This window comes from Bacillus sp. FSL H7-0578, assembly GCF_038630855.1.
Taxonomy (GTDB): Bacteria; Bacillota; Bacilli; order Bacillales; family Bacillaceae; genus Bacillus; species Bacillus safensis.
The window spans coordinates 864,020-921,690 of record NZ_CP152045.1 but is presented as its reverse complement, the minus strand read 5'-3'; the positions used below and the strand labels follow the sequence as shown (position 1 = coordinate 921,690).

General features: G+C 41.3%; 56 protein-coding genes and 1 tRNA gene (2 of these 57 running past the window's edge). 12 read left to right on the top strand and 45 right to left on the bottom strand.

Features of this window, described 5'->3' with window-relative positions:
- The 13 genes from MHB41_RS04630 to MHB41_RS04570 form a co-directional block, all read right to left on the bottom strand.
- Positions 1–107 carry the start of a GAF domain-containing sensor histidine kinase gene (locus tag MHB41_RS04630; RefSeq protein ID WP_034282268.1) on the bottom strand. Its footprint begins 1,039 nt before the window's first position, so only the first 107 of its 1,146 coding nucleotides appear in the window; it begins with the start codon at positions 105–107; its stop codon lies off the left edge, out of view.
- 155 nt (positions 108–262) lie between these two features.
- A complete protein-coding gene (locus tag MHB41_RS04625; RefSeq protein WP_098676766.1) occupies positions 263–2,008 on the bottom strand; it encodes a phospho-sugar mutase in 1,746 nt (581 codons plus the stop codon).
- Between the two features lie 194 nt (positions 2,009–2,202).
- Entirely contained in the window at positions 2,203–3,864 is a 1,662-nt protein-coding gene (gene glpD, locus MHB41_RS04620) for a glycerol-3-phosphate dehydrogenase (protein WP_034282271.1), read from the bottom strand.
- A 140-nt stretch (positions 3,865–4,004) separates the two neighbouring features.
- Positions 4,005–5,501 carry a glycerol kinase GlpK gene (gene glpK / locus MHB41_RS04615; RefSeq protein ID WP_034282273.1) on the bottom strand — a complete coding sequence of 499 codons (1,497 nt, stop codon included), beginning with the start codon at positions 5,499–5,501 and terminating at the stop codon, positions 4,005–4,007.
- Between the two features lie 15 nt (positions 5,502–5,516).
- On the bottom strand, positions 5,517–6,332 hold the full coding sequence (locus MHB41_RS04610; RefSeq protein ID WP_024425303.1) for an MIP/aquaporin family protein: 816 nt from the start codon (positions 6,330–6,332) through the stop codon (positions 5,517–5,519).
- Positions 6,333–6,547: 215 nt separating this feature from the next.
- Positions 6,548–7,105 carry a glycerol-3-phosphate responsive antiterminator gene (locus MHB41_RS04605; RefSeq protein WP_024425304.1) on the bottom strand — a complete coding sequence of 186 codons (558 nt, stop codon included), beginning with the start codon at positions 7,103–7,105 and terminating at the stop codon, positions 6,548–6,550.
- Positions 7,106–7,272: 167 nt separating this feature from the next.
- The gene (locus MHB41_RS04600; RefSeq protein WP_034282275.1) at positions 7,273–8,613 is read right to left on the bottom strand and encodes an aspartate aminotransferase family protein; all 1,341 of its coding nucleotides are present in this window, start codon (positions 8,611–8,613) and stop codon (positions 7,273–7,275) included.
- 255 nt (positions 8,614–8,868) lie between these two features.
- The gene (locus tag MHB41_RS04595) at positions 8,869–10,461 is read right to left on the bottom strand and encodes a PucR family transcriptional regulator ligand-binding domain-containing protein (RefSeq protein WP_098676765.1); all 1,593 of its coding nucleotides are present in this window, start codon (positions 10,459–10,461) and stop codon (positions 8,869–8,871) included.
- A gap of 53 nt (positions 10,462–10,514) precedes the next feature.
- Positions 10,515–11,411, bottom strand: a complete 897-nt coding sequence (locus MHB41_RS04590) for an AEC family transporter (RefSeq protein ID WP_340899102.1) — start codon at positions 11,409–11,411, stop codon at positions 10,515–10,517.
- A gap of 80 nt (positions 11,412–11,491) precedes the next feature.
- The gene (locus MHB41_RS04585; protein WP_061109598.1) at positions 11,492–11,908 is read right to left on the bottom strand and encodes a VOC family protein; all 417 of its coding nucleotides are present in this window, start codon (positions 11,906–11,908) and stop codon (positions 11,492–11,494) included.
- A 128-nt stretch (positions 11,909–12,036) separates the two neighbouring features.
- The gene (locus tag MHB41_RS04580; protein WP_034282283.1) at positions 12,037–13,575 is read right to left on the bottom strand and encodes a bifunctional GNAT family N-acetyltransferase/carbon-nitrogen hydrolase family protein; all 1,539 of its coding nucleotides are present in this window, start codon (positions 13,573–13,575) and stop codon (positions 12,037–12,039) included.
- Positions 13,576–13,590: 15 nt separating this feature from the next.
- On the bottom strand, positions 13,591–14,256 hold the full coding sequence (locus tag MHB41_RS04575) for an HAD family hydrolase (RefSeq protein WP_340899104.1): 666 nt from the start codon (positions 14,254–14,256) through the stop codon (positions 13,591–13,593).
- 310 nt (positions 14,257–14,566) lie between these two features.
- Positions 14,567–14,914: a DUF5365 family protein gene (locus MHB41_RS04570; RefSeq protein ID WP_041116937.1), complete on the bottom strand. Its 348-nt coding sequence runs from the start codon at positions 14,912–14,914 to the stop codon at positions 14,567–14,569.
- A gap of 109 nt (positions 14,915–15,023) precedes the next feature.
- Here MHB41_RS04570 and MHB41_RS04565 point away from each other — a divergent pair, with 109 nt between their 5' ends.
- Positions 15,024–15,932 (top strand): RluA family pseudouridine synthase, encoded by a 909-nt coding sequence (locus MHB41_RS04565; protein WP_340899107.1) that lies wholly within the window; start codon positions 15,024–15,026, stop codon positions 15,930–15,932.
- Between the two features lie 38 nt (positions 15,933–15,970).
- On the opposite strand, the gene MHB41_RS04560 is transcribed toward MHB41_RS04565, so the two are convergent.
- The 3 genes from MHB41_RS04560 to MHB41_RS04550 form a co-directional block, all read right to left on the bottom strand.
- Positions 15,971–16,537, bottom strand: coding sequence for a class D sortase (locus MHB41_RS04560; RefSeq protein WP_034282287.1), 567 nt, complete (start codon positions 16,535–16,537; stop codon positions 15,971–15,973).
- A 45-nt stretch (positions 16,538–16,582) separates the two neighbouring features.
- Complete coding sequence (locus MHB41_RS04555) at positions 16,583–19,486, bottom strand: 5'-nucleotidase C-terminal domain-containing protein (RefSeq protein WP_340899108.1); 2,904 nt, start codon at positions 19,484–19,486, stop codon at positions 16,583–16,585.
- A gap of 86 nt (positions 19,487–19,572) precedes the next feature.
- Complete coding sequence (locus tag MHB41_RS04550) at positions 19,573–22,953, bottom strand: CheR family methyltransferase (protein ID WP_340899110.1); 3,381 nt, start codon at positions 22,951–22,953, stop codon at positions 19,573–19,575.
- A 144-nt stretch (positions 22,954–23,097) separates the two neighbouring features.
- Here MHB41_RS04550 and MHB41_RS04545 point away from each other — a divergent pair, with 144 nt between their 5' ends.
- Complete coding sequence (locus MHB41_RS04545) at positions 23,098–23,742, top strand: spore coat protein (protein WP_034282292.1); 645 nt, start codon at positions 23,098–23,100, stop codon at positions 23,740–23,742.
- 25 nt (positions 23,743–23,767) lie between these two features.
- On the opposite strand, the gene MHB41_RS04540 is transcribed toward MHB41_RS04545, so the two are convergent.
- Both MHB41_RS04540 and MHB41_RS04535 read right to left on the bottom strand, forming a co-directional pair.
- Positions 23,768–24,640, bottom strand: coding sequence for a hypothetical protein (locus MHB41_RS04540; RefSeq protein WP_340900251.1), 873 nt, complete (start codon positions 24,638–24,640; stop codon positions 23,768–23,770).
- A 156-nt stretch (positions 24,641–24,796) separates the two neighbouring features.
- On the bottom strand, positions 24,797–25,303 hold the full coding sequence (locus MHB41_RS04535; protein ID WP_034282294.1) for a YhcN/YlaJ family sporulation lipoprotein: 507 nt from the start codon (positions 25,301–25,303) through the stop codon (positions 24,797–24,799).
- A 151-nt stretch (positions 25,304–25,454) separates the two neighbouring features.
- Between MHB41_RS04535 and MHB41_RS04530 the strand changes: the two genes are divergently transcribed.
- Positions 25,455–25,853 carry a hypothetical protein gene (locus MHB41_RS04530; protein ID WP_024426613.1) on the top strand — a complete coding sequence of 133 codons (399 nt, stop codon included), beginning with the start codon at positions 25,455–25,457 and terminating at the stop codon, positions 25,851–25,853.
- 34 nt (positions 25,854–25,887) lie between these two features.
- Here MHB41_RS04530 and MHB41_RS04525 read toward each other — a convergent pair whose 3' ends face one another.
- Positions 25,888–26,268, bottom strand: a complete 381-nt coding sequence (locus MHB41_RS04525) for a hypothetical protein (protein WP_046310343.1) — start codon at positions 26,266–26,268, stop codon at positions 25,888–25,890.
- 97 nt (positions 26,269–26,365) lie between these two features.
- Between MHB41_RS04525 and MHB41_RS04520 the strand changes: the two genes are divergently transcribed.
- Entirely contained in the window at positions 26,366–27,457 is a 1,092-nt protein-coding gene (locus MHB41_RS04520) for a diguanylate cyclase (RefSeq protein WP_065214165.1), read from the top strand.
- A gap of 211 nt (positions 27,458–27,668) precedes the next feature.
- Positions 27,669–27,869: a cold shock-like protein CspB gene (gene cspB / locus MHB41_RS04515; RefSeq protein ID WP_008349061.1), complete on the top strand. Its 201-nt coding sequence runs from the start codon at positions 27,669–27,671 to the stop codon at positions 27,867–27,869.
- 113 nt (positions 27,870–27,982) lie between these two features.
- Here the strand turns inward: cspB and MHB41_RS04510 are convergent, their stop codons facing one another.
- The 10 genes from MHB41_RS04510 to queG all read right to left on the bottom strand — a co-directional run bounded on the left by MHB41_RS04510 (position 27,983) and on the right by queG (position 38,639).
- Complete coding sequence (locus tag MHB41_RS04510; RefSeq protein ID WP_034282297.1) at positions 27,983–28,342, bottom strand: hypothetical protein; 360 nt, start codon at positions 28,340–28,342, stop codon at positions 27,983–27,985.
- A gap of 13 nt (positions 28,343–28,355) precedes the next feature.
- The gene (locus MHB41_RS04505; RefSeq protein WP_024425322.1) at positions 28,356–28,880 is read right to left on the bottom strand and encodes a flavodoxin family protein; all 525 of its coding nucleotides are present in this window, start codon (positions 28,878–28,880) and stop codon (positions 28,356–28,358) included.
- 17 nt (positions 28,881–28,897) lie between these two features.
- Positions 28,898–30,517, bottom strand: coding sequence for a DHA2 family efflux MFS transporter permease subunit (locus MHB41_RS04500; RefSeq protein ID WP_034282298.1), 1,620 nt, complete (start codon positions 30,515–30,517; stop codon positions 28,898–28,900).
- A 39-nt stretch (positions 30,518–30,556) separates the two neighbouring features.
- Positions 30,557–31,189, bottom strand: a complete 633-nt coding sequence (locus MHB41_RS04495) for an HlyD family efflux transporter periplasmic adaptor subunit (protein WP_024425324.1) — start codon at positions 31,187–31,189, stop codon at positions 30,557–30,559.
- 365 nt (positions 31,190–31,554) lie between these two features.
- Positions 31,555–32,718 (bottom strand): sporulation protein YhbH, encoded by a 1,164-nt coding sequence (gene yhbH, locus MHB41_RS04490; RefSeq protein ID WP_034282299.1) that lies wholly within the window; start codon positions 32,716–32,718, stop codon positions 31,555–31,557.
- Positions 32,719–32,857: 139 nt separating this feature from the next.
- Positions 32,858–34,753, bottom strand: coding sequence for a PrkA family serine protein kinase (locus MHB41_RS04485; protein WP_024425326.1), 1,896 nt, complete (start codon positions 34,751–34,753; stop codon positions 32,858–32,860).
- A 375-nt stretch (positions 34,754–35,128) separates the two neighbouring features.
- Positions 35,129–35,836 (bottom strand): YrpD family protein, encoded by a 708-nt coding sequence (locus tag MHB41_RS04480; protein ID WP_340892254.1) that lies wholly within the window; start codon positions 35,834–35,836, stop codon positions 35,129–35,131.
- 173 nt (positions 35,837–36,009) lie between these two features.
- Positions 36,010–36,483: a tRNA (uridine(34)/cytosine(34)/5-carboxymethylaminomethyluridine(34)-2'-O)-methyltransferase TrmL gene (gene trmL / locus MHB41_RS04475; RefSeq protein WP_034282301.1), complete on the bottom strand. Its 474-nt coding sequence runs from the start codon at positions 36,481–36,483 to the stop codon at positions 36,010–36,012.
- A gap of 43 nt (positions 36,484–36,526) precedes the next feature.
- Positions 36,527–37,429 (bottom strand): amidase domain-containing protein, encoded by a 903-nt coding sequence (locus MHB41_RS04470; RefSeq protein WP_024427418.1) that lies wholly within the window; start codon positions 37,427–37,429, stop codon positions 36,527–36,529.
- Between the two features lie 61 nt (positions 37,430–37,490).
- The gene (gene queG, locus MHB41_RS04465; protein ID WP_024427417.1) at positions 37,491–38,639 is read right to left on the bottom strand and encodes a tRNA epoxyqueuosine(34) reductase QueG; all 1,149 of its coding nucleotides are present in this window, start codon (positions 38,637–38,639) and stop codon (positions 37,491–37,493) included.
- A gap of 83 nt (positions 38,640–38,722) precedes the next feature.
- On the opposite strand from queG, the gene MHB41_RS04460 reads away from it, so the two are divergent.
- On the top strand, positions 38,723–39,319 hold the full coding sequence (locus tag MHB41_RS04460; RefSeq protein ID WP_254001624.1) for a hypothetical protein: 597 nt from the start codon (positions 38,723–38,725) through the stop codon (positions 39,317–39,319).
- A 98-nt stretch (positions 39,320–39,417) separates the two neighbouring features.
- On the opposite strand, the gene MHB41_RS04455 is transcribed toward MHB41_RS04460, so the two are convergent.
- The 12 genes from MHB41_RS04455 to MHB41_RS04400 all read right to left on the bottom strand — a co-directional run bounded on the left by MHB41_RS04455 (position 39,418) and on the right by MHB41_RS04400 (position 48,642).
- Positions 39,418–39,491: transfer RNA gene (locus tag MHB41_RS04455), tRNA-Gly, on the bottom strand.
- A 127-nt stretch (positions 39,492–39,618) separates the two neighbouring features.
- Complete coding sequence (locus MHB41_RS04450) at positions 39,619–40,275, bottom strand: hypothetical protein (protein WP_254001623.1); 657 nt, start codon at positions 40,273–40,275, stop codon at positions 39,619–39,621.
- 61 nt (positions 40,276–40,336) lie between these two features.
- Positions 40,337–40,618, bottom strand: coding sequence for a hypothetical protein (locus MHB41_RS04445; RefSeq protein WP_024425332.1), 282 nt, complete (start codon positions 40,616–40,618; stop codon positions 40,337–40,339).
- Positions 40,615–41,520, bottom strand: coding sequence for a PqqD family protein (locus MHB41_RS04440; RefSeq protein WP_061109587.1), 906 nt, complete (start codon positions 41,518–41,520; stop codon positions 40,615–40,617). Before MHB41_RS04440 ends, MHB41_RS04445 begins: the two co-directional genes overlap by 4 nt.
- The gene (locus MHB41_RS04435) at positions 41,504–42,970 is read right to left on the bottom strand and encodes a hypothetical protein (protein ID WP_034282304.1); all 1,467 of its coding nucleotides are present in this window, start codon (positions 42,968–42,970) and stop codon (positions 41,504–41,506) included. Before MHB41_RS04435 ends, MHB41_RS04440 begins: the two co-directional genes overlap by 17 nt.
- Positions 42,948–43,694 carry an ABC transporter ATP-binding protein gene (locus MHB41_RS04430; protein ID WP_025093295.1) on the bottom strand — a complete coding sequence of 249 codons (747 nt, stop codon included), beginning with the start codon at positions 43,692–43,694 and terminating at the stop codon, positions 42,948–42,950. Before MHB41_RS04430 ends, MHB41_RS04435 begins: the two co-directional genes overlap by 23 nt.
- Before the next feature lie 115 nt (positions 43,695–43,809).
- Positions 43,810–44,022 carry a hypothetical protein gene (locus MHB41_RS04425; RefSeq protein WP_061109586.1) on the bottom strand — a complete coding sequence of 71 codons (213 nt, stop codon included), beginning with the start codon at positions 44,020–44,022 and terminating at the stop codon, positions 43,810–43,812.
- A gap of 539 nt (positions 44,023–44,561) precedes the next feature.
- Positions 44,562–45,704 (bottom strand): FMNH2-dependent alkanesulfonate monooxygenase, encoded by a 1,143-nt coding sequence (gene ssuD / locus MHB41_RS04420; protein ID WP_061109585.1) that lies wholly within the window; start codon positions 45,702–45,704, stop codon positions 44,562–44,564.
- Between the two features lie 17 nt (positions 45,705–45,721).
- Positions 45,722–46,552, bottom strand: coding sequence for an ABC transporter permease (locus MHB41_RS04415; protein WP_061109584.1), 831 nt, complete (start codon positions 46,550–46,552; stop codon positions 45,722–45,724).
- Positions 46,549–47,541: an aliphatic sulfonate ABC transporter substrate-binding protein gene (locus MHB41_RS04410; protein ID WP_061109583.1), complete on the bottom strand. Its 993-nt coding sequence runs from the start codon at positions 47,539–47,541 to the stop codon at positions 46,549–46,551. The genes MHB41_RS04415 and MHB41_RS04410 overlap by 4 nt, the downstream gene beginning before the upstream one ends.
- 14 nt (positions 47,542–47,555) lie before the next feature.
- A complete protein-coding gene (locus MHB41_RS04405) occupies positions 47,556–48,323 on the bottom strand; it encodes an ABC transporter ATP-binding protein (protein ID WP_024427408.1) in 768 nt (255 codons plus the stop codon).
- Between the two features lie 163 nt (positions 48,324–48,486).
- The gene (locus MHB41_RS04400) at positions 48,487–48,642 is read right to left on the bottom strand and encodes an FbpB family small basic protein (RefSeq protein ID WP_029707817.1); all 156 of its coding nucleotides are present in this window, start codon (positions 48,640–48,642) and stop codon (positions 48,487–48,489) included.
- Positions 48,643–48,906: 264 nt separating this feature from the next.
- On the opposite strand from MHB41_RS04400, the gene MHB41_RS04395 reads away from it, so the two are divergent.
- The gene (locus MHB41_RS04395) at positions 48,907–50,202 is read left to right on the top strand and encodes a homocysteine synthase (RefSeq protein ID WP_061109582.1); all 1,296 of its coding nucleotides are present in this window, start codon (positions 48,907–48,909) and stop codon (positions 50,200–50,202) included.
- A gap of 47 nt (positions 50,203–50,249) precedes the next feature.
- On the opposite strand, the gene lepB is transcribed toward MHB41_RS04395, so the two are convergent.
- On the bottom strand, positions 50,250–50,816 hold the full coding sequence (lepB, locus tag MHB41_RS04390) for a signal peptidase I (protein WP_081124139.1): 567 nt from the start codon (positions 50,814–50,816) through the stop codon (positions 50,250–50,252).
- Between the two features lie 155 nt (positions 50,817–50,971).
- The gene (locus MHB41_RS04385) at positions 50,972–52,915 is read right to left on the bottom strand and encodes an LTA synthase family protein (RefSeq protein WP_024427404.1); all 1,944 of its coding nucleotides are present in this window, start codon (positions 52,913–52,915) and stop codon (positions 50,972–50,974) included.
- Positions 52,916–53,457: 542 nt separating this feature from the next.
- Between MHB41_RS04385 and MHB41_RS04380 the strand changes: the two genes are divergently transcribed.
- The 5 genes from MHB41_RS04380 to MHB41_RS04360 all read left to right on the top strand — a co-directional run bounded on the left by MHB41_RS04380 (position 53,458) and on the right by MHB41_RS04360 (position 56,249).
- Positions 53,458–54,261 carry a DUF2262 domain-containing protein gene (locus tag MHB41_RS04380; RefSeq protein ID WP_340899130.1) on the top strand — a complete coding sequence of 268 codons (804 nt, stop codon included), beginning with the start codon at positions 53,458–53,460 and terminating at the stop codon, positions 54,259–54,261.
- Between the two features lie 18 nt (positions 54,262–54,279).
- Positions 54,280–54,969: a DUF1963 domain-containing protein gene (locus MHB41_RS04375; RefSeq protein WP_034282312.1), complete on the top strand. Its 690-nt coding sequence runs from the start codon at positions 54,280–54,282 to the stop codon at positions 54,967–54,969.
- Between the two features lie 65 nt (positions 54,970–55,034).
- The gene (locus MHB41_RS04370; RefSeq protein WP_034282314.1) at positions 55,035–55,304 is read left to right on the top strand and encodes a hypothetical protein; all 270 of its coding nucleotides are present in this window, start codon (positions 55,035–55,037) and stop codon (positions 55,302–55,304) included.
- Positions 55,305–55,446: 142 nt separating this feature from the next.
- Positions 55,447–55,644, top strand: coding sequence for a hypothetical protein (locus MHB41_RS04365; protein WP_034282315.1), 198 nt, complete (start codon positions 55,447–55,449; stop codon positions 55,642–55,644).
- Positions 55,645–55,706: 62 nt separating this feature from the next.
- Positions 55,707–56,249: a histidine phosphatase family protein gene (locus MHB41_RS04360; protein WP_340899132.1), complete on the top strand. Its 543-nt coding sequence runs from the start codon at positions 55,707–55,709 to the stop codon at positions 56,247–56,249.
- Between the two features lie 34 nt (positions 56,250–56,283).
- On the opposite strand, the gene MHB41_RS04355 is transcribed toward MHB41_RS04360, so the two are convergent.
- Together MHB41_RS04355 and MHB41_RS04350 are read right to left on the bottom strand one after the other, a co-directional pair.
- Entirely contained in the window at positions 56,284–56,988 is a 705-nt protein-coding gene (locus MHB41_RS04355) for a hypothetical protein (RefSeq protein WP_340900252.1), read from the bottom strand.
- An 18-nt stretch (positions 56,989–57,006) separates the two neighbouring features.
- Positions 57,007–57,671 carry the 3' portion of a phosphotransferase gene (locus tag MHB41_RS04350; RefSeq protein WP_340899134.1) on the bottom strand. It continues 130 nt past the right edge of the window, so only the last 665 of its 795 coding nucleotides appear in the window; the start codon falls outside the window, past its right edge; the stop codon is at positions 57,007–57,009.

Genomic DNA, 57,671 nt, shown 5'->3' with positions numbered 1-57,671 from the left:
TGGAGCACTTCATGGAGCGTTTCTTTCATTTCCATGCCTTCATTTAGCTTTTCAGCAATTTCTTTTAACGTTTTTAATGTTTCAACCTTCTCTTGGTATTCTCCCATACTGTTTACCCCCGGCATTTGCAGCCTTCACTTATCATTACGCTCATTATACCATGAGCCCCCTCGTCGCTCTTTCTCCAAAAGAATGATTTCTTCTCATCCTTTTGGCTGAGAAAAGGCCATCATGCATTCATACACGATGGCCTTGTCTTTCGTTATTTCGCTGTTTCTTCCACAATATCATAAACGACTTTCATCACTTCTTCTGACAAATGCTTTAGCTTTTCTTCACTATCTGTTAAAGACGTGCCTTTGACTGCAATATAAAATTTCACTTTAGGCTCAGTGCCGGAAGGTCTTAAGCAGAACCACGAACCATCCTCAAGGAAATATTTCAGCACATTTGATGCTGGCAGGTGAATGGTTTCCTCTTTCTTTTCAGCCACAAGTTGTCTTTGACTTGATTGATAATCCTCAATCACTGTGATGCGCTGCCCTGCGATGGCAGCTGGCGGATTTGTTCTAAAGGTATGAAGGATCGCTGAAATCTGCTCTGCTCCTTCTTTTCCTTTTAAGGTTAACGACTTTAATCCTTCCCGGTAAAATCCAAACTGCTTGAAAATATCAACAAGCGCATCGTACAAGGACTTGCCCTGCTTTTTATAGAAAGCAGCAACTTCAACGGCTAAAAGTGCCGCTTGCACCGCATCTTTATCTCGGGCAAAGTCACCGATCAAATAGCCATAGCTCTCTTCATAACCGAATTGAAACGTGTATTCTCCGCTCTTTTCAAACTGCTTAATTTTTTCTCCAATAAATTTAAAGCCTGTGAGTGTGTCTATCGTGTCGGCACCAAAAGCTGATGCTACAGCGCGCCCAAGCTCACTTGTGACAATGGTTTTCATCACAACGGGACGAGGCGGCAATTGACCCAGCTTTTGTTTTTCAGACAATAAATAATGAAGCAGCAGGGCGCCTGTCTGGTTGCCTGTTAAGACGGTAAATTCTCCTTCGTGATCTCTGACCGCAATGCCTAACCTGTCAGCGTCTGGGTCTGTGGCAATGAGGATATCTGCATTTTGTTTTTCACCAAGCTTAATGGCGTACTCAAATGCTGCATGCTCCTCTGGATTCGGCGAGGTCACTGTTGAGAATTGTGGATCTGGTTTTTCCTGCTCAGGCACAACAGTGACATGCTGATATCCAAGAGCCTGCAGCCCGTTTCTGACAGGGTGATTGGCTGTCCCATGAAGCGGAGTAAACACGACTTTGACATCGACCTCATGTGCCAGCTCAGGGTGCACACTAATGGTTTTTAATTTTTCAATATAAGCATGGTCGATTTCTTCTCCGATTATTTTGATCAGCCCTTGCTGTTTCAACGTTTCTTCAGAATCAACTGAAATCGACAGTTCATTTTCAATTGCATCTACTTCTTGAATGACTTGATCTGCTTCAAATGGAGGCAGCTGCCCGCCATCTTCACCATACACTTTATAGCCATTATATTCTGGTGGATTATGACTTGCTGTCACGACGATTCCAGCAAATGCATGCAGCTCACGAACCGCAAAGGAGAGCTCTGGTGTCGGACGCAATTCATTAAATACGTACGTTTGAATGCCCTGTGAAGCAAGTGTTCTGGCTGCTTCCATTGCAAATTCAGGCGATTTATGGCGTGAATCATATGCAATGGCGACGCCTCTTCTTTTTGCATCCTCTCCATGTTTCGCAATATACGCAGCAAGACCTGCTGATGCTTTACGAACAGTGTACACATTCATTCGGTTCGTGCCTGCACCAATCTCACCGCGCATTCCTCCAGTGCCGAACTCAAGGTTTTTGTAGAAACAGTCTTCAATGGCCTGGTGGTCATCTTGATGCGTCTCCAGCCATTCCTTTAGTTCAGTATCCAGGTGCTTCTCATTGATCCATCGCTCATAATTCGTCTTCCAACTCATGGTCGTCCTCCCCAGCTCTTATCATCAATAAAATAACATCTACTGTTATTTTATATGGAATCATCCTTTATGTCATGCTATATCATTAGCAGTTGGAAAAAATGCTGCACAAATAAAAAAAGCCGATACATGATCGGCTTTCAGTTTGTTCACAAAGGGTTAAAATGATCTTGCTTTAGCCCTTTGTCTTCTTTTTATTCAGCATCAAGCGGTACGACTGCTTCATGGAATAGTTGATCTAATTCTGTTTGATATTTCTGTTTTGCTGCTTCATCCCAGCCAAAACGTTCTGCCATATAATCGATGACTGGCTGTGCATATTTTTTTGCCCAATTGATATTAAATAATAGGCTTCCTGTTCTTCTTAAGAAGAAGTCAACAGGAGTAACGGCTAATTCTTCTTCAATCGCATAGACAAGCTCTGCCAGTACATACGCTGGAATATTTCGTTTGTCTGCTTCCCCTTGAAGCTGCTCGACACGTTTGAAGAGACTGCTGACATTTGAACCATATTTTTCAGCTAGTTTTTGTGCAATCGGTTCTGTTAAACCAACAGATGCTCCTTCTGCTGTTTTCGCTTGAACAAAGGCTGCCATGTTTTTAGATCCGCCTACATGGCCGCCTGAGATTGGCATATGTTTTGTTTTACATGGTCCATAATCTTTGCCCGTTTCCTGTTTCAGTCCATCACGTACTAGATCGACAATATGCTCAGCCATTTTACGGTAGCCTGTTAATTTACCGCCAGCAATGGTGATTAAGCCTGAAGATGATGTCCACACTTCATCTTTACGAGAAATTTCTGAAGGATCCTTGCCCTCTTCATGAATGAGCGGACGAAGACCGGCCCAATTGGATTCTACATCTTTTTCTGTAATATTGAGATCAGGGAACATGTACTGAATCGCTTGGATGACATAGTCACGATCGGCCTTTGTCATACGCGGGTGCTCCAGCTGTTTCTTGTACACTGTATCTGTTGTTCCAACGTACGTTTTGCCTTCTCTTGGAATGGCAAAGACCATACGTTTATCAGGTGTGTCAAAGTAAATCGCTTGTTTTAATGGAAAGACCGATTGGTCAAATACTAAGTGAATTCCTTTTGTATGCTGTAAATGTTTTCCTTCTTTTGAGTGGTCCTTGTCTCTCAGCTGATCTACCCATGGACCTGTCGCATTGACGATCTTCTTCGCATACACATCGTAGGTTTTCTGTGTCATGACATCTTCAATGACAACACCAACCACTTTGCCTTTATCATAAATAAATTCTTTTACTTTCGCATAGTTGACCGCCTCCGCTCCAAATTTCACAGCCTCTTTCATGACTTCGATTGTGAGGCGTGCATCATCTGTACGGTATTCAACATAGTAGCCGCCGCCTTTTAAGCCGTCCTTTTTGACAAGCGGTTCTTTTTCAAGTGTTTCTTTTGCACTTAGCATGCTTCTGCGTTCGCTATGCTTTACGCCAGCTAAAAAGTCATACACTCTAAGCCCAATAGAGGTTGAAAACTTACCAAATGTCCCGCCTTTATGCATCGGAAGAAGCATCCATTCTGGCGTTGTGACATGAGGACCATTTTCGTATACAATGGCACGCTCTTTACCGACCTCTGCGACCATTTTCACTTCAAATTGTTTTAAATAACGAAGTCCGCCGTGCACTAGTTTCGTTGAGCGGCTAGACGTACCTGCAGCGAAATCCTGCATTTCTGCAAGACCGACACGCATTCCGCGTGAAGCCGCGTCAAGTGCTGTACCAGCGCCTGTTATACCCCCACCAATGATAAACACATCATATGGTTTTTTTGTCATTTCCTGCAGCATTTGTTCTCTTTCTAAGCTAGAAAAAGTCATCTCTTGTTCCTCCCATGTTGTACGGTAAAGAAAAAGAGACCGCAAACACCCAAAGCGTATTTCTACACTTCGGTGCCTGCGGTCTCTCCAGTTCTCCAACCGTTCTATTAACTTACTTTGAAGTATACCATACTTTTGGTTTATTTGAAAGCTTGAGCTGCTTTTACAGCCTTTTTCCACCCGCTGTATAACGAGTCGCGGCTGTCCTCTTCCATTTTAGGGTCAAAGCGCTTGTCAAGGTTCCATTGTTTTGCAATGTCTGAACGGTCGTTCCAGAAGCCAACTGCTATTCCCGCAAGATAGGCCGCACCGAGTGCCGTCGTTTCATTAATTTCTGGACGCTCTACTGGTACATCCAGCAAATCACTTTGGAAGCCCATTAAGAAATCATTCTTTACAGCTCCGCCATCCACACGCAACGTTTTTAATGAGATGTTTGAATCCTTTTCCATCGCATCTAAAACATCCTTCGTTTGATAAGCAAGTGATTCTAACGTTGCACGGACAAAGTGCTCTTTAGAAGTACCGCGTGTTAATCCGAATACAGCGCCTCTGACATCACTGTCCCAGTATGGTGTGCCTAGACCAACGAATGCTGGAACGACATATACGCCCTCTGTTGACTCAACGCGCTTTGCATAGGCTTCGCTGTCTTTTGAGTCTTTAAACATTCTCAGTCCGTCGCGCAGCCACTGAATCGCTGAACCAGCTACGAAAATACTTCCCTCTAAAGCATATTCAACTTTACCGTCAATGCCCCATGCAATTGTCGTTAATAAACCATGATCCGACTTAATTGCTTTTTCCCCTGTATTCATCAACATGAAACATCCTGTACCATACGTGTTCTTCGCCATTCCTTCTTCAAAGCAAGCCTGACCGAATAGTGCAGACTGCTGGTCTCCCGCCGCTCCTGCAATCGGGATATTTCTGCCGAAGAAGTGATAGTCTGTTGTTTCACCATAGATGTGTGAGGATGGTTTCACCTCTGGAAGCATAGAAGCAGGTACGCCAAGAATATCAAGTAATTCTTCATCCCATTTCAGATCGTAAATGTTGAACATTAATGTTCTTGACGCGTTGGAGTAATCTGTGACGTGTGATTGACCGCCTGTCATCTTCCAAATGAGCCATGTATCAATTGTGCCAAACAGCAAGTCGCCATTTTCTGCTTTCTCACGAGCACCTTCTACATTATCTAAAATCCATTTTACTTTTGTCCCTGAGAAATAAGCATCAATGAGAAGACCCGTTTTATTTCTAAACGTTTCATTGTGTCCTTGCGCTTTTAACTCTTCACAAATGCCAGACGTTTGTCTAGACTGCCAAACAATTGCATTATAAACGGGTGCGCCTGTATGTTTATCCCAAACAACTGCTGTCTCACGCTGGTTCGTAATTCCGATACCGGCGATTTGATCTGCTTCAATGCCTGATTCAATTAAAGCAGTTGAAATGACGGATAGAACAGAGCTCCAAATTTCATTTGCATTATGTTCTACCCAGCCTGGGTTCGGAAAATATTGATTAAATTCCTTCTGTGCTGTATGAGCAATTTTGCCTTCTTGATCAAATAAGATCGCTCTTGAGCTTGTTGTCCCTTGATCTAAAGCGAGAATATATTTTTCTTTTGCCATGATGTTTTCCTCCCCTTACATACTTTCATTTACAGCATTTGTTTGATTTTTCGTAGAGACATAGAGTCCTAACAATACCACAACTAAAATAACGCTTACAATCCAAAAGGCTGGAGTGATGTTCGCTTTAAAGGCTGCATTGTAGAAAACACCGCCAAATGCGCCGCCTAAAATTGGACCAACGACTGGCACCCAAGCATACTTCCAATTCGATGGGCCTTTACCTGGAATCGGCAGAATCGCATGTGCAATTCTCGGACCTAAATCACGTGCAGGATTGATTGCATAACCAGTTGTTCCGCCTAAAGAAAGACCAATTGCCACAATTAAGAATCCAACAATCAGCGGATTGATTCCGTCTGCGAATTTATTTGCACCAATCGCTAAGATTCCTAGAACCAATACAAATGTACCGATGACTTCACTAAGTACGTTTGCAAAAGTATGCGGAATCGCAGGACCAGTTGAGAATACACCCAGCTTTGCACCTGGATCGTCTGTTGCTTTCCAGTGCGGTAAGTAATGTAAAAAGACAATAATAGCTCCTATTAATGCGCCAAGCATTTGACCGGCAATATACATTGGTACGTCAGCCCAAGGAAAACTTCCTTCAAGCGCAAGCCCAATTGTTAGTGCTGGATTCAAATGCGCTCCGCTGATTCCACCTGTTGCATAAGCTGCTATGGCTACTGCAAATCCCCATCCGAAAGCGATTACAATCCAGCCGGACTGATATGCGAGCGATTTCTTTAAATTGACTGCCGCACATACACCGCCTCCAAAAATAATGAGAAGCATTGTACCTACGACTTCACCCCAAAATGGTGTCATGAAAATTCCTCCTCTGGTTCAGTTGCCATCCCCTATGAATGTGTAAAAATAGATAAAGAAAAAAGATCCACAACAAACATACTTTACATCAGGGTCATTTGTCACCTAGTAAAGCGCTGTTGTGGATCTCCGTTTCTCCATCACATGATATTAACTTAGTGCTATAGTATCAGAGGATGAAAACGTTGTCAATCAATTTTCACATTTTATCTTTTTCACTTTTGGAACGCTTTCCAAAGGGCTGTATTCGATGTTGTCACAGCTGTAGCTCCTGCTTCAAGTGCTCTTTCTACATCTTCTTTTGTGCGGATAAACCCGCCTGCAAATATTGGAATACCAGCTCGCTCGCGCACTTCTGTAATTAAATCCGGCACAACCCCTGGCAATACTTCAATAAAATCTGGGCGATGTTTCCCTACGAACTCCATGCTTTTTTCCATGGCACTTGTATCAAGTAAAAACATTCGCTGAATGGCATATACCTTCTTTTGCTTAGCTTTTACTATGACAGAAGACCTAGTAGAAATAATTCCTGCCGGCTTCATTTCCTGACAAATAAATTCCGTTCCATACTCATCATGTTTGATCCCATGAATGAGATCGACATGGACAAACATTTTTTTATGATGGGCATTTGCCTCATTCATGATGCCCTTTAGCCGGCCTAAATGGACATCAAGTAACACCCCGTATGTAAATGGACTTTTTAAAAATTCCTCAAATTGCTTCATATTGCGAACAGCAGGTAGAATGGGTTGATCATGAAAACTCATATGCCGTCTCCTTCTAAAGTGTATTGGTTCAGTCTTCTCCTAACAGTAATAGAATCTCTTCTATTTTTCAATACACCTAGTGTATCCAATGCTGATTTCACCTAGCAGCATCTTACTGGATCTATGTATGTGCTTTTTCCACAGAAAAAAGCAGAGAAATCTCTCTGCTATAACTGTGCCATGCTTTCTTTTAGCGTGTTGATAATAAACGAAGCGTCTTCGGCTGTTATATTTAGCGGAGGTGCAAGCTGGGCAACGTTATTATAGCCGGCAACCGTATCACCATTTTTCCCGATGATCAGTCCGCGTTTTTTACATTCAGCAATCAATTGACCGACAACCTGTGGATCAGCTGGTTTTTTGGACTGTTGATCCTGGACAAGCTCAATTCCAAACAGCAGGCCTTTCCCTCTGACATCACCGACAAATGGATGCTCTTTTAACTCTTGCAAACGTTCGAGCATGTCTTGCCCAAGCGTGTCAGACCGTTCTACTAATTTCTCGTTTTCCATGATCTCTAGGTTGGCAAGTGCAACCGCACAAGAAGCAGGGTGACCGCCAAATGTATTTACATGGCGCAGCCTGTCATACGTATCTTCCCCTGCGTACGCTTCATAAATTTCTCGTTTCACGCACGTTGCAGAAAGAGGTAAGTAGCCGCTTGTGATCCCTTTTGCCATTGTGATAATGTCCGGCTTTACTTCCTCATGCATAAAACCAAACCGCTTCCCTGTCCGGCCAAATCCGCAGATGACTTCATCCACAATGAGAAGCGCTCCATGAGCCTCACAGATGTCTTTGACCTTCTTCAAATACCCTTTCGGAGGCATTAAGATACCGCCGCCTGTAATAATCGGCTCCATAATGACCCCAGCAATGGTCTCACTTAGTTCCCACGTCATGGCTTGATCGATTGCCGCTGCACTTGCCAATGTATCTTGATCCTCAGGATGACGATACATATCAGGCGGTGCGACATGGATAAAGCCTTGACCTAATGGTTCATATTTATATTTACGCTGCGCCTGCCCCGTTGCGGCAAGGGCTGCTGCTGTATTGCCGTGATACGACCGATACCTGGAGATGAACTTTGTTCTTGTGCTCTCTTCTTTTTGCGCATGATATTGTTTGGCGATCTTAAATGCGGCTTCATTGGCTTCAGAACCGCTGTTAGAAAAGAAGATGACATAGTCCCCGCCAAGCCATTCATTTAGCTTTTCAGCCAGCTGAATCGCTGGCACATGGCTTTGCGTCAGCGGATAGTAAGGCATTGTATTTAGCTGCTTATATGAAGCTTCTGCCAGCTCTTTTCTGCCATAACCGGCATTTACACACCAAAGACCTGACATCCCGTCTAAATATCGATTCCCATGAATATCAGTCACCCATGCGCCTTCTGCCTCGTGAATGACCATGCTTTCATTTTCCTTGTTTGTCCCTTTCATATGGTGCCAGATCAACTGATCATCTTTCGCCTGAAGATTTTGAGCCTGCTCATGTATTTTCATCTTCCCGCCCCCATGTATCCGTTTTCATCATTAAAGAAGCTTAGACCGGTTCAGCAGCACACTGCCTCTCCATTCATTATATGGATGAAAAGGGAGGCATATGAAACTGAAACTAGGCCGCCCGTAAGAGAGAACCAATCGTTACTTTCATTATAAAAAAGGGGACGGGCTGATTACATTAGACAGATCGTCAACTGATTGAAAAGAACCATAAGACACTCTACTCGGTTGCCTTAGCAAATCTACCATACGTTGTTAACGACGATTTCCTTGCAGGAATTCATATGCAAGAATCGCAAATTCAAGCGCCTGTCGTTTCGGTGCCTGCATCATATCCTCACCAAGCAATGCATGCAGTTTATCGAGTCTATGATAAAGGGTCTGCCTGACAATATAGAGCCGGCTTGCAGTTTCCTTTTTAGAACCGTTTGTCTGTAAAAAGATATTCAGCGTTTGATAGAGTCTTCCGCTATTTTGCTTATCATATAAAATCACAGGCTCCAAATACTCTTTCACCATACATTCAAGCAGTCCGCTTTCCTGCATGACAGGCATGAGACGGAGCATATGCAAATCTTGATAAAATGGGCTTTCCACCCGCTGGGGCATCACTTTCTTTATATGCAGCACTTCTTTGGCTGCCTGAAAGCTTTTTCTCATATGCTGAAACTGTTCACAATATGGACCGATGCCAAAATTGATCACAGTTCCGCGTGGCTGCTCCCGATCATACAATTGTTTGATGTCAGCTGCCGCCTTCTCTGCACGCTCTTTCCAGTCCTCCTTCTTTCTCGTGTTCAATAAAATAAACAAGGTTTGTCCTTGATGCTCATACGGAATCAAGTGGAAACCTGCTCGCTGAAAGATGGAGCGGCACGATACGAGAAAATAAAGATTTCCTGCAATTTCTTCGATTTGATGATGCTTTTGAAAGAGCATGACCACACAGCCGGTTGGTTTTTTCAATCCTTCTGTTTCTTCAAGATGCTCTAAAATATCTCTTTCTGAATGCTCTTCTTGGAACCATTTTTGCAGCCATTCGTTCTCTTTTGTCTTCTTCAGCTCTTCTGTATAAAGCTCTCTTAGCGTTTGCTGGGCAAGAGCATTTGCTCCTTTATCCATAACGAGCAGTTCGAATTCTGAGAGTGTGTTTGTTTGATGAATGAGCACAAGGTCTGCAAATGTCTGCTTGAGTGCAAGCACTTCTTTTTTGGTCACTTCATATCCTTTTGGCAAGGAAGCAAACTGTAAATAATTCATGACCAGCTCTTCGGTTTGTTTAGAGGAATCACATAAAATAATCGGCTCCCCCTGAACAGGAATGAGTAAAAGAATGCCCCTTACGTGCTGATACACTTGATCCAAAATATCCATCTGCGGATGGGGAGTCAATAAAAGCTCATTCAGCTTTGATGACAGTGCTTCTAAATCAGCCATCATTTGATACTGGCGTTCAATCATCCTCGTATGGAGATGCTGTGTAATGTTGACGAATTTCACTTCTTTTGTAAACAGAATCAGCGGAAAATCTCTTTCTTCTGCATACGCAATCAGTTCTTCCGGCACATCGAATCTGAGCGGAACAAATTCAATACACAAGCCTGCCGCACCAGAATCGATCAGCTGTTTTAAAAATGCTTGAAACACATCCAATTGATCATGAAAGCCTGCGGCTGTTGTTAGTATGAGCTCTCCCCCATTTAACAAATCTTCTACAGCAGGCACTTCTAGCACATGGACCCATTTGACCTGCCGAAACAATCCCTTTTCTCCTGCTAACACTTTTGCATGGGCAAAATACTTTGTTTTCAACACATCACTCACTTGAAAATGAACATCTGCATTCATTGATATGTCCCCCTTTGTTTTGCCGCCTATCCCCTATCCCAGAGGGTGCATAGTTAAATCCATAATAAAACTGGTAATGTCACAATGCTTAAAACGGTACTGAGAAATGTCGTGCTTGAGACAAACTCAGGCTTCGTTCGAAATTGTACAGCCATCAGCGTGGTATTTGCTGCTGTCGGCATGGCTGCAACTAAGATCATAATTTGTTTCACCAAATCATCTACCGGTAAAATGAGCGTAAAACCAAATGCGATGAGAGGTGAGATAAACAGCTTCAGCAATACAGCATAAGAAATATTTCGATAATCCACTTGCTTAAAAGAAATGACGGCGAGCTGCATGCCTAAAATAAGCATAATCGTCGGTATGGCGGCATCCCCCACAAGCTGGACACCCGTCATCACCTCTTTAGGTAATGAAAGATCAAGCAGCTGAAATAATAGACCGAGGAGTGCCCCATATGCAACCGGCATACGCAGCACTTTTTTCAGCACAACCTTTCCATCTCCTGCATCCTCTCCGCCCTTTGCTGCATAATACATACCGATTGTACTCATGACAAGCTGCTGCAGTACCATTAAAACGATGGCAATATCTAAACCAGCAGCTCCGAAGACAAGCAGGACAACGGGTGTGCCGTAATTCCCATTGTTCATAAATGCTGACGACAGAATCATGGCACAATACATTTCATTCGAATAACCATAAATACGAGATAAAATAAAAACGCATAAAACAAGTGAAAGACAAAGTCCGACGACAAAAATAGATAGGTACACATAGTCCATCGATACTTTGTTTTGATAAAAGGTTTCAAACGCAAGAAATGGTGACATTAAATATAAAGACATTGATGAGAGCGTATGTATGTCAAAACCAATGGCCTTCTGCCCAATATATCCGATAAAAAAGATACCGAACACTGGCAGTAAGACAAGTAAAAACTCCATGCTGCACCTACTTTTCTCTAGATGAATTCCTATTCTTCCTCATTATCATACCACTGTTAAACAATAAAAAAGAAGCACCCTTATGAAAGGCCGCTTCTCTCTTCATCCATATAGAATACTTCCCACAAATGACCATCAAGATCTTGAAAGCTCCAGCCATACATGAACCCATGATCCTGCTTTTCCTTAAACGGTGAACCGCCTGCTGCCATCGCCTGCTCCACCAGCTCATCGACCTCTTCCCGTGAATGAACGCGCATAGAGATTATCACCTCTGATGCTTTTTTTGCATCCACTAATTGTTTCTCTGAAATGGATTGAAAATGCCTAAGAGATAACAGCATGACGGTGATCGTGTCATCAATGACCAAACAGGCCGCCTGATCATTCGTGAACTGCTGCTCAAAGTCAAAACCCAGCCGCTCAAAAAAAGCGATAGATTCCTTCACATGATTTACCGGCAAATTGATATACAAATGTTTAGATTGTCGCCCCATGTTCCTCTCCTTTTTGAACACATAATCTCCTTTCAGTATATTCGGCTTTTTCTCCAGCATCCCTTTGTCAATTGAAAAAATCTGATGTCATCAAAAAGAAGCGCCTCAACAATAGGCGCTTCCTTTCATTATTTCTTATATTCAATATGGTACACGTCTCTTCTTCGGTCTTTGAGCTGACGTACCGTTCCATCTTGCCGCTGTCTTCTTAAAATTTCTAAATCGACATCGCCAACGACAACCATTTCTATATTCGGATTACACTCACCTACAATCCCATCTCTTGCAAATTCAAAGTCAGATGGCGCAAAAATTGCTGACTGTGCATATTGGACATCCATATTTTCGGTTTGCGGAAGGTTTCCGACAGTTCCTGAGATCACGGTATAAATCTGATTTTCAACCGCTCTAGCCTGTGCACAGTAACGCACTCTTAAATAGCCTTGGCGGTCTTCTGTACAGAACGGCGTAAAGATAATTTTTGCTCCTTTATCAGCTGCAATCCGAGCAAGCTCTGGAAATTCAATATCATAGCAAATTTGGATTGCAATTTTTCCGCAGTCTGTATCAAATACCCGAACCTGATCACCTGCTGAAATCCCCCACCATTTTCTTTCATTCGGTGTGATATGGAGCTTATATTGCTTTTCAATTGTTCCATCACGTCTAAATAAATAAGCGATATTGTAGATTTTCCCTTCCTCTTCAACGAAATGTGATCCGCCGATGATGTTAATGTTGTACTTCACAGAAAGGTCTGTGAACAAATTAATGTAATCTTCGGTATATTCCGTGATCCGCTGAACTGCAAGACTTGGGGAGCGCTCCTCTAAGTAAGACATGAGCTGCGTTGTAAAAATTTCTGGGAATACGGCAAAGTCAGCTGACGCATCTGATGCGACATCAACATAATACTCCACCTGATTCATAAATTCCTCGAAGGAATGAATTTGTTTCATCGCATATTGAATGACGCAAATGCGAACTGGGAACGCCGATTTATAAAATCTTTTCGATTGCGGACGATAATCGACGTTGTTCCATTCCATTAACGTCGCATATGTGCTGGATGCCTTATCATCCGGCAAGTAATTCGGATTGATCCGCATGAGGCTGAATTCATTTAACAGCTGAAAAGATAAAACAGGATCATAAATTTGGTGAAGCATGACCTGCTCCACATATTGACGAGGCGTCATTTCCTCTTGATATTTATGATAATTCGGGATGCGTCCGCCAATGATGATGCTTTTTAAATTTAATCTTCTCGCTAAGTCTTTTCTTGCTTCATATAAACGATGGCCAATTTTCATGCGGCGGTATTCAGGACTAACCATCACTTCAATTCCATACATATTCATCCCATCTGGATTATGGTTAGTGATGTACCCATCATCTGTGATGTCCTGCCAAGTATGACGGTCATCGTATTCATCAAAGTTAATTAATAAACTTGAACAAGAGCCAATGATTTCTCCCTCAAATTCAGCACAAAACTGACCTTCTGGGAAATGCTCAAGATGGCTTTCAAGGTGCTCTCGTTTCCAAGGGTCCATGCCCGGAAAGCATACCTCCTGCAAGGCGATGATTCGGTCAATATCTTCTTCCCGGATATTACGGATCACCATTCTTTTTTCAAACCGCGTTAAATCGAGTTTTTCTGCCATGATGTTTTTGCCCCCTTACTGATCCTCTTTTTCAAGCTGATGGAATAGCTGGAGCAATTCGATTTCAGCCATGGATTCTAATCTGACATCATATTCTTCAAACTGCAGCGTGCTCGTCACTTTGTTTGGGACGATGACGCATTTCATGCCTGCACGTTTGGCAGCAATTGATCCATTCACTGAATCCTCAAATGCCACACAATCCTTTGGCTCTACACCTAAGCAGCTTGCGGTTTGCAAATAAAGCTCTGGATGAGGTTTGACTTCTTCCACATCATCTGACGTACGGATACATTCAAAGTAATCGAAAAGACCAATTTGCTTCAGGTGATCAGACACCCATTTATAGTCTGAGCTGGAAGCAAGTCCAATCTTGATTCCAATCTCCTTCGCTGCCTGTAAATAAGCTTCTACGCCAGGTCGTGCTGATTCATCCTTCATTCTCTTTTGAAAACGAGAACGCCGGTCCGCTGTGAGTGCCTCATGATCGAGCGTCTTTCCTAGCTGCTTTTCTAAGTATTCAAAAGGCTTAAAGCCCGCCTGCGTCCCGATGACGTTGCCCCATACAGAAAGAGGCAGCTCCGACTCATGCTCTGCAAACATTTCTTGTAAAACTTCATATTCATGTGTTTCTGTATCTAAAATTAATCCGTCAAAATCAAATATAATCGCCTTTACCAACGAGGCCACTCCTTTTTTTTACGAAAGTCTTTAATATGATACTCAATGCTATCATATCGTGAATAAAATTGACTTTCAAAGATGAATGTCTGCTAAAATAATTATGTATAAAAGGAGCCTGTACCATTTTGTCAGGCTCCTACCCGTGTTCGGTTTATTCTGCAAGAGGTCCAAGCGCTCCGATTCGTGGAGAAATAGGCAAGGTTGAAAAAGAGCGGGTTTGGTATTACAGATCTAAAGGTTTCTCCGTTCCCTTAAAAATAGTATGTGCGGCAGCCTTGTAAGTTAACAAGGAAGTTCACACCAACTTTTACGCATTTTGAAGGCGGCGGCTGGCAAAATCGTCTAAATCAAACGGAAAAGAAAAGCCGCATGCATTGACCTGCTCACGGTTTCGCTCGAATAGCTCACGATCACGCTTTGTCATATGGCGTTTAGGTTTGACAATAATGGTATGTAATAGCTGAAGTCCCGATAAAATACGAAAAGCATCGTCCATCGTTCCGTTATAAACCCCTTCAACAAAGGTCAGCGGGCGTTCTTGTTGACGCGCAGCTGGGTTTTCACCGACAGCATGGGATAGAAGATCTTCAACATCCTTTGATATTTCTTCAATTGCCTGCTCTTGCAGGTCTGTAGCAGCTTTCATTATTCTCACGTGGCATCTACCTCTCTGTCGTTAGTTCTCCATTCAGAATAGCACAGAAAAAAAGGCGTTCGCCAAGGTAAGTGTTTCCTATATATACCCAAAGAGAGGAACGGATATTATGAATATTAACGGGCACACGCTCTCACTAAAAGCAGGTGAGCAGCATCATGACACTTCACTTAGTCAGTTTTTAAAAACAGCCGTATCGGCCTCAAAACCGATTATCCATTTTTGGATGGAGCATCAAAAAATACGTTTAAATCAAAAGCCTGTCCATCACGCGGCAAAAGTCAGTACAGGCGATCACATCCTGATCGATTTATTTGAAATGGAAGAAAGTGATGTGACGCCAGAATATGGTGAATTGGAGGTGCTCTTTGAGGACGAGCACTTATTGATTGTGCAAAAGCCCGCTGGACGGCCAACGCACCCGAATGAAAAGGGACAAACGGGCACACTGGCAAACCTTGTGGCCTTTCATTTTCAAGCAAATGGCGAGGAAAAGCGAGTGAGACATATCCACAGGCTTGACCAAGATACAAGCGGCACTGTCATTTTTGCTAAACACAGGTTAGCTCATGCTGTGCTTGATCAAATGCTTTCTAAGAAAACGATCCGTAGAACATACATCGCCATCGCAGAAGGACTTTTCAAGAAAAAGAAAGGCACGATCAATGCAGCGATCGGCCGTGACAAGCATCATGCCGTCAGACGAAGAATCTCTCCTACTGGTCAAAGTGCTGTGACTCATTTTCAGGTTATGGACACCAATAAACGCCTGCAAATGACAGCCGTTAAGCTGCAATTAGAGACCGGAAGAACACATCAAATTCGTGTCCATCTTAGCAGTCTCGGGCATCCTTTAGCCGGGGATTCACTTTATGGCGGCGCTCGCGCTTATATCAACAGATGCGCTCTTCACGCCAAACAAGTAGACATGACACATCCTTTTACAGGTGAGCACCTGAGCATAGAAGCGCCGCTTCCACCAGATATGGCTCAGCTCATGGACGAGATCATTCATTAAAAAAAGAGCCTGCTGATTAAATGCAGGCTCTTTTTTCATTAGACAGATGCTCTTTTTGCATAAATAATATATCGCTCTGGTGCATTGCCGACGAAATGAAATGGATAGCATGTCGTTAACACGAGCTCTTCCTTTTCATTCTGCAAAGTAATAATGGATGTATCATGCTGATCCACGATTTTCGTATGTGTGATTTCATAAAGAAACTCACCATACGGCACAGTGATTTTCAGCTGATCCCCAATATCCAGCTCACCTGTTCGGCGAAATACCGTGTCGCGATGGCCAGATAGGACGATTTGTCCCTTTTGATCAGGGTAATAACTGCCTTTGTAATGCCCGACTCCTTTGGCAAGATCATCCGCATCTGTCCCTTCGACAATGGGAAGGTCTGCTTTTAATTTCGGAATCGTCAGGATGCCAGAGGCTTTCCCCACTTCAGGAGAAAACTGCTTCTTTGACATCCTTTGATCGTCCGCTACCGCTTTCTTCGCGGCTTCTAATGATTGTGCTGTTTGAAGGTGTGTAGAGGCGATTTGCCAAATTCCCCAGCCGAGCAAGACAATTCCTGCTGTCATCACAGTAAGTGCAAGCCACTTTTTCATGCTTAAACTCCTTTACCTGTTACATTTCCTTAGATGAAACGCTCTTTAGCTTGCTGCTTTTTCTTCTTGTTTTGCTTTTTGAATGCGTCCCTCTTTTTGATACACAATGGAAGCTCCTTCAAAGCTCTTCACAAAAGCGACAGTGGCTTCTAAATCCTCTGGACCTGTTTCAGGATTTTTCCCCAGCCTTCCTATCGGTGCATACTTACTGCCAGTTGCAGTTGCCATAAAGTTATTCACCGTGAGTGTATACGTTTGATCGAGCGCAACGTCTGATCCATCTGGCAGCTTTAAGTCGACTACTTTATATGTTACCGGATCATAGGAATATGAAAAACCCGAAATGCTATAATCTGGTCCAAATTGAGGAGAAATTTGCGCTTCAATGATCTCAGCCAAGTCTTTCCCCTTAATCTCAAGTTTAACTAAGACGTTGCCAAAAGGCTGAATATTAAACAGATCTCCCCACGTAATCGGCCCTTTTTCAAGGTTTTGCCTGATGCCGCCGCCATTCATCATGGCAAAATCACTTTTCATAGAATACCTCATACCATCAGCAATCAAATTACCGAGCGGCGTGTCTCCATCATTTGAATAGCCGCCTTCCATTTTGACACCAGCTTCTCCAACTACCTCACTAATAATCGGCTCAACTTCTTTCCCGTAATGAGCCAAGATGCCGGCTGCTTCCTTGTCCTTTTCAATACCAGACTGGTCTACATACTGGATATTTGCACTCTTTTTGACAATATCCTTCGTTTTGCGGTCAAGTGTTACATTGACTTCGCCAACGGCCTTCCCATATTCAAAGGCTTGAACAATTAATTTCCCATTGACCTCTCCGTTTACCACTTCGTGATTATGCCCTGCAAAGATGACATCAATTTCATCATCGCCTTCTTTGGCCAGCTTCGCACTTTCTCCAGTGATGGTATCTCCATTTTGAGAGGCTGTCATATGAGCTAAGACCGCAATGGCTTTGATCCCTTTTTGTTTTAATTCCTTCGCGGCTTCATTAACGGCTTTGACTTCATCTGTAAACTGAATGTCTTTAATCCCTTCTGGCATCACCATTCCTGCGGCTGACTTTGTCACAACACCGATAAATGCTACAGGAATTCCCTCGACATCCATGATTTCATAAGCAGGTAAAAGTGGTTTACCTGTATCCTTGTATTCACAGTTTGCACAAACGAGCGGAAAATTCTGTCCGTCATATCCCTTTGTGCCTTTAGGATGATCTCCTCCATTTATGATCCGTAATATCTCGTCCACCCCTTCATCAAATTCATGGTTACCAACCGTGCCAACATCAAAACCAATGTTCTCCATGAGTTCAACAGTTGGTTCATCCTGCAGAAGAGACGATATTGGAGAGCTGCCGCCAATCATATCTCCGGCGTGAACTGTGATCGTATTTTTGTTTGCTGCTTGTTTTTGTTTCATATAAGCCGCCACATAATCCATCCGTCCATACGTTCCTTTATTGCCATCACCTTTTAGATCCAGCTCGTATTGTTGATCAATTTTCCCGTGTAAATCATTCATGCTTAAAATGGTTAACGGGACTTCCTCAGCTTCCTCTGCCGTCTGATAGCCAGCCTGTTCTGCTTCTTCTTTTGAAGCAAAAAAGATGCGTTTATCTACAGCGATTTCTTTCCAGCTGTCAGGCGATACGTACGTTTTCGCTGATGAATCACCGACGTAGCGTGTCAGTCCTTTTTTCTGTTCACGTGCTCTAAATTCAAACGGCTGTTCCAGCAGCGGGTCCGCTTCGTTCCATATGCCCAGCCCTTTTTCTTTCGCCTCTTTGACCGCTTTTTGGAACATCTGATAGTCCTTTTCATCTCCAACCGGCCAGATGAAATACGTGGGAGCATATCCTTTTTTCACAAGCTCTAAATTCGTATTGACCCCTTTTTTGGTTTTCACTTGAGCTAAAAGACGTCCATAGTCGTCCTTCGCTTCAGGACCAATCTTTAATGTGACTTTATCTCCGCTTGAAAGCAGCGTATTTAAATAGTCCGCCGCCTTCTGTCCAAAACGCAGCTGGTTTTGATCTAATTCATTTTTTGGCTTATGGTACGTTTCCGGCGTGTCCATATTCACAAAGCGCACCTTTGTTGTACCAAGCACAGGCTTCTTTAAATGAATCGTATCACCATCCACTACCCGGTCAACCGTTGCCTCGTATTCTTTCTTGATTTTTGGCGGCTTTGGCTGGCGTTTCAGCAGACTGATATCACCCTTGTGTCTTGGAAGCACCTGCAGCGTATCATATCTGCTTAAAACTCCTGTAAACTCATACCATTTCCCTGTCTTTACTTCATCAATGGCACTTGTATCCACCATCACTCTAAGGATGGTGCTGTGATATTTTTTATCAATAATCACGACATTATATCCACCGCCAGCCGGCTGCTCTGGCTTTGATTCAACATAGCCTTTGATCTTCACAAGTTTTCCTTCATGTTTATGTGCCTGATCCGTTTCTAGTTGTTTCAGTGAGACTCGCTTCGGCTTTGGCAAGGTTTGATTGACAGCATCTACCTTCAGGGCATCTCGATCCGGCACAATTTCAATCAGTCCTTTATAAGACGTGATCTTCCCCGTTACTGTCACCTTCATGCCTCTTTTCAGTTCTGGGAAGTTGTTGGGCTGTGCTGAATAAATATTGATTCCAGCTGATTTGTCTTGAATGTACGTTGACAGTTTCCCATTGCCTATAGCCGATTGGTCTGCTGTCACAATTCCACTTACCGTCACCGTTTCTCCGATCAGCAGACGGGCTTTCTTGATTTTCATTGGTTTCTTTTGGTTCCAAACCGTTTCCTTCTTTTCAGACGCAATGGCTTGTTCTGCTGTAATCATGCCAGGCAGTAAGGATTGCAGACTAAAGATCACTAAAACCAGACAGCAGATCATTCGAATGGATCGAACACGTTTCATTAGACCCTCCCCTTCCGAGCTTTATCTCTCATAGTGTACTAAGTAAATATTGATGGTAGATGGATTTCTTGTAAATCTTATGTCTGTCAGCTCATTGGAAACGTAATAATCACTCGTGTCCCCTCAAAACTTTTGCTTTCAAAACGAATGCTGCCGCCATGGCTTTCAATGATTTTAATCGTCATCATTAAACCAAGACCAGTCCCTTTTTCTTTCGTTGTATAAAAAGGTTCACCCAGTTTCCCTAGTTCTTCTTCTGGTATGCCCTTTCCTTGGTCTTCAAAAATCAGCATCATCTGATTATGTTCCAATACGGATGTGACTTGAATGACACCTGTCACACCATCCATCGCTTCAATACCGTTTTTAAGAATGTTTAAGAAAACTTGTTTCAGCTCATTTGGTATACCTTGAATGTTTGGCAGCGACGGAGACAAATTCTTCTGAATAGACACGCCTTTTAAAACCGCCTGTGATTCAACGACCATGATCACTTCTTCGAGCAGAAGATTGACATGTACCGGCTCAAATTTCACCGATTTGCTTCTAGAGAGCACAAGGAATTCATTAATAATGGCTTCAAGCCGATTAAATTCAGACATCATCACATCTGCATAATCCTTCTGATATTTCTTACTTTGAATCATCAGCTGTAAAAATCCCTTTAACGACGTCAGCGGGTTCCGTATCTCATGGGCGATGCCGGCTGCAAGCTGACCAACTGCGGACAGCATCTCGGACTTCATCAGCATCTTCTCTGACTGCTTTTGATTGGTAATGTCCTCTGAAATCCGCATCACGGTTGACTGCATTTTGTCAGGATCATCAATTCGGTGTAAAGAGACCCTTTCCCATCGTTCACGGCCTGATAAATCCTGAAAGTAAAGCTCACCAGTCCAGCTGCCTTCTTTTAAACAAACATCCCATTGCTTTTCTAAATCATCACATTGACACAGCGAATGATAGACAGAAAAAATATCTTTGCCGATCAGGTCATATTCATGCTGCTGTACAAACTGGCAAAAGCGCTGATTCACGCATTGAATGACCCCTTCCTCAGTTGCAACAACAATATGGATATGGCTGTTATCCAGTGCTGTTACCGCTAGATGGAGTGACTGTTTGATTTTTGTCATTTCCGTCATTTTAATCCACGTCATCACCGCTCCCTCATGATCTTGATCAAAGATAGGTGTGATGTGAACAGTAAATTGTTCTCCTTCATTCGTTTCAATTTCTCGTTCGATGACGCGCCTGTCCGAGATAACCGATTGTATGTCATGATAGAGTGTTTCCTGTGTAAGCTTTTTAGCCATCGCCTGAAAGGATTGCTGTTGCCTTATTTGTGCTGAAGTAAATAAAGAGGCGGCTGTAGGAGTGTAATAGCGAATATTCATGTCCCGGTCCACAAACAACGTCGCAAGCTGAGGCTTGACAGAAGGTCTATACAGTTCTTCCCTTGTTACCCTTAAGTTGTTTATGATATTAATAAAATGTTCATGTTTTTTCTCAAGCTCCGCTATTTGCGTGTTTTTCACTTTTAATTGAGCCCTTGCCTCCTGCTCTTTTTGTTTAATTTCATTGAGTTCAATTTCTAAATCGACAATACGCTGCTGATAAACTGAATTCTGATCTGGCATCCCTTTTTCCCTGCTGTTCTTTTGAATTTTCCCTCTCTCATTCATTCGAATGAGAATGACGTATACCCCTTTAAAACGGTGATCAAAACTCTTTACAATAAAATCCGCATACTGCCTTTTTCCTTTTTCCGAAATGAGGACATGCTGAAACACAACCTCTGTCTCGTCCGTCCATACCTTTTGAAAGGTTTGACTCAACATCTCTTTCAAATAATCAGGTGTGACATATTCACATGATTGATCTGACACTTCTGTACGGTCTAAAAAGGAATAGGCCCCATTTGACATCGCCAGAATTTTGTCACAATCATTGATCACCATGCATGCGTCATATTCTCCGCCCACTTCTTCCATATATTGTGCAGCTCGCTTTTTTAACTCGGCATCACGAGCGTCATATACCCAAGGGACACTAGATGCAGGAACATTTGAATAGGTGTAAATGTTCCACTTCTCATTGAACAATTGAAACAATCGAGGAATATTGGGAACAGTTTCATTTGGCCCTAAGATTAACACCCCTTGATCTTTTAAAGCATATTGGAATCGGGATAATACTCGTTTTTGTACTTCTGGCTCAAAGTACATCAGAACATTTCGGCAACTGATAAAATTGAGGTGGATAAAAGGTGAATCAATCAATAAATTGTGAGGAGCAAAAACAATATGTTTTCTAAGCGACTGCTTCACAATAAAAGCGTCACCTTTTTTTTCGAAATATCGCGCCCGCCATTTTTCCGGTATGCTTGCCATAGACTCTATCGAGTAAAGACCTTTACTAGCTATTTGAATGGCTTTTCGGTTGATATCTGTCGCAAAGACTTGAAGTTCAATGGACACATCTCTTCGCTTCATTTCTTCTAAAAATAAAATCGTAAAAGAATAAGCTTCTTCCCCTGTCGAACATCCCGCAATCCAAATTCGGCACCGAGATTTCCCGTTGTTCATCGAATGGTCAATGATTGACGGGATCACCTTCTGTTCACATACTCGAAAAGCCTCCATATCTCTAAAGAAAGCAGTCGTGCCGCTTAGGAGCTGGGCATGCAGGCGGTCAAGCTCATCTGGTTCTCTTTCTAATAAACGATCGTACTCTGTTAATAATGACATTGGTTCGTTTGCAGTGCGCATGCGTTTTTGAATAACAGAAAGCAGCCTTTTCTTTTCATAGGTTGAAAAGGCAATCCCTTTATACATTTCGAGACGTTCAATGATTCTTAGTAAAGCTGGATCCGTCTCATCCGCATGCGGGACATTGATGATATTGGCCATATAAGCTGCAAGGGTGGATGGATTTTTGAATGTGTGATGATACATGCTGTCAAAACCACTCTCTACCTCACTGCACGATAACGCTGTACCGCCTTGCTCAACCAACCGAAGCAATCCACTCCCCACACAATGACCTTTTTGAAAAAAGATCGCAAACGCCTCTTCCTTTTGAACACTGGCAAGTGACTTAAAAAGCGAGTCGACAGAGCATCCCTTGTTTGTTGGCAGCTGCTCAGATACATGAAGCCGATGATCTTCTGTTAACGTCACAGCCGCATGCTGCGGACAAAAATAGATGGTCTTCTTCATGACTTTCTCACCATGTTTAATCGTTTTTGCCCGGTAGCCAATCGGTAAAACAAGTGCTTCCAAATCTGTTATACAATCGCCTGTCACGTGATTTTGCACAACAATAAAAGAGGCATTTAATTCATGTGGCAACGATTGAAAAAAAGCCTCAAGATGATGCTGTTCAAACGGCGAAACACCGATGCCGATCACTGGTGCCTGCACATGTTCGTCTTCTATCAAACGATTAATGATTTTGTCCTGCATCTGGTACCCCCATGTTCATTCGTCTGATACTTTTTTTCGACAAAAAGAAAGAAAACCCTCTAATTGTAAATAATGTTTTTTGCATGAAAACGAGAAAATATCCTCACATTAAAACAGATTGTATAAACAGAAGGAGGAATATCAATGCAAAACGATCAGCAGCCAATGTTTCAAGGAAGCGCTCAGCAGCCTGAGCTCAACCATGGCGGGCATGAATTATTCGATTTACATGAAATTTTAGCCGGCACGATTAATATTTTGGATCAATATATGATCCTGCGGCAATTTATTCAAGATCCTGCATTATGCGACATCCTGGATCGACAATATCAGTTCGTTTTATCACAGTACAATGTCACTGTAGATTGTTTTTCTACAGGCCAAAAGCCTAGTGAAGAAACCGCTACTTATATGATGAAAGAACACACACAAGTGACATACGGAATCAAACCTTCTCAGCCGAAGAAGCCGAATCAGTCATTACAGGATGTAAAAGACTTAGGCATCACAGGACATATGCTCAGCCTAGTCAAATCACACGCTGGGCTACTTTCCATGTCCGCATTAGAAGTAACAAATCCTGTTGTCAGACGTGTGCTTGCTGCGCAGATTCCGAACTTTATCGAAATGGCATATGAAATTTTCTTGTATCAAAACAAGCATGGCTACTATCAAGTTCCTCAGCTTTCCAAACAAGATATGACAGCCATGACGTCAGCTTTTGCACCGCTTCAGGGGCAGGTTCAAATGCCTCCTAGCAAGGCAGATCAACAAAAACCGCTTCATTAAAAAAACGGCTGACCTCCTTCTCTGGTCAGCCGTTTTTTCTTTGGTACATCACTTTAAACTGTTCTTCAAAATCTGTGAGCCTCTCCCCCGTCGCCTGTTCAAAACCGCTAGCAAATTGGCCCGTTTTCGCAGTTTCCTCCATGATCTCATGTAAGATGTCTCGTCCGTAAAGCTGCACCAGCTCATAGATCATATAATAGCTTTGTAAATAGACATCTGTCTCATACGTTACCCGGGAGTTCTGCCAGTCTTGATCAGAATAAAGAGATTGGAAGGGAATCACATCGAAACGTTCAGACGTAGCATTTAACACATCATAGGCCGTCCATTCTGCTGTTCCTTCGTGAAACCAAAGCGGAAAAATGCCTGGAGATACTTCATATGAATGGACCTTTTCATAGAAAACAAAATGAGCATACTCATGAATAAAAAGCGTATTGAAAAAGTATAAAGGCAGTGTCTCTTTCTTTAATAATGCTTCCCGTTTATCTGGATATAACCCAATCATTTGATCATGATCGGAGTAAAATCCCGTAATATGCTTGATACCAGCGATTTGTTCGATCGTCTCTTTATCATCAAAATAAATAACGTCTAAAGGTCTGTCAGCTTCAAATTGAAACACTGACGCTGTCCTCTTCTCTGCCTGCTTCATGGCCTCTATGGTCAGATCAACAAAAGCATCCTCTTCCTCTGCATAGTAGATTCGAATATGTTCATAGACTTGCTTATTGAGTCCCTCCGTGATAACCGTTTTAGGAGAAGACTGCTCCAAATATTGTCCTGTCAGCTGAAACGCAACATAAATCAAGTACGCGGTGAAAGCATAAAAAATCAGACCTGCTGCAATCATCCCGCTTACAAGTTTTTTATGAATCAATGATGGCCCTGCTTTCATTTGCTCCCCACCTGAATTCATCCTGCACCCTCTTTCTCTCTCTATGAAGAAACAAAGATCAACAAGAGGTGATATATTTTTTACTTTATGCAGTCAGGTGCGTGAGGTGCGGTTCCAAACAAAAAAGCCGCATATGACATACGGCTTTTGTCGTAGCTATTTTGATTCAGGGAAGACACGTCTAACCGTTTCAGTAAATTCATCGAAAAATCCTGAAATCGGCTCTCCGCTTTTAATACGTTTTCCATAACCTTGCATACGATCGACAAAGTCTGGATTAGCAGATACATACACGTTGTCGATTTGTTGATCCGTTGATTTGACTTTGTCTGAAATTTTCTTTTTCAGATCGTCCGTCACATCACCGCTTTTATTGCCTTCAAGTACAACGGCAACAAATGCATTTTTTCCTGTGACAAGCACGTTTGCTGTCTTCACTTCAGACATATTGGCTACAAGCTCTGACGCCTTATCTGCCACTTTGACCTTCTGAGGTGTTTGAACATCTGGCTGATCCTGTCTCATGTTGTCATTTTTATATGTGACATTTTCATACTGCCTTTTCATTGTTCCTCTACGCTCATCGCCTTGGTTGTTCATTCCACACCCAGCGGTGATTAATGTTGGCACGAGCAGTAAAGATAGCATCCATTTCTTATTCATCAATTATTCCCTCCTTTTGCTCATAGGTTTTTCATCCAGCCGGCTTTTTATGCACATATCCTCTCTTTCCGCAAAATGAATTCATAATTCAGCTGTGATTGGTCATCCTAAACTTGATGAAAGATCATCACGATCAAATGGAGGGATTCGTTTGTTTAAAAAAAGAAAAGGTATGAGCACTGGCGCAATGATCGCAGTATCAACAGCTATCATTGCATTATTCTCCCCGGTTTTACGAAGAAGACTGAAAAGCATGACACAAATGAATATGTCTTCAATGATGAAAGGCGCAAACCATCAGCACCAAGATTCATCTCGTCATGAGTCCCGCTCACATAAGGAATCAAAAGGAACAGGTGAAGTTGGCCAAATGATCAAGCAGGCATTCACAGCTGTCCAGCCAAATCAAACGAACCAGCACCAATCACCATCAAGAACTCATCAGCCAAGAGAATCTTATGCGCAATCTCTTCACATTGATGAAAGTGTGATGAATGTGATGGATGATGAATCGATCCAGCAAGTCATCAATGACATCGAGCACAAATAATAAAACAGGAGCCTTCATAAAAAGAGGCTCCTGTTTATTCTCCTGAAAAATGTTCTTTGACCATAAGACAAAAGGAAGGTAGAAATGTGATTTCGATTGTTGTGATGAAGTCGTCATGATGCTCTAATATCAGCAACAGCTCCTTTTCTTCCTTCCGATCTTTTTTAATCTCTACATGCTGGACTGTTTTAAAATCATATATTCCAAAAACGGATTCGGTCTTTTTTCGAACGACCTTTAAGGTAAACTCCTGCATAGCAAGCGACATGTTCACAACAAATCGCTCCTCCTGATTCTCGAACCGAAACGTCAAATCTTGATATTCAACCGGCATTTCTTTTTCAAATCCGGCATCTGGCATTTTTTCAAAAAAAGAAAGCCAGTCCGTTTGATCTGGAAAGCGTTTTCCCCGCATTTTCTTCAATTCCTCATCATTAAAATTTTTATTAATTATCCTTTTTCCCCTTTTCTTTTGCAACAAATTTTAGTAATTTTAAAAAGGTGATTCTATTTTGCTAAGAGACCTCTTTATTAATTTAACAATTCTTGTCACTTTCCATTATTTATTTATGCTTGTGTTTAAAGAGAATTTTCTGAAGAAAGAAGATACCTTGCTCAGACAAATATGCAAAGGCATGCTTTCTGGGTTACTCGGTGTACTTTTAATGTTCTTCTCTATTAAAACAGGACCAGCGATCATCGATTTAAGACATATTCCCCTTATTTTAACAGCCTTTTATGGAGGCATCGCCCAAACAATGATTGCAGCTTTTATTGTGATCATTGGCCGATTATTAATTGAAGCCAACATCGCTTCTTCCATCAATATTTTTTCCATGATGTTTATCGCAGCCTCTTCTTTTTTGATTGCAGAGCGTCATATGAATCATGTTGTGAAAATGCTGTTATCCATTACGATTGGTAATGTGGTTGCCACAAGCCTGTTCATCTTGATCGTGCATGAGACATCATTTCAGCTGCATTCTACATATTGGATTTTCTCATATATTGCTGGATTGTTTAACTTTTATGTCATTGAACATCAAACAAAAGCATATCAGCTGTTAAATTTATATAAATTCCAAGCTCATTATGACTTTTTAACAGGTGTTTTAAATAAACGGAAGTTCGATGAGGTATTAAGAGAAGCTTTTACTAAGAAGTTGAAGCAGCCTATCCATCAAATGTCCCTTATTTACCTAGACATCGATTACTTCAAAACCATCAATGATCAATATGGGCATCATGAGGGAGATATTGTTTTAAAAGAAATCGGTACAAGGCTGATTAAAAACACAAGAAGCTCTGATTATATTGGTCGGATTGGCGGTGAAGAATTCGCTGTCCTTCTACCAAATTGTACAATTGAAAAAACATGGCAGATTGCAGAACGCTTACGAAAAAAAATAGCCGATCAGCCGATTTATTTAAAAAATGGTATGTCCATTCACACTACGGTATCAATTGGATGTGCTTATTCTCATGGAACGAGTGCAGACATCAAGCAATTACCAATTATAGCTGACCAGGAGCTCTATAAAGCGAAGGAGTCTGGCCGAAATCAAGTGAGCTTTTCAGAGAGAAAAAAAGACCATTTAACATAGGCATTTTCCTCAATTTGTTAGCACTAATTATTTTTAAAAAAGTTTTCGTATAACAGTTGTTTTTTCCCGCAAACACTGGTAAAGTAAAGGTAATTATTTTTGTTCGTATCATCTTTAAGAAGAAAGTTTTGAAAGAGTTTTCGTCTTTGAAGTTTGTGTAAGAGCAAGAATAGTGAATTTAAGCGTTAAGATCGCTTTAGGAGGAAATTTCATGTTAGAAGGTAAAGTAAAATGGTTCAACTCTGAAAAAGGTTTCGGATTCATCGAAGTAGAAGGTCAAGACGATGTATTCGTTCACTTCTCTGCTATCCAAGGCGAAGGCTTCAAAACTTTAGAAGAAGGTCAATCAGTTTCTTTCGAAATCGTTGAAGGTAACCGTGGACCACAAGCTGCTAACGTTAACAAAGCGTAATTTAAGAGCATCTGCTCTTTTAGCACTTTATAGAGTGAAGGAAAACCGCTCGGCTTCTGCCGGCGGTTTTTTTGTGCCATAAAAAAAGAGAACCTGTTGAGAGGTTCTCTTTTTTATTTGTCCTTCTGCTTTAGCTTCTGCAAAGCAGAACGATACATATCATCATTCATTTTTGTCTCTGGTTCTTCTTCTTTGACAGGTGGTTCTGGCTGTTTAAACTTTTGAAGCGCCTGTCTATAGAAATCGTCGCCAGACGCAGCATCATCCGTTCGAGAAGGCTCTGACGCTTTTTTTTCAACTTCAGGCTCTACAGGTCTCGCCACAGCTTCTGGCTCGCTATGCGGCACGTCAGGCTGATTGGAGACATCTTCTTTGATCTCTTCCTTATCGGCTGATGCGTGTCTGACATTGAACGCTACTAATCCAATAATGACTAGAACAGCAGCTACTAACGCTACAATAATCGTCGCCAAAAGAACCCTCTCCTTATCGCTTAAATGATGCAGTGACTGATGCTACACGTCTTCCTAGTGCTTTTCCAAGTTCAATGCCTTCAGTCGAAATCAATTCATCTGAATCGATCGGACATGTCACACCAGCTCCATAGTAAGAGCCGTATAAAGCATTCTCTGGAACATTTCCAGGAAGGCCGACAACAAGCATTCCTTGGTGGAACATTGGTGTAATCAAATTATGCATTGTCATTTCTAAACCGCCGTGTGTTGTAGCAGTTGTACAGAAAACAGCACCGACTTTATCGATTAGTTTTCCTTCTGCCCATAAGTAGCCGAGACGGTCAATCCATGTCTTTAACCCAGAACTAATGGTACCAAAGTGACCAGGGCAGCCCCAAATGATCGCATCCATTTGATCGAGTTTGCGAATGTCTGCATCTTTCACGTGATCAATGAATACTTCAGCTTGCTCTGTTTCACCTGCGCCTGCTGCAATCGCTTCTGCAAGTGCTTTTGTATGGTCACCTTCACTATCGTATACAACATAAATTTTCATGTACGGTCCCTCCACACTTATCTTGCATCCTGGTTAGCTTCCTTAGGTGCCGGAAGCAGTGATATTTCTTGTTTCTTATGCTGCTGTTCTTTTCGCTTTTTATCCTTACGAACATCTCGCAGGAACAAGCTGAGAATGACACCAGCGGCACAGAATAATGTCACCCACATGTAAGCATCGTTGATGCCCATCACGTTTGAATCAACCTGTGCTTTTGTAAAGAGCTGGGTAGATACATATTTTTGAGCAGCTTCTGCTGTCATGCCCATATGATGCATCACATTCGATACAGCCGCCTGGAATGAATTCATAAAGAACGGGTCCGCAGTATTTGTTTGATCCGCCATATTGGAATAATGGAATGTCGTCCGATTCGTATAAATCGTTGTGATCAAACTCGTACCAATGGAACCACTAATTTGTCTTAATGTATTAGACATCGCTGTACCATGGCTGTTTAAGTGCTGCGGTAATTGGTTCATCCCTGCTGTCATAACCGGCATCATCAAGAGTGACATACCAAATGCGCGTACTGCATACATGAGCACAATGTGACTATAGGAAGTATCAATGGTCAGCCTCGTAAACTCATACGTCGTGACAACGGTAATGAGCATCCCCACAATGGCAAGCGGACGAGGTCCAAATTTATCAAACAAGATCCCTGAAATCGGGGACATAATGAGCATCGCGAGTGCCCCTGGAAGCATTAATAGCCCAGATTGCAATGCCGTAAACCCAACGAGGTTTTGCAGATAAATCGGAAGTAAGAACATCCCCGTATATAAAGCAACCGTAATAATGATGTTAATGACACTTGATAATGAGAAAATGCTGTATTTAAATACGCGGAAATCAAGCATCGGATTATCAACTTTCAACTGTTGGAAAATAAAGAGAATGATCGCAATCGCACCAATAATAATCGTAGATAAGACGATCGGATCTGTCCAACCATCACTTCCTGCTTCACTCACACCGTATAGAAGGGAAGCAAAACCGACGATTGAAAGAATCGCACCAAGACTGTCCAGCTTGATTTTTTTAGGCTCTACAATATTTTTAAACATAAAGAAAGCCGCGATAATGACAATCGCACCGATTGGCACAAGTCCATAAAACATAATACGCCAAGAATAATGTTCAATAATGTAACCAGATAATGTTGGTCCTACTGCAGGAGCAAACATCATCGCAAGACCAAAAATCCCCATTCCTTTCCCTCTGTTTTCCGGAGGGAAAATAAAAAGGATTGTTGTCATAACGAGCGGCTGTAAGATACCGCCGCCGACAGCCTGAATCAAACGGCCAATAAGCATCGTTGAAAAGTTTGGCGCAATGCCGCAAATAAATGTACCTAGTGTAAACGAGATCATAGCCACTAGGAATAAGCTGCGCTGTCCAAAACGTGTGATTAAAAACGCAGACAACGGAATCAGCACACCGTTGACAAGCATGTAGCCTGTTGTCAGCCACTGAATCGTCGTTGCACTCACATTAAATTCTGTCATTAAATGGGGCATAGCTACGTTCAAAAGCGTTTGGTTTAAAATCGCTACGAACAAACCGGCCATTAAAATGATCAGTAAAGACAAGGAGCCTGTTCCCTGTTTTGTCGTTGCAGGTTGATTTGCCATCTCAGACAACCTCCTTTCATATTTTGATATCAATCATCATTAAGATGAAATTTTGACAGAAGCATTCATACCTGGAAGCACTTTGTCTGATGGATTTTTAATTGAAATTTTCACTGCTACTTTTTGCGTTACTTTTGTATAGTTGCCACTTGAATTAGTTGCTGGCAGCATATTGAATGTTGAGTTTGTCGCATAACCAATTTGTTCAACAGTTCCTTCAAATGTTGTATCAGGATCTCCATCTACAACGATGTCGACTTTGTCGCCTTTTTCAATGTTTTTAATATCTGTTTCCTTAATATTTGCTGTGATGTAAAGCTTGCTTAAATCAATTGTTTCACCAAGAACTGTACCAGGCTGCACTTGTTGATTGTTTTGTACTTCTTTTTTGACTAATGTGCCATCAGCCACTGCTTTAATGTTTGTTTTTGTTTGTCCTTCAACTTTTGCAACTGTGCTGTCTTTTTCCACTTCGTCACCTTCGTTGATATCCCAGCCTTTGATTTGTCCAGCTGCTGGTGCTGTAATTTGATACATGTCACCTGTCACTTTTGCCTCATCTGTTTTGACAAAGTTTGTGCTTTCATAGTAGTAATAAGCACCTCCGGCAATAATGGCAAGAATCACAATAAGGCCAATAATGTTCGTTAGCAATAAACGCCCTCTGTTCATGTTTTGTTTCTCCTTTCATGTATAAAAATATAGTGTCATCTGCTTTAGCAAACTTAGAATGCCCATCATCTGACAGAATATGAAACAAGCTCAACACTCTGTCCTTTTCCCTTCTTCTACTCCCGCCCCTATCATGGTGTGCAGCCCATTTATACTTATTGTTCACTTATGAGCAAAGAGCAGAAAAAGAAGAAAAGACGATCGGCATCTTTTTTGAAAAACTTATATTTAACAAGATTAAATATTAATAAATGAAAATTGAAATGTCAAAGAGAAAGTTTTACTTTTTTTTTTGGCGATCCTTTCCTTCTCCACACAAAAAACCTTTCAGCCCTTATGCTGAAAGGTTTTTTCAAATGTGCTCGTTATGAATGAACTTCTTCCTGCTGAAAAAATTTTTTTAGTGCGAGAAAAACGTCTGATTTTTGCTTCAAAATATAATGCTTAAATTTCTCATCCTGAATGTGTTTATATGCTGACATTAACGTAGAATGCCGGTTATATTGATTGACTTCACCATAGCAGAATAAATTGGCTTTTTTCATGATCTCAGAAACAAGTTTCACACACCGGGCGTTGTCTGAGGTCAAATTGTCACCATCAGAAAAATGAAAAGGATAAATATTATATCGCGACGGCGGGTATCGTTCGTCTATGAGCTCTAGTGCCTTTCGATAGACAGACGAGCAAATGGTCCCCCCGCTCTCACCCCGTGAGAAGAAATGTTCTTCGTCTACCACCTTCGCCTCTGTATGGTGGGCAATAAATTCAATATCGACCGTCTCATACTTTGTCCGTAAGAAACGTGTCATCCAAAAGAAAAAACTTCTCGCCATATATTTTTCCCAAAGCCCCATACTTCCGCTCGTATCCATCATCGCCAAAACGACAGCTTTCGACTCTGGTTTGGTCACTTCATTCCACGTTTTATACTTGATATCCTCTGGGTAAATCGGATAAAAGGAAGGACTGCCTGTCATCGCATTTCGTTTAAATGCCGACAGCATCGTTCGTTTTTTGTGGATATTTCCTGTTAACCCGGTTTTGCGAATATCGTTAAACTCAATTTGTTCAACAATGATGTCGTCAAGCTCCTTTTGCTTGAGGTTTGGCAGCTCCAGTTCACGAAACAGTGCTTCCTCGAGATCCATTAATGAGACTTCTGCTTCGTAATAATCCTCACCAGCTTGATCTCCAGCACCCTGCCCCTTTCCTTGACCCTGCTTGCTGTCTGAGCCGTCACGCGCAACAACATCGCCAACCTCGCTGTCTCCATCGCCTTGACCCACATGTTTATTTTTGTCGTAGTTATACCGAATTTTATATTCATCTAATGAACGGATCGGAATTTTCACAACATCTTTTCCATTCGACATGATGATGCTTTCTTCTGTAACAAGATCCGGCAAATTATTTTTAATCGCCTCTTTGACTTTTTTCTGATGACGCTGCTGGTCGTCATAGCCTTTTCGATGGAGGGACCAGTCTTCCTGAGACACAATAAACTGACTTTTTTCTTGCCGGGACATCCATCCCCCTCCTCACCTATTTGCACAATTCTTCTAGCCATCGATTCCTTTATCCTATGCTGCTCGTCATCCAAGTTGACGATCATTTCTAAAAAAGACATTACCGGTGCTGATGCGCCAATAATGCCTCCTTCATTTATTATCGATTCAGAAGACTGCCTACATATTTTAAAAGTTCATTTGCACTTGTTGAATTATAGCCATGCTCATCAATTAATCTAGCCACTACTTCATTGACCTTCTTCAGCTGCTGTTCATCCGGTGTCTTCGTCGATGTCGTGATTTTCACCACATCTTTTAGATCAGCAAACAGCTTCTTCTGAATGGCCTCCCGCAATCTCTCATGTGAATTATAATCAAAGCGTTTTCCCTTTCTCGCATAAGCCGAGATACGAATCAGAATTTCTTCTCTAAATGCCTTTTTGGCGTTTTCAGAAATACCAATCTGCTCCTCAATTGAACGCATGAGCTTTTCATCAGGATTCATTTCTTCACCCGTTAACGGATCACGCAGCTTGTTTTTATTGCAGTATGCCTCGACATTATCTAAGTAATTATCCATCAGCGTTTTCGCAGACTCCTCATAGGAATACACAAAGGCCTTTTGCACTTCCTTCTTCGCAATATCATCATACTCTTTTCGCGCGACTGAAATGAAATTCAAATAACGCTCCCGATCCTCGCTGGAGATAGACGGATGCTGATCGAGCCCTTCTTTTAAGGAGCGAAGGACATCCAGTGCATTGATCGATTCCATATTCTTTCGAATGATGGTAGATGAAATTCGGTTAATCACATACCGCGGATCAATTCCGCTCATCCCTTCGTCATGAAATTCCTTTTTCATCTCATCAATGTCGACTGATTGGAAGCCTTCGACACTTTCTCCGTCATACAGACGCATTTTTTTCACCAAATCAATATCAGAACGCTTCGGCTCTTTCAGTCTCGTCAAAATGGAGAACATTGCTGCTACCTTCAGCGTATGCGGGGCAATATGCACATCTGAGACATCACTTTCTGAAATCATTTTATGATAAATGCGTTCTTCTTCTGTGACCTTTAAGTTATAAGGAATTGGCATCACAATAATTCTTGAATGGAGCGCCTCGTTCTTTTTATTTGAAATAAACGACCGGTACTCGGTTTCATTCGTATGGGCGACGATCAATTCATCTGCACTAATTAAGGCGAATCTTCCTGCCTTAAAATTTCCTTCCTGCGTTAATGACAGAAGGTGCCAGAGAAATTTCTCATCACACTTTAACATCTCCTGAAACTCCATCATCCCTCGGTTTGCTTTATTGAGTTCTCCATCAAAGCGGTAGGCGCGGGGATCTGACTCTGATCCAAATTCAGCAATGGTTGAAAAATCGATGCTTCCTGTTAAATCGGCAATGTCCTGAGATTTCGGATCAGACGGACTAAAGGTACCAATGCCGGTCCGTTTATCTTCAGAGAAAAAGATCCGCTCGACCCTTACATCCTCAATTCTGCCGCCATATTCCTCTTCTAGTCTCATCATGTTCAGAGGCGACAAATTCCCCTGCACACGAATCCCATATTCTCTATAGAAATCCTCCCGCAGATTTTGCGGAATGAGATGAAGCGGATCTTCATGCATAGGGCAGCCTTTGATCGCATAAACTGCGCCATGATCTGTGAGTGAATATTCTTCAAGTCCTCTTTTCAATCTAGTGACAAGCGTCGATTTCCCCCCGCTTACTGGTCCCATCAGTAATAAAATACGCTTCCTGACATCCAGCCGCTTTGCAGCAGGGTGAAAATATTCCTCCACTAATCTTTCGAGTGATTCCTCTAACCCAAACAGCTCCTGATCAAAAAATTTGTAGGTTCTGACCCCATTCTCCTCTTCAATCCCGCTGTCTTTAATCATATGATAAACGCGAGAATGAGCAGATTGAGCGACAAGTGGATTTTCCTTAATAATGTCTAAATAATCGCTGAATGTGCCTTCCCATTTGAGACGCTGCTCTTCTTCTCTGTGCTGTTCGATTTTCTTTAAAATATCCATATGAACCTCCTCTTTCAAGATTGAAGCTAGAAATCAGATACTGTTTTACAATCTATGCGGAGGCGTCCTATTACATGCTTTCGTTCTTCAAAATGACGAATTGGCAAACTGAATTGACAACCATCCGCAAGACCCTTCATAATAAAGGAAAAATAGGAGAAAAATGATTTTCTTCTCCTGCTTTTCAAGGTGAACTTCACATCATATGAAACAGGCAGCGAACGGAACAAAGGGATAAGGGGGAGCTTATATGAGAACGGTCATTATGATGGGCGTCATCATTACGTTTTTAGTATCCATTTTCACTGCTGGCTACGAAGGCAAGCCTGGTAAATGAAAAAAAGGATGTTCCATTTGCGGAACATCCTTTTTCATTTAGTTCGTTGTTTTCAGCACTTGCATATTCACTGTATTCCCTGACACCTGCACCTTCGTAAAGTCTTGCGTATCGACCACAGGTGTAACGGCACGATTATCCAATGTGATGTCAGTAAAACGAGTAGAGAAATTCGCCTGAATGTCTTTTCGATAAATATCGTCAGTTACTGCTACCGTCGACAGTAGTTTCCACTTGGTCACAGAGCCAATGTTTGAGTTTTGAATTTCTGTAATAATGCGGCCGGTATAACCAACATTATTTGTGCCCCAGAACGTCGCTCTTGTATGCCCATTCAAATTTTTATAAATCGTCATTTGAACAGTACTTCCAGGTTTAAATCCCTTTGTATACGTGAAGTCATCTTTTCCTTCGATATATGTCTCTTGATTATTTGCTCCTACTTTCATCGTAGGTTTCCACACATTATAGGTTGAACTGTATTGAAGACCAATATCCGCTTCCTTTGAACCTGTGAATCCAGAATAAATATAAGCTGTACCATTTGACACACTCATTGTGGAAGGGAGTTGAATTTTTGTGACCAATATGGATCCGTTACTATTGATATAAGTACGCCCGCCAATCCCTTTTGATAACTGCGCTGCTTCTATCTCCTGCGTCTGAGAGAGTCCTGGAATACTGACTGGAAGCGTCCCCATTAAAATTGCTGAGCTAATGGCACTAGTGATCAGTAGCTTTTTCATCTCATTATTCCTCCTAATGGATTCATCATTTTTTGAAAACGTGATCACAATCTATCATACTACCTATTTTTTAACATGTCAAAAAAAGTATAATTAAGTCATATTTTTCATCTTTCTGTTTCTTAACTCACATAAAAAAGCCGAGATCAGTATCTCGGCTTTTAATCATGATCTTATATGAGATCGCGATATTGCTGCTGGCGAAGTGCCTCATATACAAGAATGGCTGCCGTATTCGACAGATTCAAAGAACGAACATGCTCTGTCATCGGTAAACGAAGACAACGGTCCATATTTTGTTCAATCAAATCTTTTGGCAATCCACTTGTCTCTCTTCCAAACACAAAGAAATAGTCTTCATCCAGCTGAGAGTAATCAAATGTTGTATGCGGCTTTTGGCCAAATTTTGTGATATAGAAAAATTGCCCCTTCGGATGTGCCTCAAATAATTCATCAAGTGAATCATGATAGACCACATTGGCATATTTCCAATAATCGAGTCCTGCACGCTTCAGCATTTTGTCATCTGTCGAAAAACCAAGCGGACGAATCAGATGAAGGGTTGTATTTGTTGCTGCACATGTACGCGCAATATTTCCAGTATTAGCTGGAATCTCTGGTTGATATAAAACGACATGAAGTCCCAAAAAAGTTCACCTCTAATTTTCATTTCCGCTCAACATTATACCACTAACTATCCTTCGCGGCATCGTCCAAAATGTGAAAAAACATATATCGAATAGCAGGTGTATAGGCTGTCGAATCCTCGTATGACCAATAACGCATGCGGGAGTCATACGTCTGTGCATTCACAAGAGGCATTCCGCCTTTGTCATGATCAACGACAATGGTTGTATGATTATACCTTCCATCACCTTCAAAATCGTAGCAAATGACATCACCAATTTGAAGCTCGTGGGCTTCTTTGAGTTTCTTTGCTCTCAAACCCGCTTTCGAATTCGCTAAATAATTTTTCATCGAATGAGCCACCGTCCAGCTATAGCTCCACGTATGCGGACGCACCCACCAGCCAGACCCGCGGTTTGGATACCCTCTCGTTGGCGCGTTCCCTGCTTTCAAACATTGTGAAATAAAATTTGTACAGTTATCTTCAAAGTTTTTATAGGCTGGATTCCGTTTATTCCAATATGTCTCCGCATACTTCACGGCTGCCCGCCGGTCATAATGAAAGGCTCTCCCGAATTGTTCTTCGATCTGAAAGCGCTCATCCATATGCTCTTCGCTTTGCCGCTCTTCTAACATCATCCGATCTTTAACAAGCATGTTGTTATAAAGAAACGCTTCTCTTTTTTCCACCTGTTCCTCTAAATAAAAAGAATCGTCTACATCCTTGCATACATATGTGAGATGAGCAAGGTACTGCACATGCTGAGCCCCATCATCTTGAATGGCTGAATCGAGAAGTTTTGTTTTTGCTTTCGCCTTCACAATCTCAACCTGTCTTCTAGCAAAAAGCTCTTTTTTCCGCTCTACTGCTTCCACATCAGACATAAGCTGCGGCTGTTTGATTGCACGGTCATTGATTAAATACGCCAGCCTGTCTTCTAAAGTTTTCTCTAATAATTGTTTCACACAGACACCACCAAACATTTTTTAAAATCTTTGTTTGGTTCATTCTATGTTCACAGGGATGTTATTTAGTATTTAAAGGTGTCTGTAAAAGCTCAATCCCTTTCACAATCTCCTCTTTCGCTTCTTCATCACTTTCCCGCTCAAGGGCCTTTTCCAACTCTGGGAGCTGCTGATCATCGCCAATTTTGCCAATTGCCCAAGCAGCCGTTCCCCGAATGACCGGTCTTGGATCCTTGTGCATCAACTCAATTAACACTGGTAAGGCAGATGTATCTTTAAAATGAGCGAGTGCCAAAATTGCATTCCGCTGAATGGGCTTTTTCCCCCGCCATGAACCTGAAACATGACCGTATTTTTCCTTAAACTCACGATTGCTGATCGTCAGAAGCGGCTTTAACAGCGGCTTCGCAATTTCAGGGTCTGGCTCCATTTCAGGATGCAGATGAAAGTCTTTTCCTTTATTGATCGGGCAGACAGTTTGACATGTATCACACCCGTACAATCGATTCCCTATTTTCGAACGAAATTCGTCAGGTAAAAACCCTTTTGTCTGCGTTAAAAATGAAATGCACCGCTGAGAATTCAGCTGCCCTGGATTCACAAGCGCACCCGTTGGACACGAATCCACACATTTATTACAAGTTCCGCACTGGTCTTCAATTTTCTCATCCGGTTCAAACGGAACATTTGTGATCATTTCAGCCAAATACACATAAGATCCAAACTCTGGCGTGATAATCATACAGTTCTTTGCACTAAAACCAATGCCAGCACGTTCTGCTACAGCACGATCAGATAATTCTCCTGTATCCACCATTGATTTTGTCCGTATATCGACATGTTTGCTTCGCAGAAATTCTTCGAGCATATCAAGCTTTTTTTTCAGCACAACATGATAATCTGTTCCCCATGAAGCCCGGCAAAAAATCCCCCGTCTCGCATCCTTTGTACTTCGAGGAGCATCTTTCATTTTGGAAGGATACGCGAGCGCTATCGCAACAATTGATTTGGCCTTCGGAAGCAGCAAAGAAGGGTTTGTCCTTTTTTCAATATCAGGCTCTTCAAAACCTGACAAATACCCTAACGATTCATGTAAGATAAGGCGGTCCTTTAATGAATCAAATGTGTCGGCACTTGCAAATCGAATTTTATCGACACCAATTTCTTTCGCATATTGAATCAATTCTTCTTTTAATTCTCCAACATGAATCACCTTGCAAACCTCCTTTCTTTGTTTCTTCTGTTGTTTTCAGTATAATACGAGTGTATCATGACCGATTGGAGTGAGTCACTGTGAAGATACATATGGAAATTTCTCAACCTCAAAACCCGTCTATCCATGTTGGGCAGATTGAATATTCACATATTGAAGTGGGTACATCACCTCAAATGTTAAAAGGCCGCTTACGCCTGTTTCAAGAATCTTTATTTTTTGAATACGAAGATAAAGTCTTAGAAGAAGTACCAGCCATCAAAGAATGGACGGATCTTTTAAAAGACGTTCCTTTCCTTCCACTTCTTTCTAACATCCAAAAGGAACAATTTATTGACTCGACCAATTCCGTACAGGATTTGTCGATATTTTTCTCACTAAAATATTTCTTACCTATCCTGACATTAGATGCCGATCGCATCAAAGGACCGCTTTCACTGGCAAAACATGAGGCTGGTCACATCGAATGGCAGGACAGCGCAGGACTGAATGGATTATTTTCTCAAGCAAGTAAAGCACAAATTTCTCAAGACACAAAGAACATTCTTCAAATCATCCTTTTCCCGCCATCTATTTCCCGGGAAAAGAGTGAAGCTCTTATTCAATCCTTGACGAAGATGTTTGTACAAATACATGGCGGAGAAAGCAAATATGAACTCATTGAAAAAGCACTGTAGCCTGACAGTGCTTTTTCACATTATACTGACATAATAAAAAACGCAACACTTCGTTTATCTAAGAAACGAAATACTGCGTTATAAACAAAATTATGTATTGGAGCGGGTGATGAGAATCGAACTCACGACATCAGCTTGGAAGGCTGAGGTTTTACCACTAAACTACACCCGCATCAATCTTTTAAAAGCAACGTCATCGCGTTGACTTTTATTATGTTACAACTTTCTTAACAATTCGTCAAGAGAATATGAAAATTTTTCGTCAAAAAACTTCATATTCTCCGTATATATTAAGATAGTTATTTATCTAGCTGGATATAAAATAAGTATGCATGTGACTTATTCTTCAGTGCTTGCTTTGGATTCTCCTCAATCTCTTCAAATATTGTTGAACCCCCGTCTTTCCCCATCGCCGCTGTATACGCAATCAGTGCCTTTCCTCCGGAAGCAACTTTGACAGTTTCAGATTGTGCAGAAAATACATAGTCACTTACTTTGAACGGGAAGCTTGATGTCGCTTTCGTCATCCCATCATTCTTTTTATTTGACCAAATACTAAATTGTGATTCATATGTATCTTTCTCATGATGTAATTGAAGAAGTACATTCACCGTTTGGTCGGTTCCATCCTGGTGTAAAGAAAAGGTAGCAGATGATGCTTCCTTATTCACTAATCGTCCATTTTTGTAATGACTCCCGATAAACGTAATACTCTTATTCTTCTTCGTTAATCCTTTCAGTGTCAGAGCCACCTTTTCATTAGCCGTTGCTGCTTCTAGTAAGTTTTTTTCTTTTTTTGAGAGTTTCATTTGTTCGATGGTTACTTGGTTTTTAGTGGCAGGCTCTGTTTTTATGGTCGAAACCGTCTTCTCGGTTGTCGTGGTTTCTTCGGCCTTCTCGCCGCATCCTGCTAATAGAAAAACTGTGAAGAAAAGAATGCTCCATTTTTTAAACATTGTGATCCCCTTTGGTATTTTTTATTTCCTATTATACTAAAAAAAGGTTAGGAGAATTCTCCTAACCTTTTGCTTTTTTCTGTTTCATGGCTGATAGGAATGCCACAATGAGAAAACTCACAGCAAAAATCACCATCATATAAATAAAAAAGTTTGGCTTGATCTGAAAAGTAAATGCGGACGAGCCTTCCATTTCAAAAGCGAGACTGTTAAATAATAAAGCATCATTCGTTTTTGATTGAAATAAATGATAGAACAGTACGCCGATTGTCAGCATCGGAAAGCCTAAGAATCCTAGAAAACTACCAACTATCGCGCCTTGTTTCATCGCCTGTACGTTCATGATCGTTGTCCTCCCATTCCCCCAAGCAATAGCTGCTTCATAATGGACTTACCATCCCCCATAAACGGAAGAAGATAGAGTAATTGAATAAAATACGTGATTGAAAAAATGAAAAAAGCTGTCGAAACCGGGTTTTCTTTTAGAAATAAAATGGTCACAATGATGCCTGCTGCGCCAATCACACCGGGAACAAGCGGACCAAGCAGCGTAATCCATACCTGCTTTTTCTGAAATGGATCTAATACGGGCCTTACAAACTTCACTGACATCATGTCACTCGCAAAAAAGCCTTGAGGCCCATCCCGCCCTGCAAATTTTCGATGCGCATAGCCATGTGCCGCCTCATGTAAGGCGGTTCCGGTAATTAACCCGAAATAAATAATCGTAAAATAAATCGCAATGGCTGCAATCGACGGATCAGGAATGAATAAAAAAGTGATCCCTGCCATGACCATGAAAAGCATCCAGAAAAAGATGATTTTACGTGTCACCATGAGCAAAGCCGTCCCAAAAATGTGAAGGAACGAGTGACCAGTACAATCAAATCGTTCCTTCATTTTGACTTGATACTGCTTGAAAAATTGACAGCAGGCTGTCACAATCCGATATGGTGAATGATAATGAATAGACAGCAAGTGATGCTGATTCAATCCCATCATCAGCTGATAAAAGTCACGAGCAATCACCGACTCATCGACCTGAAACAAATCGGCGAGCTCTGCGGTAATACTCGCTTCAGTTCTTTTACCGTCCACTTTCGTTAACATATGATAGGCACTTTCATTGATCGGGAGTGTGCTTGCATACTGCGTATCCGTGAGATGCCTCTTTTGTAAGGTCACATACGGCGCTAGTGCCGGTACCCGCTCAATCTTTAGCTTATTGTTAAGAAGTTGAATCATGTGAATACCTCCATGAAAAACCTTTGTATATGGCAAAGATGAGCAGACCCTCAAATGCAGCCATAAGCAGCCACTGAAGCGCTTGACTAGACGCCCCTATGACATAGTTCCCAATAAAAACAATCGGAATCATGAGTAAAATAAGCGCTCCAAATGAAAAAATGCCTGTGTAGGGATTGTTTCGATCTAGAGGAAGTAAGATACCTACCACATAAAAGAGCGCAGTGGCATTGCATAAGACAGCAGCACCAATCAGTGCGTGCCAAATCTGATCAGGAAGCGTCAGCGTTGTCAGCATGAATAAAACAATTTGCAGTACACCTACGAGCAGAAGGCCGATAAATTTATATAAAGCCACTTCCCAAGATCTCAGACCAAATGTTTTATACATGCCCAGCATTCGTTTATCGTTGCCAAACGAATTGAAGGCTGTTAAACCAGCAAGAGCGCATAGAACAAAAAATGCTTCATCTTCAAAGCGGAATCCAAACTGATAACGGACGAATAAGATCACAATGAGGAGAATAAGAAAGTTTAAAATGTTTTCTTCATTTCGCACCTGTGACTTCATTTCCTTCACAATAAGCGACCACTTCTTTGAAGAAGAGAACGGCAGCTTGTGTAAAAAGGTTAGCGCTTTTTTCTCTGCCATAATCGGCATCATCGCAAGAGAAAGAAATGCCCCGCCTGCCGATAAGAGGATGAACAGAATCAAAATGGCATAATTTACCCCTTCAGGAGGCATTCCTTGTGCCGCTAAGAAAAACGGTGCTGTCAAATACATCAAATGATAATCAAACTGAATATATGATTGCTGAATTTGACTAATATCAAAATGCGTCAATCCATACGCCACGACCAGTGCCAATAAAACAAATATCGCTGCAAATTTTTGCAACGGTAATTTTAATTTCAAAACGAGTAAATAAGTGATATTGTAAATAAACTGGAGCAGCATTAAGACAAAAAGCGACTGCAAAAGCACCATCAAAAAGAAAGTGAAGATAAAAAAAATACCAATTCCCTGGGCAATAAAATTAGGTAAAAGCAGAATGCCAATAAAAAATAAAACAAGCCCTGCCACCACTGTCACCATCGGAATGAAGTATCCAAAACTTTTCTGAAAGGTAGAGAGCGGGAACCAGCTGAGCTGCATAGAAAACCGGTCTTGTTCAGGTGTTCTGACCTTGATCAAAACGAATAACAAGCTTGTAAATATAGAAGCATTGATCGCCATTGACACGACGAGTAATCCAAGTGAACGTTCATCTCCATTTAAGAAAGCCTTCATAAAGACACCTGTAAAGCTGTATCCGATAATGGCTCCCATTGTGACGGCAAACAAAAAGAATAAGACCACAATGATCCGCTTCGTTTGAGTATCAAAGAGCTTATACATCTCCTGCTGCCACATTTTAAGCATCATTTTAGAAATGATTAATGATTTCATCAAAATGTGCACCCCTATCACTTAACATTGAAGCTTTCAGAAACACCTGTTCCAGTGTGCTTGATTGATACTTCTCCTTTAAGGCTGAGACCGTTCCTTCATCCATTTTATTTCCTTTAGAAATAATGGCGATTTTGTGGCACAGCTCTTCCGCTGAAAGCATATCATGCGTTGAAAGCAAGATCGCACCATGGTGCTCGGCATACCGCTTCATCAGTTTCTTTGTGTTTATAACCGCTTCAATATCAAGTCCTCTAAAGGGCTCATCCATGATCACCAATTGACTATCAAGCATAAATGCAGCAATCAGCTGTGTCTTTTTTTTCATCCCATGTGAATAGGTTTCGATCGGTCTTGATAAAGCCGAGTCCATATCAAACAGTTCAATTAGTTGATTTCTTCTGTGAATTGTTTTACATTCATACATAGAAGAAACAAAATCTAAATATTCAGCACCAGTCAATGCTTCAGGGAGCAGCAGGTCATCTGGAACATAGGCTACTTGTTTTTTAAAGGATGGTTCATCATTTGGGACGTCCTGCAAGTGAATCCTTCCTTCTGTATGCTTAATAATGCCGAGTATACAGTTAATCATCGTTGTTTTACCCGAACCATTCGGTCCAGCAACAGCAACGATTTGATGAGGGTCGATCTTTAAATGAAAATCATTGACAGCAGTCACGTTATTTTTATACGTCTTGGTTAAATTCTCGATCGTAAACATATAACCTCCAAGTGTCTGCATATTCTTTAAAAACAGATCAGGCTAAACCGCCCGCCACAGACGGTTTAGCCCTGGTGTCTTATCTAAGAAGCAAAAAGATGAATCCTAAGTATAGCTACTTACATTCAATTTTGACTTTTAAGCCACTTTCCCACTGAACGGCTCCTGTAAAGCTACCCTTGCCGTTTGCGATACACCAAACTGCTGCTCCTAGAACAACTGTTGCTCCCAATCCAAGAAGGACAGCAACAAATACTAAGAACCAAGCTTGGTCCATAATAGCAGATTCCATAGTGGAATAGTCAACTTGCGGCGCTGCATAAGTCATACTTTTCACCTCCCAGCTTATGATGATCGTATCATAGGCATCACACGCCAAACATCTACAGAACATCCCATTTTTGACCGAACATACATTTGATTAAAATGTGACTTTTTATTCAATTATTCACTTCCATCTGTTTAAACCCTCTCTTATTTACTAGATTTTGACACCCCATAAGAACCACAAGACCCATTTAATGTCATTTTCACCATCTTTTTTCTTCTTTTTTTCAAATAGTCCATATTTATCATCTATCATATTTATTCTTTCCTTTTTGTGAGATAGAAAGAATTCCCCCGATATATCAGATATAAAAGTCCTGATTATATGTCGCAATAATGCCAATTATGAAATATTTACTGATCATTCCGATAAAAGAGTGAGCACATTTTCCTTCTTCTCTTGACTCTAAAAATATGTATATACAAGAAAATCGATTGGGAAAAAAGCCCTTACCTTGTTCAGCACTACACAACAAATGACTCGCCTATTCTATGAAAAAAAGCAAAGCAGCCATGGCAGACTGCTTTGCTTTTTCAAATTTATGAGGAACTAGCAGCAGAAGATGCATCTGGAAAATGATTGTTCCCAATGATTTCACCGGCTGGCACAGAGAGTCCTGTATCCCCAGATCTCTTAAATGGAAGGAGCGGGAAAACAAGCTCTGCTAAATAATAAGCTTCTTCTAGGTGCGGGTATCCAGAAAATATAAATGTATCAATGCCTAGAGACTGGTATTCTATGATACGATCTGCTACTGTTTGCGGATCTCCGACGAGTGCTGTTCCTGCACCGCCGCGTACTAAACCAATGCCTGCCCAAAGATTTGGGCTGATTTCAAGTTTGTCTTTCCTCCCTTGGTGCAATTCCACCATTCGTCTTTGACCCACTGAGTCCAACCCCTGTAACACTTTTTGCGCCTCATCAATGGTTTTTTGATCTAAATGACGAATCAGATGTTCCGCTGCCTGCCATGCCTCCTCTTCGGTATCTCTCACAATCACATGAAGACGAATGCCAAACTTCACCGTTCTTCCTTCCTTTTCAGCCTGCTTCTTCACTTGTGTAATTTTCTCTTTCACTTGTGCAGGCGGTTCGCCCCAAGTTAAATAAACATCTGTATGCTTGGCGGCTGCTTGAATTCCTGCTGCTGATGATCCGCCAAAAAAGACTGGTGGATGGGGGGTTTGAGCTGGTGGGAATAACAGCCGGCCATTTTCTGCTTGTAGATGTTTGCCATGAAATTGTACATTTTCTCCTTTCAATAACCGCTTCCAAATCGTCAAAAACTCTTCTGTTGCCTCATAGCGTTCATCATGAGAAATGAACAGCCCATCTCCTTCAAGCTCCTCTTTACTTCCCCCTGCTACCACATTAATCAGCAGTCTCCCGCCTGAAAGACGATCTAATGTAGACGTCATTCTAGCAGCAACAGACGGCTGCATCAGCCCTGGTCTAAGAGCCACGAGAAACTTTAAATGAGTGGTTTCCGCAGCTAAAGCAGCTGCCGTCAGCCATGGATCTTCACATGATTTCCCAGTAGGCAGCAAGACCCCTGTATAACCAAGCTGATCAGCTGCTTGAGCAATTTGTTTAAAATATGGATAGTCTGCCTGTCTTGCCCCTTTCGCTGATCCTAAATAACGACCGTCTCCATGCGTTGGAATAAACCATAAAATATTCATGACATCGCCCCCTGTTATTATTCACCTTGATAACTAGTGCGCCACTTGAGCAGACGCTTTTCTAACAGACGTACAAATGAATCTGTCAGCTTACCTACTACTGCAAAGATGATAATTCCTACAAACACTTTATCCGTTTGAGAGAATTGCCTTGCATCCATAATCATATAGCCGACGCCGCTGCTTGAACCCATCAACTCAGCTACCACTAAACCAAGCCAAGCAATTCCTAATGACAGTCTCACGCCCAGAAGAATATGAGGAAGAGCAGCCGGTAAAATCAGCTTTGTGATGCTTTGATACACATTAAACTCTAAGGCGCGAGCCACATCAAATAGCTTATTGTCTACACTGCGAATACCTAGAAACGTATTAATATAAATCGGAAAAAAAGCCCCAAGTGCAATCAATAAAATTTTCGCTGTTTCATCAAAACCAAACCAGAGGATGAATAAAGGAGTGACCGCTAAATGTGGAACGGTTCTCAGCATTTGCAAGGTCGGATCTACATACTGCTCTGTTTTTTTAGAAAACCCTGCGCATACGCCCAGCAAAAGACCTAAACCTCCCCCAAGTAAAAATCCACATATCGCTCGATAAAGGCTGATGTATAGATGGCCAAACAGTTCACCGGAACGAAATAAATCTCGAAAAGATTCTGCAATCAAGACAGGCGCTGGAAGTACAGTGGAAGAAACAATTTGAGAACCAGCTATGATCTGCCAAACCGCAATAAGTAGAACAGGTAATACCAGTCCCTTTAACTTATATAAAGAAGAAGCTTTTCTCCTTTTTTTCTTTGCCCGCTCGATTTTAGATGCTAAAGCCGGATTCGATACAGCTTTCATTCATCCATCTCCTCTTTCAGCATTTTTTCAATAAACGAATTATCTACAACCTGATTAACATCAATTTTCCGCTGGATCGCCTTTGTTTTGTATTGAAAATCAGCGGTATGCTGCTGGGCATTGATGATCTTCTTAGAAATGGGCTTATTGAGTGGCTCCGTATTGTTTAATACTTGTGTGACAACCTTCTTATCTAAATTTTTTAAACGCGCATATAGAGTAACAGCCTCTTCTGGATGTGATTTCTGCCACTTCACCGCATGGTCATATACCTTTAAGAATTTCACCACTAGTTCAGGATGCTGATCAGCAAACTGAGTTCGAACAAGTGTGAAACCTGGAGAATATAAATCGGTCGCTTCCCCATTCACCAGCAGCTTTGCTCCTTTCTTTATCGTTTCAAGTGATAAGAACGGCTCCCAGATCGACCAAGCATCAACGGACCCATTTTCAAATGCTGATATCGCTTCATCTGGCTGAAGCTGAATGATCTGAACATCCTTCGCAGATAAACCTGCCTGATCTAATACTTTGTATAAAAAGTCAAAGCCGCTGCTCCCTTTAGCGACAGCAATTTTTTTCCCTTTTAAGTCTTCTACTTTTTGAATCTCACTGTTCTTATTCACTAAAATACCGTTCGCTTTCAGCCCATCCTGAGATAAACCAATTTCCTTAAAATCAATACCAGCTGCCTGACCTGCTATAACAGGTGAGTTTCCAACTTGCGTGAAATCTAATTGATTTGCAGCAAGTCCTTCAAATTGGGGAGGTCCACTTTGAAACTCCACCCACTTTACCTTCACTCCTTCTTTTTCAAATGATTTTTCAAACCACCCCTTTTCCTTTGCTAAAAGCAGCGGGCTCAAACTTTGCTGAATCCCAATCCTAATTTCTTTCACCTTGTTTTCCGAGCCGTCTGCTGCTTGATCACACCCTGCTAAAACAAGCAGCAGACTCAAAAAGATAACGATCATTTGTTTCTTTTTCATGCGATTTCCCCTCCCTAAATCCCTAAGCCATCGGTTAGTAACAATTCATCTGTTTTCTCAAATTCTGAAAGCACCTTTTGTCTTAAGCTTTGAAAAGCGGTTGACGTTCTATCACGCGGAAAAGGCAGGTTCACAGGAAGAATCTTATGGATTCGGCCAGGTCTCGCTTGCATTAGCACAATTTCATTTCCTAAATAAATCGATTCATCAATATCATGAGTTACGAGCATCATCGTTGTTTTTTTCTCCTGCCAAATGTCCAGCAGCACATCCTGCAAGTGCTTTCGTGTGAATGCATCCAGCGCACCAAATGGTTCATCAAGCAATAAGATCTCCGGATCACGAAGGAGTGCTCTCGCAATGGCAACCCGTTGTGACATTCCTCCTGAAAGCTCATGTGGATAAGCATGTTCAAATCCTTTTAATCGAACAATTTCAATCAATTCATCCACTTTGCGGCGTACATCCTGTTGTTTTAAATTGAAATTGGCCGCTATGTTTTCTTCAACCGTCAGCCATGGAAACAGGCGGTGTTCCTGAAAGATAAAGCCCTGTTTCATTCCTGGTTCTGTGATCCGTCTGCCTCCTATCAAAATTTGCCCATCATACGCTGTGTCGAGGCCGCTTATGATCTTTAGCAATGTACTTTTCCCACATCCGCTCGGACCTATCACTGTCACAAATTCACCGGGAATAATGCTCAATCTTAAGTCTTCAAGTACCCGAATGGTCTGTTTGTCTTTCCAAAAGGATTTATCCACAATATCAATTGAAATCGTCATTGAAACCTCCACTCCTCTTACGATCAGATAAATACACAGAAAGGCCCTTATCCCAAAAAAGAGATAAGAGCCTTCGTGTTGTCCGATCAGCTAATCATATTGATTTGTTAGCACCATCCTAAATCATATTAATCCCATAAATCAACTCAAATTTATAAAATGGTTATTTTGTCCTTGTATGCTTTTCATCAATCCGATCGTAAATCGCTTCTATTCGTTCCTTGTTACTGTAAATCTCATATTTGTTCCGCTCAATCAAGATATCGAGTGTCAGATCCATATGTTTTCTGTATTTTTTTCGTTTTTTCTTTTTTTCCATCTTCTTCATCCTTTCTCATTCAAATAAAAAAAGCTCTTCACTCATATTTGAGTGATAGAGCCTTCGGTTGACCGATCAGCCATTCTTGTTCGTGTTTTCAGTATGCTCATGTTAATACACACTATTCCTACCTGTCAACTATATTTATTGTTTTTTCAGATTTATCTAAAAAATGATTGACCGAGCAGGGAACAAGATTTATAGTCTTATTAAATATTTCTTATCAAAACAGTTGGTTTTATCTAACAAAAGGAGGATACACACATGTCAGAAGAACGTCCATTTCGTTTAGAAACAAAAGCCATTCACGCAGGTCAGGAGCTTGATTCAGCGACCTATTCAAGAGCCGTGCCTATTTACCAAACGAGCTCATTTGGTTTTAGAGACAGTGAGCATGCAGCGAATTTATTTGGTCTTCAGGAACCGGGAAATATTTATTCACGTATTATGAACCCTACAAATGACGTATTTGAAAAGCGTATCGCTGAGCTTGAAGGTGGAATTGGTGCACTTGCTGTTTCTTCTGGACAAGCAGCGACGACTTATTCTATTTTAAACATCGCAGGAGCCGGAGATGAAATCGTTTCCTCAAGCAGTCTTTATGGCGGCACCTACAATTTATTTGCCCATACACTCAAAAAACTCGGAATTACTGTAAAATTTGTCGATTCATCCAACCTTGAAGAACTCGAAGCAGCGATCACTGACAAAACAAAGGCAGTTTATGCAGAGAGCATTGGGAATCCAAAAGGCGACATTTTACATATTGAAGCCATCTCAGCCATTGCACACAAGCATCATATCCCGCTTATTGTTGACAATACACTCGCCAGCCCTTATTTATTAAGACCTATTGAATTCGGTGCAGACATTGTCGTCCACTCAGCGACGAAATTTATTGGCGGTCATGGTACATCAATTGGCGGCGTCATCGTTGATAGCGGCCGATTCCCTTGGGCTGACAGCGATAAGTTTAAAGGGCTGACTGAACCAGATCCAAGCTATCACGGGCTGACCTATACAGAAGCAATTGGAGAAGCGGCTTATATCACAAAAGCACGAGTACAGCTATTACGTGATTTAGGGGCAGCTCTGTCGCCATTCAACTCATTTTTACTTCTGCAGGGCTTAGAAACATTACACCTTCGTCTTGAGCGGCATAGTGAAAATGCATTGAAAACAGCACAATTCTTACAGGATCACCCTCTTGTCGATTGGGTAAGCTATCCAGGTCTTGAAAGTCACGAATCATATGAGCTTGCTCAAACCTATTTACCAAAAGGACAAGGCGCGATCCTCACATTCGGTATTAAAGGTGGACGCGAAGCAGGTAAAAAGCTCATTGATTCTGTCCAGCTTTTCTCCCATCTCGCAAACGTGGGTGATTCTAAATCCCTCATCATTCACCCTGCCAGCACAACGCATCAGCAATTAAGCGAGGCAGAACAAAAAGCGACAGGTGTCACACCAGAGCTCATTCGTTTATCTGTTGGAACAGAAGCGATTGAAGATATTCTTGAAGATCTTGAACAGGCGATGAAAAAAAGTCAGTCTGAATGACAATGACATAGAAAAAAGCACACGGCCGTGTGCTTTTTTATTGTTTATTAATGATTGAGTAATCGAATGTCTTGGAAAGGATAAAATACAAATGAGGTAGTTCCTTGAATATCACGCTTTGTAAAAAGACCTAAGCCGTTGCGGCTGTCCATTGAATTTTGGCGGTTGTCCCCCATGACAAAGTACTTTCCTTTTGGAACAGTCAAAGGGCCAAAATCAGGTGTCAGCAAGGTGCCATCTGCAGCTGCTTTCTTTTTGTTTGACGCTAAGTAAGGCTCCGCCACTTTTTTTCCATTAACATATAGCTGATCATTTTTCATTTCAATTTTATCACCAGGTAAACCAATCAATCGTTTGACATAATGAGTGCTGCGGTCTTCCCCATCAAGAACAATGATCTGTCCCCGTTTATAATCACCGAAATAATCAACCGTTTTATTCACAAACACCCGCTCTGTGTCTTGCAGTGTTGGTTTCATAGAAGTCCCTTTCACAATATACGGTGCGAATAAAAAGTTCCGAATGATAAAAACAGCAATAAATGCGATTAAGATGGCTTTGATCCAGCCCCATAATTCTGATTTCTTTTTTTGTGTTTTTGTATTTGTTGTCATAAGCTCCTCCTGAATTCCCCAAGGACGAAATGTGTGTCACCAGCTGCCAGCCGGCGTCACGCTTGTTTCTCCCTAAATATAAACATATTTTGCCAACAAATCAAGCGAAGAGAGAGAAAAAGGCAAGCACCTTTCTGTGCTTGCCCAAAACTCAGTTAGTTAGCAGAAGAATCCGCTTCTTTTTCTTTGTTTGCTTTACCATAGAAATAATCCGATGGATTCACTGGTTTGAAATCAGATAACTTATGGAATCGAAGTAGATCCCTATAGAGCACTTTATCTGAAAGACTTAACTGATTATCAACACGGGCTTTAATCGCCTCTGTCTTTTTATTTTGTTTCACCACTTTACCTGTTTTCGTATCATAAACGGTATTATCGACAAGTGTGTATTTCGGTGTCACATAGTTTCCATTACGGAAGGCAACAGTCTCATCATGCTTTTTAGAGAATAGGTCTGTTCCAAAATTCACGAATTCATTTGAATCGATACCTTGTAAGTGAAGAAGTGTTGGCATAACGTCGACTTCACCACCATACGTATGGTTCACGCCGCCCTTCTTACCAGGAATACGAATCATGAGCGGAACACGCTGGTTTTGTGCATTTTGATAAGGAGTGATTTCTTTCCCTTGAATTTCACTCATTGCACGGTTATGGTTCTCAGAAATACCGTTATGGTCACCATATAATAAAATGACTGAGTCTTTATACATACCTGATTTTTTCAAGTCTTTGAAGAATTGCTCTAATGACTCATCTAAATATCTTGCTGTTTGGAAATAGTTATCGACTGTTTTATCGCCAGTTGTTGCCTTAGCGATTGTCGCATCTTTTTCATCTAAATTAAATGGATAGTGATTTGTCAGTGTCATTAAATGTGCATAAAATGGCTTTTTCATTGATTCTAGCATTGGAATTGATTCTTTGAAGAACGGTTTATCCTTCAGACCCATATTCACAAGGTTTTCTTCATCCATGTTGTAATAGGAAGCATCAAAGAATTGATCAATTCCCATATGTTTATAAATCGTGTCACGGTTCCAGAAAGATTTATAGTCCCCGTGAAGCACTGCACTCGTATAGCCTGCTTTTTGATCTAGGATGGCAGGTAGTGATTGGAAGGTATTTTCACCCTTTGTCACAAATGCTGCTCCCTCTGGCAAGCCAAACATACTATTATCCATCATCAGCTCAGCATCTGATGTCTTCCCTTGACCAGTCTGATGGAAGAAGTTATCGAAATACGTAAAGTCGTCTTTCCCATGAGCCAGCTTGTTTAAGAATGGAGTCACTTCTTCTCCATTTAATTTGTAGTCGATTAAGAAAGACTGAAAGCTTTCTAAATGAATTTTAATAATGTTTTTGCCTTTTGCTTTCCCAAAATACTCTGCATTTGGCTTCGCATAGTGAGAAGACGTATAGTTCACAACATCCGTTAAATCTTCACTGCTTGCATTGGCTACCTGTGTTGCGTTTTGTGCTGCTTGTACCCCGTCATAAATCGTATAGTTATAAACACCTAAGTATTTGACAACATACTTATGATCAAAGGTTCTCGTTAATAATTCTGGACGATCCTTTTCAGCCAAATGAAGGTTTACAAAGAACAGGCCAATACCTGCAGCTACAATCAGCAGTGCAAACGTCTTTTTCATTTGGAACTTCTTCACTTCTGGTCTCCAAATGACAATCGCAATCAAGATGATAATATCAAGGAAGTATAAAAGGTCATGCGGCTTAATGCTTGCTAACACACCGCCAGTCATGCCTCCCCCAAGATTTCCTGCCTGCTTCATTGTTGAGAAAGTCAAAAAGTCATCAAAGAAACGGTAATACGCTACATTTGCATATAAAAGTGCGGTCATAATAAAATCAATAACAATTAAAACAATGGCAGATTTACGCCCCTTCAAAAAGAGAGCAAGTCCAAAAAACACGATGGCTGAACTAAATGGATTCAATAAGAGAAGCCCCTCTTGAAAAGAACCTTTTACTCCTAAATTAAAGTCCATTTTGTAGGCTGTGTACGATTTTGCCCAGAATAAAAGGACAGCCAAAACAAAAAAGCTATATTTGTTTGCAAATATTTTTTTCATAAAACCTCTTCTTTCTTATCATCGTTCTGATATAAATGAAATCATAAAAAATTTACATTCATTTTGCAAATGTAAATCTTCTTCGCCAAGCATGCCGATGCTCTGTCTCCGCCGGATACATGCGCTCCTTTAATATAACGAATGAGAAGCATCATAAGTTTCAAAAAAAATACGAGTAAATAAAAGGAAAAATATCCATTTACATTAAATTTACGCACACTTCATGTTTTAGTGGATGAAGAAGGTTTTGTAAATCACTCAGTATTACTTTACTTTTTTCATCTATTCGTGTCAAAGTAATTATAAAGAAAAGGAAGAATCACCTAGGCTTTTCGACTCATTTACCCAAATTTATACAAAATTCGATCCATGCTTCTTTTATTGTGACTCAACCTCCATTAATCCATGTACCTCCCTAAAAAAACAGTTTAAAACAAAAAAAGCTTGATTTCCCCTACTGATGTGCGGTGTGATAAAGAGGTAGAACTTGATCACAACACTTATATGTTCATGACAAAAAAAATCAGGCTGGAGGACATCACATGAAGATGAACAAACAAATCAACACTTTTGAAAAGAGATTTTCAGAAGATGTAATCACAATCATTGCTGTTACAGGACCTTCTGGCGTAGGGGCAGGAAAAGCAGGACAGGCACCTCTTTGGACCGCTTCTATTCCACTGATTGCTTGGAAAGAAAACGGCCGTATCACAACCGAAAATGTAAGACTTTGCTGGTTAACAGATGACGAGGGATTAAGGGAAAAACAGGCACAATTACATAAAGAATCAATCGTTACACTTCAGGTCCGAAAAGGCGAAGGTGAATTCATGCTTGTATCTTTGATTGATACAGATACACAGGATCAAGCGCTTCAAGAAATTTTAGAAGAAGCCCAAAAGCCTGTGTATTATCATGATGACATACTTGGAACCTTTGAGTTAGTAAAAGGACTAGACTTATTTGAAAAAACGATCCAATGGAGCAATGAAGAGTGCCTTCTCTACTTTAACCTCGAAGAAGATGAAAAACTAAATGACTCTCTTCGAACAGCAAACCACCTCATGCAAGAACAGGCCAAATGGGATTCTTCTATTAAATCATTTGCCGCGAATCAGCTGATAGATCTAGCAAAGGATTGGCAGGAACAAGACGAATCAGCTGAAGAGCAAGAAGAACTCACAATGAATCAATTTATAAGCCGCATTTCACTTGAAAGCCTGCATGTTTACCCTGAGGGAGAGTTTGAAGTCTACTATCATGACGGTGATTTATTTTGGGGGCATGTCATTATTGTCAAAGGAAATATAAATGGCACATTTCATGATGCACATATTGCAGGCTAAAGGCTGGAGGAATAACCCATGGAAATCAAAGCTTTTCAAGAATTAAATCTGTTTGGGAAAACACCAGTCATCGCCAAAATTGGCGGCTTCCGTCCTGATCCAGCTGTACACAGCTGGTTTGCAGGCCATTTTTTCATCGATCCTAATCAAGGCTGGCCGATAGATCAAGATGGAGCCATGATTCCGATTTTACAAATTTATTTACCAGAAGTGCCAGGAGGAATGAACGGCTTCAATGAATGTAAGCTGATTCAAATTTTTCTTAATCAGAATACACTTCCGATTGATCTCACCAAAAACGGTGAAGGCTGGAAGCTCATTGAATATTCATCAATCGAAGGTTTAGAAGTAGCTGAAACTCCTGAAGAAGTGAGAGGGCTCAAAGCTTTTCAAATCCAATGGAACGAAAGTGAGCAAAGGGACTTCCCTTGCTGGGAAGAGGCATGGTCATATGTGGACCTAACAGAAGTAAACGAAAGTGAAGAAGCGACAGACCACTTCTTTAATCAATACACAAATTATTCGTTCACAAAAATCGGTGGATATGGGGCGTATATTCAATCCCCGCCCCATCAACAACAAGGCGAATTCATGCTCCAAATCGCCTCAGAAGAAAAACCTCGTTTCATGATTGGTGATAACGGCACGATGTATTTCTATTATGACCAAGAATCAAAAGAATGGTTTATGCACTGGGATTGTTTTTAACGTTTATTGAATGAAACCTCGCCTTCTCCTAAACGTAATGAGTAACAATGAAAGGAGGCAGCAAAATGGGATTCATTCTAGACATCTTTTCACTTGCTGTGTATATCCCTTTTCTACAAGTGGATGAAGAGGAGATCTCGAGGAACGCAGCACATCTCAAAAAATATAGCTGGTTTCAAACACTATTACATGAACAAACTTGCAGGGAGCTCATCATTTATGATCCCGATGTTCGACGTGTCATAGGCAGGTTTAAAACGGAGAAACTCCATAAGAAGCGATACAACTTAAGATGCGAACGTAAATTACTGCAAGCATTACAACGCGCATTCTAAACTGACAACAAGAGCCGCACTTTCCTGTGGCTCTTGTTTTATTAATAGAATCGTTCCTTTTGAAGAAAACATTTGACGCCTGGACAACTCTCCCCGTATATTATGTATAAATCCATCTTTTTCAAAGAAAAGGGGGCCTCACATGCGCTTGTTTAAGAACTGGAGAAAAAAGCAGCCTGCACAGCAAATCACTTCAGAAAAGCAAGAAGACAGCATCCCAGTCAACTTCTCCACACTTCCCTTTGGCACAGACACCGTCGATGATTTTTTGTTCAACCTAGACCTGACCTCCAAGCTCACAGATCCCTATAAAGAAACAGATACGAACAAGCTTACCTAGATCTTCGTAAATCCTCATCCAATACTGGATGATTTTTTTATACTCAATGAAAGGTGTATCCAATGAAAACATATTATATCGTCAGACACTGCCAAGCAGATGGACAATCTAAAGCTGCAGCTTTAACCCCACAAGGCATCACTCAATCTCATGAACTGACACAGTTTTTTTCCAGCATTCATCTCAATCAAATTATCTCAAGTCCTTATAAACGAGCGATCCAAACTACTGAGCCCCTTGCTCATGCAAAACAGCTCGAGATAAAAATCGATCAGCGCCTCTCTGAACGTGTATTAAGCAGCAAACCAATAGACGATTGGTTTGAGAAGCTAAAGCTCAGTTTTACAGACTTACATATGACCTGTGAAGGCGGAGAATCGAGCCAAGAAGCCATGAATCGTATTGTAGAAGCACTCCACGAACAAATAAAATTAGAAATAGATCATACCCTATTCGTCACACATGGCAATATCATGAGCCTGCTTCTTAAACACGCCGATCCAACGATTGGATTCGAAGAGTGGGAGAAACTAAGTAATCCAGATGTCTATATTCTGAAATTTTTTAGTCCAGATCATATAGAAACAAAGCGAATATGGCATTAAAAAAACGGCGGAATGAACTCTGCCGTTTTCTCATCTATTGCTGATAATAAAATGCCTCTACCCACTCATACGGTTTCTTACGCTCCGCACACCATGTCATAAAGCCTCTTGTCTCCGTCTGCTGAAACGCCATCCAGTCCTTTAAAAGCTGGCCATAATAGACGGCTTGTTTTTGAACATTGGTACGAATTCTTTTATTTTGAATCAGCATCATAACATTTTCAATCCCTTGAATTCTCTCTTGATCCTTCTCATAGGTGCTTAAATAAAGATCTTCATGTATATGGTGAAACGAATACCACAAGGCCGATAAATAGATTTCACAAATTTGAACAATCACACGCTGTTCATTGCTGCCCCCAAGCTCTAGTGCCTTCAATAAATGAGGCAGCCCTTCTCCCTGATGTACAAACAAACCTTGCCAGCGATACGGTCTTACATCCAATGGATCAACTTTCTCCCACGTTTGAAAAACAGGCTGGATCACCCCATTTACCAGCGGATACACAAGCAGATGATGACCATCCTCAAACCGTTCAATCCACTCAAACAGCCAAGCAGCAAATTCACGCTGTTCTTCAAAATCGTTCTCCTTCATCTCTTCAATAAAGGACTGAAGAACTTTTAGCGCATCTTTACGCAGGCCCTGTTCTTTTCTTACACAGTACTGTCTAAAAAGAGGATAATCATTTACTCCCTCGTCTTGAATAATAGCCTGTAATATCGTCTTCGTTTGCATGATCACAACGCCGCCTCTTTACATCCATTCTTTTCTATGTTCATGAATAAATTGAATGTCTTTTTGATAATGTTCAAGATGTCCTTCTTGAATCATGTTTTGAAAAGCGATATCACCCTCACACGCTTGTCGTTTCATATACTGACATATCCCTTCTAAACGAAGCAGCACCATATCCAAATAATCTTCTGCTATTTCCTCGCCATAAGATTCAAAAAACAGTTTGACTCTATGCTTTATCTGGTCTGCATGGTCTAATGAAAGATAATTCACGACCTCCCCTGTTTCAGTGCGAAAAAATCTACTGAGAGGCACACATGTATAAAGGGTATATGCGATATCCCAAAGCCTTGGACCAGGAGCAGCTACATCAAAATCAATAATCCCTACTGGTTTTTTATCCTTGAAAATGATGTTGTACATCGCAAAATCATTATGGCAAACAACCTCTATGTTGTTAGGCGTATTGTCCATTCGTTCCCAATCATCTGAAATGGAGAAGTCCTGAACAGCATCATGATAAAGCCTTAACATGCTCGCTATTTCTTTTAAAACATCGTGAGTACACATGTATTCTTTTAAAGGATCATGACCTGCCACGCCATCAATAAAGGACAATACCTCTCTACCTTGTTCATCAACCCCTAAAAACTTTGGAGCATAGGAGAAATTCTTTTTTTCTA

What these genes read in the sequence shown, in the direction of transcription:
- MHB41_RS04355 (WP_340900252.1), bottom strand. Translation starts at nt 56,988, where the DNA reads ATGCAAACGAAGACGATATTACAGGCTATTATTCAAGACGAGGGAGTA.
- MHB41_RS04415 (WP_061109584.1), bottom strand. Translation starts at nt 46,552, where the DNA reads ATGAAAGCTGTATCGAATCCGGCTTTAGCATCTAAAATCGAGCGGGCA.
- MHB41_RS04485 (WP_024425326.1), bottom strand. Translation starts at nt 34,753, where the DNA reads ATGGATATTTTAAAGAAAATCGAACAGCACAGAGAAGAAGAGCAGCGT.
- MHB41_RS04360 (WP_340899132.1), top strand. Translation starts at nt 55,707, where the DNA reads ATGAAAACATATTATATCGTCAGACACTGCCAAGCAGATGGACAATCT.
- cspB (WP_008349061.1), top strand. Translation starts at nt 27,669, where the DNA reads ATGTTAGAAGGTAAAGTAAAATGGTTCAACTCTGAAAAAGGTTTCGGA.
- MHB41_RS04505 (WP_024425322.1), bottom strand. Translation starts at nt 28,880, where the DNA reads ATGAAAATTTATGTTGTATACGATAGTGAAGGTGACCATACAAAAGCA.
- MHB41_RS04560 (WP_034282287.1), bottom strand. Translation starts at nt 16,537, where the DNA reads ATGAAAAAGTGGCTTGCACTTACTGTGATGACAGCAGGAATTGTCTTG.
- MHB41_RS04590 (WP_340899102.1), bottom strand. Translation starts at nt 11,411, where the DNA reads ATGGAGTTTTTACTTGTCTTACTGCCAGTGTTCGGTATCTTTTTTATC.
- MHB41_RS04405 (WP_024427408.1), bottom strand. Translation starts at nt 48,323, where the DNA reads ATGACGATTTCAATTGATATTGTGGATAAATCCTTTTGGAAAGACAAA.
- MHB41_RS04400 (WP_029707817.1), bottom strand. Translation starts at nt 48,642, where the DNA reads ATGGAAAAAAAGAAAAAACGAAAAAAATACAGAAAACATATGGATCTG.
- MHB41_RS04375 (WP_034282312.1), top strand. Translation starts at nt 54,280, where the DNA reads ATGGAAATCAAAGCTTTTCAAGAATTAAATCTGTTTGGGAAAACACCA.
- MHB41_RS04380 (WP_340899130.1), top strand. Translation starts at nt 53,458, where the DNA reads ATGAAGATGAACAAACAAATCAACACTTTTGAAAAGAGATTTTCAGAA.
- MHB41_RS04385 (WP_024427404.1), bottom strand. Translation starts at nt 52,915, where the DNA reads ATGAAAAAAATATTTGCAAACAAATATAGCTTTTTTGTTTTGGCTGTC.
- yhbH (WP_034282299.1), bottom strand. Translation starts at nt 32,718, where the DNA reads ATGTCCCGGCAAGAAAAAAGTCAGTTTATTGTGTCTCAGGAAGACTGG.
- MHB41_RS04480 (WP_340892254.1), bottom strand. Translation starts at nt 35,836, where the DNA reads ATGAAAAAGCTACTGATCACTAGTGCCATTAGCTCAGCAATTTTAATG.
- MHB41_RS04525 (WP_046310343.1), bottom strand. Translation starts at nt 26,268, where the DNA reads ATGCGGGGAAAACGCTTTCCAGATCAAACGGACTGGCTTTCTTTTTTT.
- MHB41_RS04625 (WP_098676766.1), bottom strand. Translation starts at nt 2,008, where the DNA reads ATGAGTTGGAAGACGAATTATGAGCGATGGATCAATGAGAAGCACCTG.
- MHB41_RS04610 (WP_024425303.1), bottom strand. Translation starts at nt 6,332, where the DNA reads ATGACACCATTTTGGGGTGAAGTCGTAGGTACAATGCTTCTCATTATT.
- MHB41_RS04435 (WP_034282304.1), bottom strand. Translation starts at nt 42,970, where the DNA reads ATGAAATCATTAATCATTTCTAAAATGATGCTTAAAATGTGGCAGCAG.
- glpD (WP_034282271.1), bottom strand. Translation starts at nt 3,864, where the DNA reads ATGACTTTTTCTAGCTTAGAAAGAGAACAAATGCTGCAGGAAATGACA.
- MHB41_RS04370 (WP_034282314.1), top strand. Translation starts at nt 55,035, where the DNA reads ATGGGATTCATTCTAGACATCTTTTCACTTGCTGTGTATATCCCTTTT.
- MHB41_RS04440 (WP_061109587.1), bottom strand. Translation starts at nt 41,520, where the DNA reads ATGATTCAACTTCTTAACAATAAGCTAAAGATTGAGCGGGTACCGGCA.
- ssuD (WP_061109585.1), bottom strand. Translation starts at nt 45,704, where the DNA reads ATGAATATTTTATGGTTTATTCCAACGCATGGAGACGGTCGTTATTTA.
- MHB41_RS04395 (WP_061109582.1), top strand. Translation starts at nt 48,907, where the DNA reads ATGTCAGAAGAACGTCCATTTCGTTTAGAAACAAAAGCCATTCACGCA.
- MHB41_RS04600 (WP_034282275.1), bottom strand. Translation starts at nt 8,613, where the DNA reads ATGAAAATACATGAGCAGGCTCAAAATCTTCAGGCGAAAGATGATCAG.
- MHB41_RS04425 (WP_061109586.1), bottom strand. Translation starts at nt 44,022, where the DNA reads ATGACTTATGCAGCGCCGCAAGTTGACTATTCCACTATGGAATCTGCT.
- MHB41_RS04450 (WP_254001623.1), bottom strand. Translation starts at nt 40,275, where the DNA reads ATGTTTAAAAAATGGAGCATTCTTTTCTTCACAGTTTTTCTATTAGCA.
- MHB41_RS04555 (WP_340899108.1), bottom strand. Translation starts at nt 19,486, where the DNA reads ATGAAACGTGTTCGATCCATTCGAATGATCTGCTGTCTGGTTTTAGTG.
- MHB41_RS04580 (WP_034282283.1), bottom strand. Translation starts at nt 13,575, where the DNA reads ATGGCAGAAAAACTCGATTTAACGCGGTTTGAAAAAAGAATGGTGATC.
- MHB41_RS04410 (WP_061109583.1), bottom strand. Translation starts at nt 47,541, where the DNA reads ATGAAAAAGAAACAAATGATCGTTATCTTTTTGAGTCTGCTGCTTGTT.
- MHB41_RS04550 (WP_340899110.1), bottom strand. Translation starts at nt 22,953, where the DNA reads ATGCAGGACAAAATCATTAATCGTTTGATAGAAGACGAACATGTGCAG.
- lepB (WP_081124139.1), bottom strand. Translation starts at nt 50,816, where the DNA reads ATGACAACAAATACAAAAACACAAAAAAAGAAATCAGAATTATGGGGC.
- MHB41_RS04430 (WP_025093295.1), bottom strand. Translation starts at nt 43,694, where the DNA reads ATGTTTACGATCGAGAATTTAACCAAGACGTATAAAAATAACGTGACT.
- MHB41_RS04495 (WP_024425324.1), bottom strand. Translation starts at nt 31,189, where the DNA reads ATGAACAGAGGGCGTTTATTGCTAACGAACATTATTGGCCTTATTGTG.
- MHB41_RS04500 (WP_034282298.1), bottom strand. Translation starts at nt 30,517, where the DNA reads ATGGCAAATCAACCTGCAACGACAAAACAGGGAACAGGCTCCTTGTCT.
- MHB41_RS04585 (WP_061109598.1), bottom strand. Translation starts at nt 11,908, where the DNA reads ATGGGGCGACAATCTAAACATTTGTATATCAATTTGCCGGTAAATCAT.
- MHB41_RS04605 (WP_024425304.1), bottom strand. Translation starts at nt 7,105, where the DNA reads ATGAGTTTTCATGATCAACCCATTCTACCTGCTGTTCGCAATATGAAG.
- glpK (WP_034282273.1), bottom strand. Translation starts at nt 5,501, where the DNA reads ATGGCAAAAGAAAAATATATTCTCGCTTTAGATCAAGGGACAACAAGC.
- MHB41_RS04445 (WP_024425332.1), bottom strand. Translation starts at nt 40,618, where the DNA reads ATGAACGTACAGGCGATGAAACAAGGCGCGATAGTTGGTAGTTTTCTA.
- MHB41_RS04535 (WP_034282294.1), bottom strand. Translation starts at nt 25,303, where the DNA reads ATGAATAAGAAATGGATGCTATCTTTACTGCTCGTGCCAACATTAATC.
- MHB41_RS04540 (WP_340900251.1), bottom strand. Translation starts at nt 24,640, where the DNA reads ATGAAAGCAGGGCCATCATTGATTCATAAAAAACTTGTAAGCGGGATG.
- MHB41_RS04545 (WP_034282292.1), top strand. Translation starts at nt 23,098, where the DNA reads ATGCAAAACGATCAGCAGCCAATGTTTCAAGGAAGCGCTCAGCAGCCT.
- MHB41_RS04595 (WP_098676765.1), bottom strand. Translation starts at nt 10,461, where the DNA reads ATGAATGCAGATGTTCATTTTCAAGTGAGTGATGTGTTGAAAACAAAG.
- MHB41_RS04365 (WP_034282315.1), top strand. Translation starts at nt 55,447, where the DNA reads ATGCGCTTGTTTAAGAACTGGAGAAAAAAGCAGCCTGCACAGCAAATC.
- MHB41_RS04565 (WP_340899107.1), top strand. Translation starts at nt 15,024, where the DNA reads ATGAATATTAACGGGCACACGCTCTCACTAAAAGCAGGTGAGCAGCAT.